Consider the following 57,671-nt stretch of genomic DNA (forward strand, 5'->3'; position numbering starts at 1 on the left):
ATATTTAATAATTTCAATTCCCAAAGCCATTTCAACACCCATAATAAATAGAATAAAAGAACCAGCAATGGCAAAACTCGAAATATCAACACCGAATAAATTCAATAACCTTTCACCTAAAAAGGTGAATATAATTAAAACGATCAAAGCCACTAAACTTGCTTTTAAGGCTTCGATGTGTCCTCCTTTTTTCTTTAAATCTAGAATTATGGGAATAGATCCGATAATATCAATTACAGCAAAAAGTACAATAGAGGCGGAAATAATTTCGAGAAAATTTAGGTTCATAGTAATCTATTTTAAGTGGTTAATAGTTTATAATATAGTAAACTTACAATATTAATTTAATGCAAGTGAATTAAAGAAAATATAATTGATTCACTAAAAAAACATTAAATAATTCACAAAAAAAAGGCTAATGTTTAAAATTTAACTAATAACTTCTATTTGTGTTTAATTTTTAAAATCTGCGCGAAGTTATATTATTTCTTCAAATCCCAAAAATAAATTGCAAAAAAATAAAGAATAAAAAAAGAGCTCCACTTGGTGAAACTCTTTTTGTGTAGGTTTAATAATAACTATTACTTTTCTTCTTTTGTTTTTGGAATAAAATTCAGGGAAATACTGTTAACGCAGTGTCGTGTATTTTTATCAGTAAACCCTTCGCCGGTAAAAACATGGCCAAGGTGTCCCTTACAATTCGAGCATACAATTTCAGTTCTTCTTCCATCGGCATCAGGAATATGAGTAACGGCACCTTTAATCTCATCGTCGAAACTTGGCCATCCACAATGCGAGTCGAATTTATCTTCAGAATTATAAAGCTTTGCATTACATTGTTTGCAAGTATAAACTCCAGTTACTTTATTGTTTAAATATTTTCCGGTACCAGGATATTCTGTTCCCTTTTTAAGGATTACTTTTTTTTCGGCTTCGGTTAAAGTATTATAGTTTTCTTTACTCATTGCTTTTTGTGCTATTAGGTTAGTACTGATGAAAAATAATATGCCAGCTAAAATTAATGTCTTTTTCATAATTCTATTTGTATAAATTAATTTAAATCAATTCGTTATCATCGAAAATGATGATGCTCTATAATTTCAAAATTATGTTATTAAATTATTAATTAGCTAAGACTTCGTGCTACAGTTGTAATTTAGATTGATAGTAACAGATAAATTAAAATAATTTTGAGAGTCAATTATTTGGTAACTAATAGATTTGCCAACTTTGTAGGTGTAGGTATTTCTTAAGGAATTAAGGAGTGAAATTGGTGCACTGAAGCTATAGAATAGTTGAGTAATTGTATTTTTCATTTCTTCTTTTAAATGGATTTAATAAACTAAAGACAATAAAATACTTTTTTGTCTTAAATACAATAGAAGAAATGTTATAAAAGCTTAAATTATTGGTGTTTAAATGAATCCACAAATCAAAATTTAATGTCAACGAAATTTGATTTATAAATCACTGAAAATTACTTAAACATCTATAAGTTTAGATGTTAATTTGCTTTTTATGTTGAGGTAATTTTTTTCTATATGGTTAAATGTTTTTGAATAATTTTAATTAGCGTATCTTTTTTTACAGGTTTTGAAACGTAATCGTCGCAACCATTTTCTAAAGATTTTTTCTTGTCACCTAAAAGTGCAAAAGCGGTTTGAGCTATTATTGGAAGATTAGGTCTGATTTTTTTGATCTCTTGAGTGGCTTCATAGCCATTCATCAATGGCATTTTTATATCCATTAATACCAAATCAATATCAGAATTGTTCTTACACAATTCTACGGCTTCAATTCCATTTTTTGCAATTACAACTCTGCAATGTATCTGGTTGAGTAATTCCTCGAAATAAATACGATTAAATTCTTCATCTTCAACTACTAGAATTGTTTTAGGTTTAGGTCGGCTCATTTTGGATTTCTTTTGTAATTTCAAATGTAATATTTCTATGTCACGAAATAAAATATTATTTCTTTTTTTGCTAATATATTTGAACAATATTAGTTTTTATGTCTTGAAGTTTAATTATTCTTTGATTATTGTTGTAAAAGTACAATTATATTAAAGTATAAAAATGCGTTTATTATTTTAAATTTCATAAATTATATGTTTTCTTTTTTTTGCTTTTTGTTCTTATTAATAATAAAATTTATTGATATATATAGTTGTAATTTATTATCTATTTTTGAAAGCTTTAAATTAATGTAATTTTTTTTATTATAAAAGCTGATAATGTGAAGGGGTTTTTATATCTTAGATTGTAAAACATAACCAAAAATAAAAAAATGACCGAAGGAAAAGATATAACCTGTGTTTTTACAGGATCAATTATTGATGTTAAATATTACAACGAGCGATTAGAAGAAATTGGAATTTCTTCGTTTTGGAAAGATGAATTTAGTTCTGGGTTGATTGTTGGTATGGGAGGTGTTCCCGATTCGGTTGATTTGTTTGTCGATAGCAATAATGCAGATAAAGCTAAAAAGTGTATAGAAAACTTACAAAACAAAGAAGAATAAATTTTAATTAGAGATTTATGAAAAATATAATTACAATGATATTGTTGTCGTTAAATGTATTGGTAGTAACGGCACAGAATAAAAGTGAAATGGTAACCGACCGACCGGATCAAACAGAATCAGCTAATGTTATGTCTGTTAAGAGTTTTCAGTTGGAGACGGGATTCTCTTTTGAACGATACGATAAAAATATTAATAATACCAGTTATAATTCATCACTATTAAGATATGGATTGTTAGAGAATGTAGAGGTCCGTCTGGGCTTTGAATATGTTGGGACTAGTGTATCATTAGATGGTGCTGATTTCGATAAAAGTGGTTTTGGTCCACTTACTCTTGGTGCGAAGTTTTTTTTGAGAGAGGAAGGCGATGGTCTACCTAAATTAGCTTTTTTGTCAACTTTATCGATTCCTAATACAGGTTCCTCAGCTTTCGAAAATAATAATTTAGGAGCCGATTTTAGATTAAATGGTGAGTATTCATTAAACGATGCTTTGTCTTTGGGAGCTAACGTTGGTATTGCCTGGAGTGGTGTGGAAGGTGAAGATTATGCCGTAGGAATTTATACTGCCGTGATTGGTATGAGTTTATCAGAGAAATTAGGTGCTTTTGCTGAATTGTATGGTTTTTTACCTGGTGAAGGTAAGAATGATCATCGATGGGACGGAGGCCTTACTTATGCAGTTAACGAAGATTTACAACTTGATTTTTCAACCGGTGTTGGATTGAGTAAGGTGTCACCAGATTTTTTTATTAGCTTGGGCTTAGCCATAAGAATGCCTTAAATGCTTGTTTATTACATAATATAATAGAGCTTGATTTGTATAAATATAGATCAGGCTTTTTTATGTAAAAAATGGATATAGATTCTAAACTTTTTATATAAAATGTCTTGTATTCATGTATATAAGAGTGATATTTGTGAAAATTAAATTTAAAAAATTACTTGTAATCATAAGCCAATGGCATCTGTTCGTTTTATTATTATTTTAATATTGTGTGAATTATGTGGTTGCAATGCAATATCTCAAACTTCAAAAGTTAAGCATTTATCCCAAGATGAGGCCTTGAAAAAGGTAACACAATTGCAGAAAGAATGTTGGGAGTTGAGGGAGATTAAATCTGACTCAGCAATTATTCTTGGAAAAATGGGATTAGAGTTAGCTTTGCAATATGAGTTAAAAAAGGAATTGCCTCGTCTTTATGCTTATATTGGGATTGTAAATCTCCACTACCTAAACAATATTAAGGAAGCTACATTCTATTTTCAACACTCTTTAGAGACCAGTTTACGGCAAAATGATTCGATTCAGCTGGCATATTCCTATAACAATTTAGGTGATTTGTATTTGTTAACTGGAAATATTCCTTTGTCTAGAGAATTTTCTGTAAAATCCGTAGAGTTATTTCAAAAGCTAAAGAATAAAAGAGGAATGTCATATTCTTTTATGAATATGGGCTTGCTTTGTCGTGCAGAAAAGGATTTTAATACGGCAATGGTTTATTTAAAGAAAGCTAAAGCATTATGGGAAGAGTTAGGTAATAACACGGGAGCTGGGCTTGTTTTGCTTGAAATGGCAAATACTTATGAGGCTAAAGGAGATTATGATACGGCTATGTCCTATTACGAGAATGCTTATAAGGAAAGTATTGGATTAAAGACAGTAAAATATGGAACCTTTTGTTTACAGGGGATTGCAAATATATATTATTCAAGAGGAAATTATGATAAGGCTTTTGAGTTTTACAAAAGGGCTTTGGCTTTTAACAAAGAACGAAAATATTATTATGGAATAATAGATAATTACATTGGTATTGCATTGGTGTATGCGAATAAGGGGGAGCGAAAAATAGGTGAAGAATCTCTTCATAAAGCTTTAAGTTTATCAAAATCTTTAAACTTAAATACTAAGATTTTAAAATCGTATGAATCCTTTGTAAAATTTTATGAAATTTTAAATGATTACCAAAAGGCTATTGAATGGTATAATAATTTTTCTACTCCTTACGATTCTATTCTTACAGTTCAGCATTCAGAAATTGTAAATCAAATGCGTAATCGCTTTAGAATTGAACAGTCACTTAGCAATACAAAGCAGGAACTAAATGCTCAAAAATTAAAATATATAAATTTATGGCTAATTGTCGTTTTACTCATTGCAATTATGCTCATATTGATTTGGCGATATTTATCTAATCGAAAAATGAATAAACAGCTCGAAGAGATGAACAATGCCAAGGATAAGCTATTCTCGGTAATTTCACATGATTTAAAAAATCCGTTTAATTCACTTATTGGTTTTAGTGAGTTATTATTATCAGAAATAGACAATTGTAATTATTCCAAAATAAAAGAATATGCCATTTATTTAAATCAGGCTTCTGAAGAGGGATTAAAGTTATTAACCAATCTTTTACATTGGTCGTTATCACAAGCTGGGAGAATAAAGTTCAAGCCCGAGCCATTGAACCTTAATGAGGTGTTTAGCGAACTGAAGGTATTTTATGATACCGAGATTGAAAAACGTAAGCTTAACTTGAAGTTTGAAAATTCTATTCAAAATAAAATTTTGGCAGATCGGGATATCATTAAAATAATATTGATGAATTTAATTACAAATTCGCTTAAATATACTAGGGAGAAGGGGATGATTCGTGTATCAGCATCTCAAAATAAGGATGTGATTTATATACAAGTTGAAGACACAGGAATTGGCATGTCAGAGGATACACAAAAATTATTGTTCGCTAAAACGAGTTTTGTGAATAGTAAAAAGGGACTAAGAGAGGAGCGGGGAACTGGTTTGGGACTTAGTATTGTTAGTGAATTTATTCGGATTCACAAAGGTGAAATTAAAGTGAGTAGCGAGGAAGGGGTAGGAAGCAGATTCGAATTGAAATTTCCAGTTGATTTTAATTAAAAGAATCCATTGTTATGACAAACAGATTACTAATTTTTTTTTAATTTCCTTGTATTTCTAATCATCGAAATTGTATATAACATAAGAGCAAACCAAATTAGCCCAAAGGCAATGACTTGTTCTTTTTTAAATTCTTCTTTATAAATAATTACACCTATTAGTAGCATTAGAGTAGGCCCGATATATTGCATAAAACCGATGGCCGAAAGAGGTATTCTTTGGGCTCCTTTTGCAAACCAATATAAAGGTAAAGTTGTTACAATTCCAGTTAACATGAGATAGGTATTGGTAGAATAGGAACCAACTAAAAAGCCTCCATTGCCAGCTATTAATTTGTAAATAATAAAAGCCGCAGCTAGTGGTGTAAGGAGTAATGTTTCTATACTTAAAGATGGTATTGCCTCAATTCCAGCTGTCTTTTTTACTAATCCGTACAATCCAAACGATAGAGCCAAGATGATAGCTATCCATGGAAATTTGCCATAATCAAGAGTTAAGTAAATTACTGCTATAGAAGCAATTATTAGGGCTGTTATTTTTAATTTATCTAATTTTTCTTTTAAAACAACTATGCCCAATAATACATTCACAATCGGATTAACATAATATCCCAGACTGGCTTCTACAATTTGATTGATATTTACCGCATATATAAATAAACCCCAGTTTATTCCAATTAGAACAGATGAGCAGATTAAACTATTTCTTGTTTGTTTTTGTTTTAAAAGTTGGCTTGTGTTTTTCTGTTTGGTCCAAAATAATAATATCAATAGAAATATAAAAGACCAAAAAATCCGGTGAGATAATACTTCCAGTGCCGAAACATGTTTAACTTGTTTCCAGAAAACAGGAAGTATTCCCCATGCAAAAAATGCCTGCATGGCGTAGATGTATCCAAGACTTGTGTTTTTTGAACTCTTCATTATTAATATTTAAGGATTGGCAAAAGTAATTAATTTAAGTTTGCTAATATTATATGTATAAAAAATTTCAAATATCTTTTTTTGTTTGAAAATATTGAAGTTGATCCTAACCTATAGGTTTTTATTACTATTTATTTCTTTTGGTGAATGAGTGCTGTCGAAATGTAAACTTTAGCAGAAAATTATCGTAATATAAAAATGTACAAATAGGACTGGAGGTATTGTCTTGTGAAAATTGAAATTAATGCATCTAATGTGTCGAAAAAAAGAATTATTTCATGATTTATGAATTAGATCTCTGAAATTGAATTTTATAGATTTTTGTATTTATATGTGCTGTTATTTCAGTGTTTTATATCTTTTTAAGAGAAACTATCTATCATTGAAAATATTTATCGAAATGAGTAAAATGGCAAAAATAAAGATCAAATATCATATTTTTTTTAACTTGCAGTTGTGCAATGATTAATTCAATTGATATAATTAAAGTGTTATAGCACTGTTTACAAAGATATTTCGTGATGAAAAATAATACAATTCTTACATTTCCTGCTCTTTTTTCCAAAACGGTAAAAAAACATGGTAATTGTAATGCAATGGCACTTGTTGGCCAAAAACCTCTTTCGTATAATGAAGTATATTCCAATATTCAGGCACTTCATTCATTTTACGAAAAACTAGGTATTAAGCCTGGCGATAAAGTAGCAATATTAAGTACAAATATGCCTAATTGGGGTATTGTTTACTATGCAACTACCTTTATGGGAGCTGTGGTTGTGCCAATGTTACCCGAGTTTAGTGTAACTGAGATAGAAAATATTCTTAATCATTCCGAGGCAAAAGTAGTTTTTGTTTCGAAAGGCTTGTTGCCTAAACTTAAAAATTTAAAGTCTGATAGTTTAAAATATAAAGTTGCAGTAGAAGATTTTAAGTTAGTTGATTCGCAGAATGAGAAATTACAGTATAATTCAGAAGATCTTCCTCAGCATACCTATCAGGTAAATGAAGATGATATGGCTGCGATAATCTATACCTCAGGAACTACAGGAAGTTCTAAAGGTGTAATGTTGTCGCATAAGAATATTTGTTCCAATGCTATTCGATCGAAAACAATACATCCGATTGACGAGACAGATCGTTTTTTGTCTATTCTCCCTTTATCTCATACCTATGAAAATACATTGGGATTTGTAATTCCGATGATTGCAGGATCTTGTATTTATTATCTTGGTAAAGCACCTGTTCCTTCATTGTTAATAGCTGCCTTAAAGCAAGTGAAACCAACAATTATGTTTTCGGTACCTTTAATTATCGAAAAAATATATAAGGGAAAAATATTGCCAGGAATCAACTCGAAAGCAATTACTAAATTTCTATATAAGATACCTGTTTTTCGCAAGCAATTAAATCGTATTGCAGGAAAAAAACTAATGCAGATATTTGGAGGAGAATTAACATTTTTTGGAATTGGAGGAGCAAAGCTTAGTTCTGCAGTAGAACTGTTTTTGCGCGAAGCAAAATTTCCCTATGCAATTGGTTATGGCTTAACCGAGACAGCACCATTATTAGCTGGTATAGGACCTGCAATTACGAAATATCAATCGACAGGACCTGCCATAATGGGAATGGAATTGAAAATTCATAATCCCAATCCGCAAACTAAAATTGGAGAAGTTTGGGCTAAGGGTGATAATGTGATGATGGGATATTATAAGGAGCCAGAAAAAACCAAAGAGGTTTTAACCAACGATGGATGGTTTAAAACTGGCGATTTGGCAAGATTAGATAAGGATAATTATTTATATATCGAAGGACGATTAAAAAATATGATTGTTGGTGCCAGTGGTGAGAATATTTATCCGGAAGAAATAGAGTCGGTAATCAACAACTTTAAGCATGTGCTAGAATCCGTTGTGGTCGAGAAAAAAGGAAAATTAGTTGCTATGGTTCATTTTAATTACGAAGAACTCGAGCAGCAATATAAGTATATGAAAAAAGAGGTTGAGAATTATGTCGATCAAACTGTTGATGATTTAATTAAGGAATTACAGATTTATGTGAATTCCCGTGTTAATAAATTTTCGCAGGTTCAAATGGTGGTTGCGCAGGTTGATCCTTTTCAAAAAACCGCAACTCATAAAATAAAACGATTTTTATATCTATAAAAATACAAACAAAAGAGGTTGATAATTTATCAACCTCTTTTGTTTGTAAAGGGCACCATTTTTAAATCAAATTATCCCTGATAAGTTAAATTTTTACAGATATATTTTTTTACTCATCTAAAGACCAACTGTAGATTAAAGAGGCATCTCCCGTAAAATCTTTTTCTCGGTCAATTTCTGTTTGACTTTCAAATTCATCTCCAAAACGTTCAAAAGCACTCACAAAGCCAAAATCTCTATCAGGAATATCATTTAATATCTTCCCAATCATCGAAACGGATTTTTTTGATATTATTAACCATGGAACTGTAGCAGCTCCAACAATATCGGTCACGATTCCGAAAGCATCACCCGCAATACCACTTTCAATTTCTTTTAAAATGGCTCCCAGGTCTCTTTGTGATTTTCGGGTGTGTCTAAGATAGATATGAACATTCAATTCTCTATCGGCAGGCATTTCCCTGCTTAAAATAAATAATCCCTCCGAACCCAGGTCCTGAGTGTCAAAGAAGTATTCATTTTCGTGTCTTTTACTTAGCTTAAATGGTTCTTGAGGAATTGTACTTACCATCATTTTATCTTGCTCTGTTGGATGATCAGCAACAATAATAAAGTATAATTTCCAGTTTTTTTTGGGGCGGTAAATCCTGATTCCGTCAATTTCAAGTCTTATTCTACTCATAGTATTAGTATTTAACGTATTATAAATATATAAAATGTTTTTCATTTGTTTATTGTTAATATGTATTAAGTAATTTAATATGTTCTCGGACAGATATTAAGAGTTTGTTTTCTGATAAGACTAAGATATTCAGTCTGATAAGTTTTTTGCTAAATATGGGAGGTATTTTGTTTGGGATCAGGTCAATAATTCTCAAATTAAAAATCATACATTTGTTGTGTGATTTGGCAATATCAGATTGTAAGATCTGTTATTAAAGAGGGAATTCGGTTGAAGTCCGGAACTGTACCCGCAGCTGTAATCTCTATACCAAACTCTACTGTATTATGTCACTGTATCTCATGAGAGATATGGGAAGGCGCAGCAAGAGGGAGAGAGTCAGAAAACCTGCCTTATAAATTGTTGTTTAATCGATACTTTCGGGAATAAAAGTAGGATTATAAGAAAATAAATGTGTCCACGCTTGTGGAACATGCTGATTTTAGCAAAACAAACACCAGTTTTGTTGATATTGCTAAAACAACAGCTGAATTTCTTTTTGATCTGTCATAATTCTTTTTTCGCTTAAATTTCAATTCAACTTAATTAAAATATAAAGACAATTTTTTGTTTGCTTATACATAAACTGTTGTTTAACAGATATGTATCTTCAAGCTGAATAGTAAAAGATATGATTGAACAAAAAGGGAAGGTTATTGGAGTTGCTCTTGGTCCGGGAGATCCTGATTTAATTACAATAAAAGCTTTAAAATGCTTGCAAAGTGCAGAGAAAATTTATTTTCCGGCTACTACAGGTCCAAAAGGAGAAATAAGTAGTTTTTCTTTGCTGATTTTAAAACAATTAAATTTGGAAGAATCCAGGTTTGTGCCTGTAAATGTTCCAATGAGCAAGGATAGAACACTTGCCGAAAAAGCTTATTCAGATTTATACCTTAAAATAGAACAGGATGTAAAAGTCGGTAAACAGGTTGCTGTTGTAAGCGAAGGAGACATTTCTTTTTTTAGTACATTTTCATATTTGTTAAATGATTTAAATAAGAATCAAATAAATTTTGAAATGATTCCGGGAGTACCTGCCTTTATTTTAGGTGGTTCGATAGGGAAATTACCTCTTGTCACCTTGCAGGATAAGCTAACAGTAGCTCCTGATATTAAGAATGAAGAAGAGTTAAAGTTTTTATTAAAACAAAATGAGACTCTTGTTTTAATGAAAATGTCGAAAATTCGCGATTGGATTAAAGAATATATCGAACAAAATAAATTTCAGTTTTTTTACGGCGAATATTTGGGAACTAAAAAACAGTATACTTGTAAGGATATTGATAGTTTGAGAGACAGAAAGATTCCTTACTTCGCCATTTTAATTTTTTACGGAAACAAATAAAATATCATGCCAAATACTTTAGGAAAAATTACTGTTGCAGGATTAGGACCAGGAAGTCCTGAAATGTTTTTAAATCCGGCCATTGATGCAATAAGAGATGCTGATGTAGTAATCGGTTATAAATATTATTTTAGGTTTATAGAAAGTTTTTTAAAAGAAGGAACTGAGTGCATGGATACTGGAATGAGACAGGAAGTGCAACGTGCAGAAAAGGCTTTTGAATTAGCAGAACAAGGGAAAGATGTGGTGGTTATAAGTTCTGGTGATGCCGGAATTTATGGAATGGCATCTTTGGTATTCGAAATGGCGGAGAAAACAGAATCGAAAGTGGAATTAAATGTGATTCCCGGAATTTCGGCATTTCAGGCAGCTGCTGCTAAATTAGGCGCTCCTTTAAGTCATGATTTAGTATTGCTTTCTCTTTCGGATTTACTTACTGATTTTACGTTGATAGAAAAGCGCATGAAAGCCGCTGCTATGGGCGATTTTGTGACTGCAATCTACAATCCTAAAAGTAAAAAAAGATACTGGCAATTGTATCGTCTTAGAGAGTTGTTTTTAGAAGAGAGAGATGGCACAACACCTGTGGCAATAGTTCGACAGGCAGCTCGTGAAGAAGAAGAAATAACCTTAACTAATTTGCAAGATTTTGATCCTGAAATTGTAGATATGTTCTCTGTTGTTATCATTGGAAATTCGCAGAGTTATATTTCCGGAGATCGATTTATTACGCCGCGAGGTTACTACAGTAAAGAAAAGCAAAATGGCCGTCCGGGACCATTAATTATGCAGGAAAGTTTTAGAACAATTGCGGCAGAATTAAAAGGAATGGATTTGCCATTAGAAACAAAATGGATGCTTCTGCATTGTATACACACATCAGCAGATTTTGAGTTGGCTAAAATTCTTAAGGTTCAAAATAATGCAGCGCCAAAATTGAACGAATATCTTCAAAAAGGAGGAGTAATAATTACCGATGTAACCATGGCAAAATCGGGTATTCGTAAGAAAACCTGCGAGCGTTTAGGTATTGAGGTAAAATGTTACTTGCATGATCCACGAACTATGGATTTGGCCGAAAAGCATGGAATAACACGTACACAAGCAGGAATTCGATTGGCAGTAGAAGAACACCCCGATGCATTGTATGTATTTGGTAATGCACCAACAGCTTTAATTGAGTTGACAGATTTAATGCGTAGTAAAAATATACAACCTGCAGGAGTAATAGCAGCACCAGTAGGATTTGTAAATGTGAAAGAATCGAAACACAGAGTAAAAAGTTTTAAAAATCTAGCGGCAGTTATTATCGATGGTCGAAAAGGAGGATCTACACTGGCAGCGACTATTGTAAATGCTATTTTGAGTTTAGAAGATGCTTACGATTTAAAACCTGGAAGAGATGTATAATTTCTACATTATTGGCATACCCGATAAAATGGAAGTGAGCCTTTCTGCTGAAGTAAAAGAAGTGCTGAAAAGTCAGCGCTATTTTTCAGGCGGAAAGCGTCATCGCGATTTGGTAGCTAAATATTTACCTAAAAATGCCCAATGGATTGATATTGCTGTTCCTCTGGAAGGTACTTTTAAGGCCTATGAGAAAATTGATGAGCCAATTGTTGTTATCGCATCGGGCGATCCCTTATTTTTTGGTATTGGAAATACGATTAAGCGCAGATTTCCAGAAGCTAAAATGAAAGTCTATTCTTATTTTAATAGTCTGCAATTATTGGCGCAAGAGTTTCAATTGGCTTACGGAGAAATGTGTATTTGTACGCTTACCGGAAGAGATTGGGTAAATTTAGATCAGGAATTAATTCGAGGCAAGAAAGTTATTGGTGTTTTAACCGATAAGAAAAAAACGCCATCTACCATAGCAAAAAGAATGCTCGATGTAGGATTCGACAACTATAAAATGATTGTTGGTGCTAAATTAGGAGGAGAAGACCAATATTGTACCGAATTGTCTTTAGATGAGGCTATAAATAGAGATTTTTCTCATCCCAATTGTTTAATTCTTATACAGCAACGAGCCATTAAAAGAACTTTGGGTATCCACGAAAAGGATTTTTACATATTAAATGGACGCCCTAAAATGATTACTAAACGTAGTATTCGTTTAAATTCTATTTCTTTTTTAAACTTAAACGAAGCTAAACATCTGTGGGATGTTGGCTATTGCACGGGCTCTATTTCTATTGAAGCCAAACAGTATGCACCTCATTTGCAGGTAACAGCTTTTGAGCGAAGAGAGGAGTCGAAAGGACTTTTGAAATTAAATCAACGAAAGTTTTGTGTGCCCGGAATTGTAGGTATTCACAATGACTTTTTTAATATAGATTTAGCGGAAATTGATAGGCCTGATCGTATTTTTATTGGCGGACATGGTGGTAGATTAGCAGAAATGATGCGAAAACTACACGCAGTTATAGAAAATAATGGAATTATAGTTTTTAATACGGTAAGTGAATCCACAAAGCAAGATTTTCTGAATGCAGTTAAAGATTTAAAAATGGAGATAAGCGATCAGATGAGTATCCAGCAAGATAATCATAATCCGATTGTGATTTTCCAGGCGAAAAAAATTGTGCAGAACATATAAGAAGTATAGAAAATAAAGGAATTTATAAAACTGTTAGCTGCAGGCTAGTGGTTAAAAGTAAAAATATATGAGCAATACAGTACTTATTATCAATAACCGTTTTGCAGTAGCAACGGCAGAAAGAATTGCAGCTAAAATGGAAAAAAGTTTGATTGTTTCGGTAGCTGGATATCCTGGAAGCGAAAAGATTGCTTCCATACAAGATTATTTAAAAGAGAAGTTTCAAGAGATCGATTTGTTGGTTTTTATTGGTGCAATGGGAATTTGTGTGAGAAGCATAGCTCCTTTTATTAAAGATAAAGCTACAGATCCTGCAGTAATTAATTTGGATGTGAATGGTAAATTTGTGCAGTCGGTATTATCAGGACACAAAGGTGGAGCCAACGAGTATGCAAAGCAAATTGCTGCAATTGTAAACGGAACTGCAATCATTACCACAGCAAGCGATACATTAAATTTATGGCCTCTGGATATATTTGGCAGAGATTATAATTGGACAAATGAGTATCAGAATTCTACAGAGAATGATTTTATTGCAGCTTTTGTAAATAAAAAGCAAACAGCGCTTTTGCTAGATGTTAAAAATGAAGGAACAGATGAACTACTAGCTTCTTGTCCTGATTTTGTAGAGGTATTTTATAATTTCGGCGATATTAAACAAGAGGATTTTGATTTGCTGATAGCTGTGAGTCCTGGAGTTTATAAAAGCAATATTCCGACCTTATTTTATCGACCTAAGTGCATTGTTGTAGGAACAGGAGCACAAAAAGGAATTCATGTTGAGGCATTCGAAAAAGAATTGAAAGCTTGTTTTGCTGCTAATTATCTTGCTTTTTCATCTTTAAAAAGTATTCATAGTATTACCGTAAAAGCCGAAGAGGAAGCTTATAAAAAGTTTAGTGAAACCACGAATCTAAACTTTATTACTTATACAGCCGAACAATTAAACGAGAAAAAAGAGGAAGTAAGCTATTCGGCGGCAGCACACAAAGAGGTGGGAGCCGTAAATGTATCCGAAGCATCGGCTTTACTGGCAAGTGGAGCAACTTCTTTATTGCAAACCAAAAGCAAACATGTTGATAATAATGGCAAGCATTTTACCTTAGCTCTGGCAATGGATGCATTGCAGGAAAGAAAAGGTGAGATATTTATTGTAGGTGCTGGCCCGGGTGCTCCCGATTTGGTTTCTGTTCGTGGAATGAATTTGCTAAAAAAAGCAGATTTAATTTTATATGCAGGAAGCCTTGTTCCTCGTGAATTAACCGATTATGGAAAAGCATCCTGTGTAATTAGAAATTCGGCTGATCTTACTCTAGAAGAGCAATTCGATGTAATGAAAAAACATTACGATGAAGGAGGATTAGTTGTGCGTTTGCATACCGGAGATCCTTGTATTTATGGTGCTATACAGGAGCAAATGAACTTTTTCGATAAATACAATATGCAATACGAAATAGTACCGGGTATTTCATCGTTTCAGGCAGCAGCAGCTCGCTTAAAATCGCAGTTTACGATTCCCGAAAAAGTACAATCAATTATTTTAACCCGAGGAGAAGGAAGAACTCCAATGCCTCCTCGTGAACAGTTGTCGGAATTTGCAAAGTTTCAATCTACCATCTGTTTATTCCTGAGCGTTACTTTGGTTGAGAAATTGCAGAAAGACTTATTGGTAGGATATCCTGAAGATACTCCTGTGGCAGTTTGTCATAAATTAACCTGGAAAGAGGAGAAAATATGGCGAGGAAAATTGAAAGATTTGGTAAAAATAGTAAAGGAGAATAAATTATCCTTAACTGTTATGATTGTGGTAGGAGAAGCTATTGGTAACCGTAAAAACAGATCATTACTTTACCATCCTAAATTTACACATGGCTGCCGTAAAGCAAGTGAAAATTCATAAATAAGAGCAAGTTAGCTTTTAGTGAGTAGCATTTTATAACACAGGGCATTGCTCTGTGTTTAATGTAAATGGAGTAATTAGTCCTATAAAAATAGGAGTAGAATAAACTGGTGATGAAGGTATTATTATTTGGAGGAACAACAGAAGGAAAGGCTGCATCGAATTGGTTAAGTGATTTAAAAATAGAACATTTTTATTCAACAAAAACCAATTCTGGCAATTACCAGAGTAAATTTGGTATTCGTATTTGTGGAGTTATGGATACGGATAAAATTGCATTTTTTTGTAAGCAGAATAAAATTGATTTTCTTCTCGATGCTGCACATCCCTTTGCAGATGTTTTACATGCTAATATTGTTGCGGCTGCCGAAAAAATAGATTTACCTGTAGTTAGAATTGAAAGAGATACAGTTCCAAGAGTAGAAAGTGAATTTGTACATTATTGTTCCAATATAGATGATGTATTATGTCGTTTAAAAAAGACAAAAACAAAGAAAATATTGTCCTTAATGGGAGTTAAGGCTTTGCCAGATATCCATTCTAAATTGGACGGTGTTGATGTTTGGTACAGAATTCTTGATTTTTCATCATCCATAAAAATAGCAAAAAAAGCAGGTGTTGAAAATTCTAAATTGATTATTTCACCTGCTTTTGAAGGAATGGAATCGCAGGAAGCTTTGCTGTTATCCGAAGGTATTGAGGCCATGATAAGTAAAGAAAGTGGCTATTCGGGTTTGTTGGATCAGAAAATGGAATTGGCAATAAAGCATAAAATTTCTTTGTTTGTTATTTCCCGTCCTAATTTGCCCGATTATACTGCAATAGTGACCAATAGAGAAGGATTGCAGAAATTTTTAAAAGCTCAATTTGCTTTTGATCGTCAGGAGCTGGCTCCGGGTTTTACTTCAGGAAGCTGTGCTACCATATCTGCGAAAGCTGCATTGAAACTTTTGCTGGGAGAAGAAAAACAGGATGCCGAGCAAATTACCTTAGCCGACGGAGGAGTTTGTAAAATGATTTTGCACCAGAATATAAAAATAGATGATTTTGCAATTTGTTCGGTTGTTAAAAATTCGGGTGACGATCCGGATGTTACCGACGGAATGGAGATAGGTGCATGTTTAAAATGGAACAATGACAATTGTATTCGATTTGTAAAAGGAGAAGGTGTTGGTACCGTTACGCTAAAAGGGTTGGGAATTCCTTTGGGCGAGCCAGCTATTAATCCTATCCCCCGAAAAATGATAATTTTCGAATTGGAGCAAATTTTAAAAGATTATGAGATTGATAAAGGTGTAGATGTTTCTGTTTTTGTGCCTTTGGGTAAAAAATTAGGTGCCAAAACCTTTAATCCTAAACTTGGTATTATTGGAGGCATTTCAATTATTGGAACCACAGGACGAATAAAGCCTTATTCTTTAGATGCATACATGCAAAGTATTCGCAAGCAGGTAGATTTGGCTGTTGAGAACAAGCACAAACATATTGTTGTTAATTCGGGAGGGAGAAGTGAACGATACCTTAAAAGTACTTTTCCTGAATTAGACGATTTGGCATTTTTGCAGTATGGAAATTTTATTGGCGAAATGCTTAAAATTATTAATGGTTCGGGAGTACAGAAAACAACAATGGGAATTATGACGGGAAAAGCGGTTAAACTGGCTGCCGGAAATCTCGATACGCATAGCAAGAAGGTGGTTCTCGATCATAATTTTTTGCAGTCTTTGGCAAAACAATGTAATTATCCCGTTAAGGTGATAAATGCTATTGGTGAGATAAAAATGGGACGAGAACTGGAAAGTATATTTTCTTTTTCGGAAGAGGAACTGTTCTTTAAAGCATTAAAAAATAAATGTATAGATGTTTGTAGTCAGATTGTTAATGATTATGAATTTGAGCTATTGCTAATTAGTAATAAGGGAGAAATTATTTGAGATTGAATTAGTTCACTTTAATAAAAATAGAAAGTGCCTTAAAGAATATGATATCTTAAGGCACTTTTGGTATTTTATAAGTTTACTTGTCGAACTGTTTGGCTTCTTCCCAAATTTCATCCATTTCTTCAAGCTTCATATCTTTTAAACTAATTCCTTGTTTAAGTGTTTTGTTTTCCAGGTAATTAAAACGTTTTGTGAATTTTTGATTGGTGCGTTCCAAAGCATTTTCGGGATTTACTCCATATAAGCGAGCAGCATTTATTAATGAGAAAAACATATCACCAAATTCTTCTTCCATCTTTGCCTGGTCGCCTTTCTTAATCTCAGTTTCCAGTTCAAGCATTTCTTCTTTTACTTTGTCCCAAACTTGTTCTTTTTCGTCCCAATCGAAACCTACACCACGCACTTTATCCTGAATTCTGTTTGCTTTTACCATGGCAGGTAAAGAAGTAGGAACACCTTGTAAAACGGTTTTGTTCCCATTTTTTTCTTTCAGCTTTAATTGTTCCCAATTTTCTTCCACCTCTTTTGCACTACTAACTTTTGTATCACTAAAAATATGTGGGTGCCGGTAAATAAGCTTTTCACTGATACCATCGCAAACATCAGCAATATCAAAATCTTTGGTTTCTGAACCAATTTTTGCATAAAAAACTATGTGGAGAAGAATATCGCCTAACTCTTTTTTTATTTCTTCTTTTTCGCCTTTTAAAATAGAATCGGCTAATTCGTAGGTTTCTTCTATGGTTAAGGTGCGTAAACTTTCGAAAGTCTGTTTTTTATCCCAGGGACAGCCCTCGCGAAGTTGATCCATTATATCCAGTAAGCGCTCAAAGGCTTTTAGTTTTCTGTCCATTTTTCTACTATTTTAAAATCAGTAAGATACAATACTGATTGATATTTAAAGATTACTATTGACCTAGTGTTTTATGGGTTTTTTAATAATTCATCATTGTAAATATGAATCGGTATTATGCTTTTGATAGAATTCAAAATCAAATTTACAAAACAATTCGAGAGTTTAAATATTTATTCAGATTAAGATAAAAGAAGAAATTTGATAATAGGATTAGAACAGTTTTTGAGAAATTAGCAAATGTTTAAAATGTATTTGTTTATAAACTTTTTGGAAATTTTAGGGGAATGTTAAGATTCGAAGCAATTTCCTTTGCGCTAGCACTAATAAATTCTTCACTACCACTCATTAATTCTAATTTTTTATTAGGCATTAAGAGAATAATTTTAAAGCTTATGTTGGTTTCACTTCTATTTATTGAAAGAACAGCCATACTTGCACCTTCCTGCACTCTTATAATCTGAATGCTTTTAATTTGAGCAATGCTTACCCACTTTCCCATTTTAAGGCCAAAAAAACCGGTGTATTTTTTTATTTGTTTTTGCTGGCTATCGATCATTACTCCTAACCTAATAAAAAGAAAAGGAATGGCTAATAATAAAAAAATAAGTCCAAAATAATCAGAATTATATATGCTTATTATTCCTATAATGATAAAGGTAAAACCTAGCATAAAAAAATTAGGGGGTAATTTTCCTGTGGTATATTTTAAAAGCATGTATAAACTGTTAGTTGGAAAAAATAATTAATCTGTTGTGAATTTCCAGCTTTGAAAAACCAATATTTTCTCTAATCCAATTCAAGGTATTCTTTTTGTAAATAAACACATGAGTAGGATCATTTTTATAATACCATTTTTCAAAATCAATGCTTTCATCATAAATATGAGTCATGCAGTAGAGTTTTCCTGCAGGTTTTAGCAGTTTTTTAAGTAGTGCAAATTCCTTTTTAGGATGGAAAAAATGTTCCATAACCTCGCAACAGGCAATATAATCGTAGTTTTCGTTTAGCAATTCAGGATAGTTGTGAAAATACGGATCATATTGTTTTATACTGAACTTGTTATCGTTTAGTATTTTTGAAATTACCGGACCTGTTCCGGCTCCAAAATCGAGTCCTTGATGTTTTCTTGTAAACTCTTTTAGAATTGCTTGTGTTATCGGAGAAACAAATTGTTGGTAGCCCTTGTCTTCAACATTATTTTCGTGTTTTGCATAGTGTGCATATTCTTTTTTTGCATCGGGGAGCAAATTTTTGTCAGCAAATATGGCCGAACAATTTTTACATTGATAAAAAAGTTGACGTGGGTTTTTATGAAATGGTTCTCCTAATCCAGAACAAAGGGGGCAAAGTTCAGACATGTAGCTGGTTTTATGTTATTTTTAATATTTACTTATAATTTTGAGATACAAACTCTCAACTTCCTCTCTGGCCCAGGGAGTACGTCTTAAAAATTTCAGGCTAGATTTTACAGATGGATCTTTTATAAAACAGTTAATTCTAATGATCTTTCCAAGTTCTTCCCAACCGTAATATCCCTCCAGAAATTCAACGATTTCGGCTAATTTAATGCCATGCAAGGGATTGTTGTTTTGTGTTGATTTTGTATTCATTATCAAATAGCAGTAGAATGTAAGTTGTAAATTAGAATTAATAATTCATATTACTTTATATGGTATGTGTAAGCAATATCTTGATATTAATCTGCTAAGATAGTTAATACATCTGTATTAGCGACTTTAATTCGTTTTCATCTAGTTTCTATGGTAGTTTGGCAAGTACAAACTTATTTTTTAGAATGATTAGTTTATCTGACTGATAACTATGCCTTAAGGCTTTATGGTTAGCGGTAGATAATTACTATGATCTTTTTTGTATGCCAACGACCTTTATATATTTCTTTTGTAATATATAAATTCATCTATTAAGAATCTTATTTTACATGTTGTCACTTAAATCCTTCTTAGTTATGATTTATATTGTTGTTAGGATTGGTATATTCCATTATTAAATTTTGTTTCTTATAAGGAAGTGTAAAATAGAATTTACTGCCCATATTTATTTCAGAAGCCACATTTATTTCACCATTAAGTTTATTAATTAGTCCTTTTACAATGGATAAACCAAGTCCTGTTCCGCCATATAAACGTGAACTCGATTGTTCAACCTGAGCAAATCTATCGAATATAGAATTTAATTTTTCAGGAGGAATACCAATTCCAGTATCTTTTACCGAAAAGGTAATAAATCTTGGATTGTCTATTTTCATGCCTATTTCAATTTTTCCCTCGTGTGTGAATTTAAACGCATTACCAACTAAATTAGTGAAGATTTGCTTTAATTTTCCTTTGTCGGTATATAAAATTAGGTCCTCAGTAATAGTTGGAATTACCAGTTTAATATGCGATTTTTCATTTCTTTTTTGAATTTCGTGGAATAGCGGCAATAGTTCCGAAAATAAGGTTTTTAGATTAAGTGGTTCTATGTTTACACTCAGATTTTTAGATTCTATTTTTGAGATATCTAGTAAATCGTTAATAATAAACATGAGATCGTTTCCACGTTGGGTAATTATTTTTGTATATTCTGTTAATTTAGATTTATTATCGAATTCATCAAGAAGAAGAGAAGAGAAACCAAGAATGGCATTCATGGGAGTTCGTATTTCATGACTCATATTTTGAATGAATATTGTTTTTAATCGATCGCTCTCGATGGCTTTTTCATTGGCCCATATTAGTTTTTTGTTCTGTTCCTTTAATTTTTCTTCATTTTCTTTAGCTTTTATTCTTGATGCATCTCTTTGTCTCACAACTTTTATAATGCGTCGGTAGGATAGTGCTCCAACTATAAAGGTTAATAGAAAAATAATTAGATGGTTAAAAATTATACTCTTAATTTTAGCTCTTAAGATTGGCTTGTATTTATCCATTGGAATAGATATACTAATGCCACCTTTAATATCGTTTACTTTATAGCCTTGGTTTGCATGACATTTTAAACAGTGATTCTCAACTCTCATGGGTTTTATGTAACGCAAATATTCCTTACCGTTTATTAGTTCTGTAGAGTAGTATTCTTCTTCAGTTCCTGTTGTAAATAATTTAAGAGCTTTTTCTTCCCATTCGTCAGCCTTATTTTCTGGATGTAAAGGTGAAGTATTACAAATATGCCCAAATTGTCCATCTTTTTTATTACTCATTTGAAAAACTAACCTGTGCATATAGGCAGGATTTATCAATGTAAGTTTTTTTCCTGTTGTGGTAGTAATATCTCTGTCTGGAAGAAAATTAAGATAAGGATTGGCAATTGTAGAATCGGTTATTGGAACATAAACACCTCCATGCGTAGCAGTCCACCTTCTAAAGGTAAGATCTTTGTTAAAGTTCCCTTCTGCTTCTACTTTTGCTAATTCGTAAGTTGATAGATTTTCGCCATGTATATTCCAAATTAAAGAAGCAATAAATAATATGGTAAAGCCTATTACAACCGATATAAAAAACTGTTTAAAATAACTTACTTCTCTATTCATGGATGGCAGATTTCTTGAATTAATGGATCTGTTTAAAGAGATCTATTAATTATTAACAAAATAATTTAATGAACGTGAATTTACGAATTATATAATTAAATGTTATGATTTATTTAAGATTATTTTGTGAATCAATTAACTAAATATTGTTGTTGGTTTTTAGTGTATTAGAGTCTTGTTAATTCAAATTGATCTATTGTTTTATATTCTAAATAGCGGATTTTTAGTAGCATAACGAATATGAATAAGCTGCTAGTTGTTAGTTTTTGATAAACTCCATGCTTCAGGTTTATTTTTAAACCATTGCTTTACCTGTTCCCAGTTTCTACGAAAAAAATCCGATTTACGGTATTTATTTAATGCCGATTCCGATTCCCAGTGGCTTTGTGTAAAAAAGATACTGGGATTTGAAATATCCTGCATAACTTCAAGGTACGAACAACCTTTAAAAGCTAAAATATCGGGTTTTTCGTGTTTTGTGAGTTCTTTAAAATTATGAATGTGCTTGGCTTGTATTTCAAGTTTTACAAATCTTATTATCATTTGTTTTTATAAATTGGTTTATATTATCGCAAAGGTGGTTGTAATTGTTCATACCTTAATAATCGCATTTGTGAACATCTGCGCTTATACAGTAAAGAGAAGTAAATTGTTTTGTATAATGATATGTTTAGAGTAAAAAAATAAATTTTCCTTTTTTGTGTAAGTGCCAAATCAGAATTAATAAGTAATTTGGAGGCTAAAATATAACGAATACTGATCTAATTATATGATAGAAAAGAGCATATCTTTAGGGGTGATAGATCCTCTTGAATTTTATGGAATTAATAACGCAAAATTGGAAGCAATAAAGGAAATGTTTCCAAAATTAAATATTGTAGGACGCGGCAGTGAAATAATAGCTAGTGGAGAGAAGAGTACATTGGATTTGTTCGAACAGAAAATAAATTTATTGATTCAACATTATAATCAGTACAATGTTTTAACAATTGCCAATATAAAACGAATTTTTCTCGAAAACGCAAGCGGAATACAAAATCCCGATGATCCGGAAAGTGTAATTATTTTTGGTAATAACGGAAAAATAATTCGTTCGCGAACTGCTAATCAGCGAAAGCTGGTGGAAAAATCGGCTAAAAATGATATGGTTTTTGCAGTTGGTCCGGCTGGATCAGGAAAAACATATACTGCCATAGCACTTGCCGTTAAAGCCTTGCGGAATCAGGAGGTGAAGAAAATTATTTTAAGCCGTCCGGCTGTTGAAGCAGGCGAAAATCTTGGTTTTTTACCCGGCGATTTAAAAGAGAAAATAGACCCGTATTTACAACCCTTGTACGATGCGCTTTTGGATATGATTCCTCCGCGAAAGTTAGCCGATTATTTAGAAGCTGAAGTGATTCAAATTGCCCCTTTGGCCTATATGCGGGGGAGAACCTTAAACGATGCTTTTGTAATTTTAGATGAAGCTCAGAACACTACAACCAAACAGTTAAAAATGTTTTTAACAAGAATGGGTACCAGTGGTAAGTTTATGATTACGGGTGATATTACTCAGATTGATTTGCCTAGAAAACAGCATTCTGGTTTGGTGCAGGCTTTTCGCATCTTAAGAAAAATTAAGGGAATAGCAATGGTAGAATTCGATAGTTCGGATATTATTCGTCACCGATTAGTAAAAGAAATTGTTGCTGCCTACGAAATTGAAGATGAGAGGGAAGAAGCAAGACATATTAAAAAGAGGGAAGAGAGTAAGAAATAAGCAAGGAACTGTGATCTGTAAATAATGACCTGTAATAAAGACCAGAGCTTTATTTGGTGCAAAAATATCTGTGTTTTTATACTTGATATCCGAAGCTAAACAGCAGAGAATTATTATTGGAATTTAAAGCTTATGTTTTAAGATTTAGATTTTATGTCACAAATTAGATACAGGTTCTTTTTTACAATTCCAGTTTTCTATATCTTCGCAATTAATTAAGAATATTTAATGGCTGGCTGCTGATAGCATTTGGCTTATAATAAACCATTTTATAAATTATCAGAATTTTTGGGACAATGAAAGAAGCAATTGTAAAAACAGATTTTAATTTTCCGAATCAAAAGAATGTTTACAAAGGTAAGGTAAGAGACGTTTATAATATTAACGATGAGTATCTTGCAATGGTTGTGTCGGATCGTATTTCGGCATTCGATGTTGTTTTGCCTGAGGGAATTCCATTTAAAGGACAGGTGCTAAATCAAATTGCAACTCGTTTTTTAGATGCTACCGCCGATATTGTTCCTAACTGGAAAATTGCAACTCCAGATCCAATGGTAACAGTGGGGCATTTAGCTGAGCCTTTTATGGTTGAAATGGTGATTCGTGGCTACCTAACTGGTCATGCTTGGAGAGAGTATAAGGCTGGTAAAAGAATGCTTTGTGGTGTTCCAATGCCCGAGGGAATGAAAGAAAATCAGAAGTTTGAGGAGCCTATTATTACCCCAACCACTAAAGCAATGGAAGGCCATGATGAGGATATCTCGAAAGAAGAAATTTTAAAGCAGGGGATTGTAACAAAGGAAGATTACGAAGCTCTTGAAAAGTATACTCAGGCCTTATTTGCCAGAGGAACAGAAATTGCAGCTGAAAAAGGTTTGATTTTAGTTGATACGAAATATGAGTTCGGAAAGAAAGATGGAAAGATCTATTTGATTGATGAAATTCATACTCCTGATTCATCTCGTTATTTTTATTCTAAAGGATATGAAGAGCGCCTGGCAAACAACGAGCAACAAAAGCAATTGTCGAAAGAATTTGTTCGCGAGTGGTTAATGGAAAATGGTTTTCAGGGAAAAGAAGGTCAGGAGATTCCGGAAATGGATGAGGCCAGAGTTAACCAAATTTCAGAGCGCTATATTGAATTGTATGAGCAAATTATTGGTGAAAAATTCGAAAGAGCCGAGGCTACAAGTGTAAAAGCAAGAATCGAGAAGAATATTGCATCTTGCTTAGATACATTATAAGATAAATACTATTATATCCCTAAAAAGGGATAAAAAGAAAAAAATAAAACCGAAATCCGTAATGGGTTTCGGTTTTTTTATAAGCTATTATTAGTGAAGAAACATTACTGAGTGTTTCTTTATTTTTATTATCATCCACCTACACGCTTAACTTTATAGCCATCTGCTTTTAGCATGTCCATAATTTTATCACGATGATCGCCCTGAATAAGAATTTCTCCATCTTTAGCAGATCCACCGCCACCGCATTTGGTTTTTAGTTTTTTGCCCAATTCTTTTAAATCGTCCGAACTGCCTTTAAATCCTTCAATTAAAGTCACAACTTTTCCTTTTCTCTGCTTTTTATCTAAAAGAACTCTTAAAGTTTGCTGATTGTTAGGAATCGATTCTTGTTCCTGCTCTTCGTCGTATTCGTAATTGTAATTGGGATTCGTTGAGTAAACGATATTTTTTTTCTTTTTAGCCATGACTAAAGGATAAAGTTTAAAGTAATAAGTTTATAATGTATGAAAGTTTCAAGCTCCAAGTCTCAAGTTTCAGGTAAAAACTCCGAATCCTAAAATCGAAATGAAAAAGCTTGCAATAAGCTAATGAACTTTCAAGCAGTTTGTAGCTGTTAACTGCAAAGATACCTAAATTCTTTTTCTGTGTTTAATGCGATCGTAAAAATAGATAATGGAACCAATGAATGGTATAAAGGCCACTAATAAAATCCAAATTAGCTTATCTATTGCTAATAATTTCCGTTTTAATATGTCTACAATTGCAATTACAGGAAGTATAATTGCTACTATTTTTGTTAGCAGCCAAATATCAAATATTATTGAGAGTATCATGTAAATTGTTTTCGTGCTTACTAATTTGCAAAATTAAAAGAATTCTTTATTTACTGGCACATCGTACACATTTCCTGCTTTCGGGCATTATCATTATTCTGCCAATAGGTATTTGGGCTCCACATTTAATGCATTTCCCAAAATCAGGATTATTTATATTTTTAAGAGCTTCCTTTAAAGCAGATAACTGACTTTGTTTTTTGCGAAGGGCAGCTTCATTTATACTTTTATTATTAATAGCATCCATTCGGCTAACTCTACCAATGGCACAATCGGGCGAAATAGGTTGAGTTAAATCTTTTAAGGTGATAATTTCAGTCTCCAGTTTATCAATTTTTTCTTTTATCTGATTTTCAATATTTAATTTTTCGTCTTGTATCATTTTATGTTTATTGATTTTGGTCTTACCAAAGATAATAGAAAATCAATATGATTAGTAATTGTATGATTAAAGGGAAATGAATTAGTTTTGCAGATAATAAGATTAATTAGTTTACGAAATGTCGATAGAAAACATACCCGAAATATTCCTTAGCAAAGACGAAAGCGTACAAGATTTAATTGTTTACGACTTTAAGATGACTAGTGATGTTGTAAAAAGTAAGGTAAACCTGAGTATGAACATGTTTAGCTTTTTGCAGGTAGGTAAAAAACAGGTACACTTTGCTGATGCTGCGGTAATGGTGAACAGGGAACAGTCTTTGCTAATCCGTAAAGGGAATTGGCTATGGACTGAATTGCTTGATAATGATGATATTTATTACTGTAAGCTCTTATTTTTTTCGGAAGACAGATTAAAAGTTTTTCTTGCCAAGCACACTAAAAAGGAAGAATGCTTGAAAGATGAAGATCCTTTTTTCGTTATTGAGAACGATTTCTATATTGCTTCATACTTGGATACTTTATCGAAAATGAGTCTTATGTCTTCCGATTTTAATGCGGAAATGCTATCGCTAAAGTTCGACGAGATCATGTTTTACTTGCTTACCAAATATGGTCAGAAATTTAAATTGTATTTGTATTCTTTAATTTCGAAAGAAAATTCTCCTTTTAAAAAGATCATTGAGAGAAATGTATATTCTAACCTAAAGTTGGAAGAAATCGCTTTTTTATGCAATATGAGTTTATCTACCTTTAAGCGCAATTTCATTGCAGAATATCAAGTTTCTCCGGGAAAATGGTTGCAAGATAAGCGTTTGCAGCGTGCGAAGGAGGTCTTAGAAAGTGAAGATTTAAAGGCTTCAGATATCTATATTGATTTTGGATATAGTAACCTTTCAAATTTTAGCATTGCCTTTAAAAATAAATTTGGAATCAGTCCAACTGATATTTCGAAATAGGATATATGAAGCAAAATATCTCTATTTTATAATCTTTAGCTCAAGGTGTCACTTCAAGTAAAATCATTAAAATTTAAATTTGACCTTTTTTAATAAACGAATGAACTTTTTCAGTAAGCATACTGATTGAGGCTTGCCCTACTTTTGTCAGCGTAATCATTAACAAATGTTCTGTATTGAAAATAGCATTCATAAGAACTTTTGTTACCGCTTGATAAAACCAAATATTAAAATAAAAGTTATGGCAAAATTTGTTGTCCCAAAAGACGTTTTTCACGGACTAGGAAGTCTAGAAAATTTAAAAGGATTAAAAGGAACAAAAGCAGTTATCGTAATTGGTGGTAATTCTGTAAAAGCAAACGGTTCTCTGGAGAGAACTGAGAACTATTTGAAAGAAGCTGGTATCTCTTCAGTTGTATTTTCCGGTGTTGAAGCTGATCCATCAATAGAGACTGTTATGAAAGGAGCAGCGTTTTTTACTCAAGAGCAACCTGATGTTATTCTTGGTTTAGGTGGTTGTTCGGCTATCGATGCAGCAAAAGCAATGTGGATATTTTACGAGTATCCAGATTCAACATTAGAGGAATTAGCAGCACCATTTGCAGTTAAAGCAATGCGTAACAAGGCTTATTTTGTGGCAATTCCTTCTACTAGTGGTACAGGTACCGAAATTACAGGTCTTTCTGTTATTACTGATAGAGAAAAAGGAACTAAATATCCAATTGTTTCTCACGAGTTAACTCCTGATGTGGCGATTATTGATGGGGAGCTTTGTGAAAGTATGCCAGCACATGTAACTGCTAACACAGGATTGGATGCCTTAAGTCATGGTGTTGAAGCTTATGTTTCAAATATCGCCGATCGTTACAATGATTCATTGGCTAAAGGTTCTATCGATTTGGTATTTAAAAATCTGACTACCGCTCATACGGAGCCAAATAATAAGGAAGCTCGTCAGGCAATGCACGATGCTTCATGTATGGCAGGCATGGCTTTTACCAACGTATGGTTAGGTATTGTTCATTCTATGTCTCATCAAATTGGCGGTACTTTTGGTATTCCTCACGGATGTGGTAACGCGATTTTGATGCCAAACGTAACACGTTTTAACTCAAAAGTAACTGAAAAGTATAATGACTTGGCCGAACTATTTGGGAAATCAACAGCAGAAGATTTTGCGCAAGAAATTGAAGCCTTACGTGCATCAGTAGGTGTTGTAGGTTCTATAAAAGAGTATGGAATCAGTCAAGCAGATTGGGATGCGAAATTGGATATTCTTACGCAGAATGCGATGGATGATCCATGTACACTGTTTAATCCAAGAAAGCCAAAGTTTGAAGAGATCAAAGCGATTTATCAAGCATGCTATGAAGGAAAAAATATTAGCATCTAAAAAATTAATTAGTATTGATAGTAAAGAGGGGTTATTTAGCTCCTCTTTTATTTTTAGAATTATTTTCAAAACGTATGCATTGTTATTATAGTCAATGTTTTTCGAGATAAGAGATTGTTTATTTAGATTCATCCTAAAGTAATTTACACCCTTAATTTATAAGTAAACTGCTAGGCTGATACCACACTTCTTTATACTTTTGAATAATAATTAATTGCTGTGTGCGAAGTGTTAAAACAATTGTTTATAACTAAACCATACGGTTATTTAGCATTTTTTTCATTCATTTATTTAAAAAGAGTAATGAACAGGATAGTTGAAAAAGAGAATTTTTCAGAAAAAGTAGTAAAAATTGTAGTTGAAGCTCCTTTAATTGCAAAATCCCGCAAGCCTGGAAATTTCATAATTCTGCGAGTTGGCGAAAAAGGAGAACGTATTCCTTTAACTATTGCTGGTGCAGATATCGAAAAAGGTACTATTACCATTATTGTTCAAAAAATGGGAGTATCATCTACTAAGCTTTGCAAGCTCGAAGTTGGCGATTATATTACCGATTTAGTTGGGCCTTTAGGAAAACCAACCGATATTCATAAAGTAGGTACTGTTCTATGTTGTGGCGGTGGTGTTGGTGTTGCACCTTTACTTCCTATTGTCGAAGGTTATAAAAAAGCAGGAAATCGTGTAATTACGGTTTTGGCGGCTCGTAATAAAGATTTATTGATTCTAGAAGACGAAATGCGTAAGCATTCTGATGAATTAATTATCATGACTGATGATGGATCGTACGGAAAAAAAGGTTTAGTAACCGAAGGTATGGAAGAAGTAATCAAGCGTGAAAAAATTGATGAATGTATCACAATTGGTCCTGCCATTATGATGAAATTTTGCTCTTTGCTTACTAAAAAGTATGAAATTCCAACCATGGCAAGTTTAAATAGTATTATGGTTGATGGTACTGGTATGTGTGGTGCATGTAGGGTTACTGTAGATGGTAAAACCAAATTTACTTGCGTTGATGGTCCTGAATTTGATGCTCACAAAATTGATTTCGATGAAATGATGTCGAGATTAGGAGGGTACAAAGCAGAAGAACAAGATAAAATGGATCATTTTCACGAATAATTTGTGAGAGATAATTGATATTTGAATAATTAAGAAAGTATTTTACAGTTCTAAATTCTCATATCTCATATCTAATATCTAATAAAAAGACAATGGAAAGGTCTGAAGAATATATAAAAAACGAGCGTAAAAAAGAGTGGAGAGTCGAACTCCAAAAAAAGACAAAAGCGAAAGATCGCATGGCGATCGAAAGAGTTGAGATGACAGAAACAGCTCCTGAAGAGCGAATCACATCGCAACGAATTGAGGTAAATGCTGGATTAACAAAAGAGCAGGCTCTTCTTGAAGCTACTCGTTGTATGGATTGTGTAAATCCTACTTGTATGGAAGGATGCCCGGTTAGTATTAATATTCCTAAATTTATTAAGAATATTGAGCGAGGCCATATCCTGGAAGCAGCTTCAGTTTTGAAAGAAACCAGTGCTTTGCCAGCTGTATGCGGACGTGTTTGTCCTCAGGAATTGCAGTGTGAGAAACATTGTTTTTATGTTGAGAAGTTGAATCAACCAGCTATTGCAATTGGTCATTTAGAGCGTTTTGCTGCCGATTATGAAAGAGAATCAGGAACCATTTCAGTACCTGAATGTGCAGAAGCTAATGGTGTAAAAGTTGCAGTTATTGGTTCGGGGCCTTCGGGATTATCTTTTGCTGGTGATATGGCAAAATCGGGATATGATGTTACTGTTTTTGAGGCACTGCACGAAATTGGAGGTGTTTTAAAATATGGAATTCCTGAATTTCGTTTGCCAAATACGGTGGTAGATGTCGAAATAAATAACCTTCGTCAGATGGGAGTGAAGTTTGTTACCAACTTTATAGTAGGGCAAACAGCATCTTTAGATGATTTAAAAAAAGAAGGATACAAAGCATTTTATGTAGGATCTGGTGCCGGATTGCCACGTTTTATGAATATTCCAGGTGAAAATGCCAATGGTATTTTATCATCAAATGAGTACCTTACTCGTGTGAATTTGATGGGTGCCGATGCTGAAGATTCTGATACACCTGTTCTTAGAGGTAAAAATGTTGTTGTTGTTGGTGGTGGAAATACTGCTATGGACTCGGTTCGTACAGCAAAACGTTTGGGTGCCGAAAGAGCAATGATTGTATATCGTCGTTCCGAAGAAGAAATGCCTGCTCGTTTAGAGGAAGTTCATCATGCTAAACAAGAAGGAATAGAGTTTCTTACACTAACAAATCCTATTGAATATATTGCCGACGAAAATGGTCGTGTAAAGCAAGTTAAAGTTCAAAAAATGGAATTAGGTGAACCTGATGCTTCTGGCAGAAGAAGACCAATTCCAATGGAAGGGGCGGAATATGTTATCGATGCTACCGTTGTTGTTGTAGCGGTAGGAGTATCGCCAAATCCTTTAATTCCAAATTCAGTTGAAGGTTTAGAAGTTTCTAAATGGGGTACAATTGAGGTTGTAAAAGATAAAATGCAATCTTCAATTCCTGAACTTTTTGCTGGTGGTGACATTGTTCGCGGTGGTGCAACTGTAATTCTAGCTATGGGTGATGGTCGTAAAGCTGCGGCTAACATGAATATTTATTTGAAAGAGAAGTATTTGTCTCAAAAAGTAGAACATTAAAATTGATAAGCTATGAGTAAAGAATTTAATTCTATAGACGATATTTTAGATTTTGCGATTAATGAAGAGCAAATTGCAGCCGATTTTTATACCGCATTGGCATCAAAAATGAAGCATCAGGAGATGAAAGATACGTTTGAGCAATATGCGATAGAAGAACTTGGTCATCGTGCCAAGTTGGAAGCTATTAAAAATGGTAAACAATATCAGCTTTCCGAGAAAAAAATTGCTGATTTAAAAATTGGTGATTATTTGGTGGATGTTGATACTGAAAAAACAAAAATTACCTATCAGGAGGCACTTACCATTGCAATGAAAAAAGAAAAAGCAGCTTTTAAATTGTATATGGATTTGGCTGCAGCTTCAAATGATACTGCATCAAAAGACTTATTCTTGATGTTGGCTCAGGAGGAAGCAAAACATAAATTGAGATTCGAAGTTGAGTACGATAGTAATATCTTAACCGAAAATTAAATTTTAACAGATATAATGAAAAGCCGTAGCATTCGCTGCGGCTTTTTTTATGCACTCATATTTTCTTTGTCTTATCCGTTGATATTTCGTAACTTATTGATCAGATATTACTTAAATTTAAATGGAATGATAAATAACTTTAAATATTAAAAAAACAAAAAATGAAAATTTTTAGAACTTTTGAAGAAATTATCGATTATGCTATTGATAAGGAAATGACAGAGATTGAGTTTTATTCTGACCTTTCGGAAAAAATGGACAGAAAAAATGTGCGGAGACTTTTCCATAATATTGCTCTTGAAAAAACAGCTAGGATGTTGCGTTTAGAAAAAATGAAAGATCTAAAAGTGGAGTTTAATCCAGAGGATATTCAGGATATGAAAATTGCAGGATCGCTCGAGAATGTTGATCATAGAAATTCAGACTTGTCATATCAGCAAGCTCTTATTTTGGCAATGAAAAAGGAGAAAATAAAGTTTAAGTTTTATATGGATATGTCTGAATGTGCTATAAACGAAGAGTGTAAGCAAACATTTTTATCTTTAGCGAATGAAGAAGCAAGACAAAAACTGAAATTTGAAATTGAATATGATGAATTCGTATTAGTAGAAAACTAAGTGTATTTTTTATAAAAAAGCATAATAAAAATCGAAGAGGTATTTTATTTCTTCGATTTTGTTTTTTATAGAAGAATAAATGGTTCAATTCTTGTACATATTTTGTTTTCCAAGCTTACTTTAGTATTTTTGTTGTCGATTTTAATTAAGTATAAACGATTGAAAAACAAATATTTAATGAATTGTTTTTTTCGAAGTATCCTCTTTGTTAGTCTTTTATTCGGGACTATTAATATTGCTTTTACGCAGAGTTCTGTTGTAGAAATATCTAAAAATAAGGTAGTTGTTAGTGGTAAAACTTATCTTTTGCATATTGTAAAAGAAAAACAAACCTTATTTTCAATTTCTAAAGCCTATGGTGTAAGCCTTTCTGTTTTAATGAAAGAAAACCGAAAAACTCAGGCTACAGTTAATTTTAACGAAGTTCTTAGAATCCCTTTCGAAGGTAGATCTGTAAGTGCACCTATTTTGGTAAAAAAAGAAGATGCTAAGTATATATACCATATTGTGAAAGAGGGAGAAACACTGTTTTCTTTATCTAGAAAATATCATCTTACAATTGATGATTTAAAAGCAGAGAATAAAGGAGTAGAACAAAGTCTACCTCTTAATAGTGTGCTTAAAATTCCCAAATATAAAAAGGAACAAACAGTAGAAGTACAGAATGTTCCAAAGCACGATAAAAAATATTACTACTATGTAATTAAGTCTGGAGATACACAATATTCCATAGCTAAGGAGTTTCTAATGAAGCAGAAAAAGCTTCGAAAATTTAATCCTAAGATTAAAGGTAAGGTTCTAAAAGTTGGCGATTGGGTAAAAATTCCACGATATTTAGTGCCACCAGAATATTTTGTGGTAAAAGAACTTCCCAGGGATACAATTAAGGAAGAATTTATAACACTTGATTCAGTTGTAGAGAGTGTTGAAGAAGTTCAGGTAATACAAAAGAAAATTACAATAGGTTTGTTTTTACCTCTTTATTTGGAAACTAATGATACAATTAATCAAACAGTTAGTTACATAGATACATTAAAAATAATAACTGAACGTAATCCAAGAGTTATTTATAGAAAATCAAGAGAGTTTATCCGTTTTTATCAGGGAGTTTTAATGGCTGTTGATTCTTTAAGAAAAGAAGGCTTATCTGTTGATTTACATTTGTTTGATACAGAAAAAAATCCAACGAAAGTGAAAAGACTTGTTGCTAAAAACCAATTTGTTAAATTCGATTTTCTAATTGGGCCAGTCTATCAAAATACCTTTGCTGTTGTTGCCGAATTTGCTAAGCAAAAAGGAATTCCTATTGTTTCTCCATTATCAGGGAAAAATCCCGAAATTAATAGCAATCCGTATGTTATTCAGTTAAATACTTCTTTAGCATCGGTGTGCAGACAAATTTCAGAATACGTATGCGAGGATTTTGAGCTGAAAAACGTAATTGTTGTACATCCCGAAAGATATAAACACTTAAATGAGTATAAGCTGATAAAAGATATAGAGCATAATTTGTTCGAAAAAGGATTGTATTGGAATACTGATCAGTTAAACTATAAAAAAATAAGTTTCGAGGAATATGGTTTGTTTGGGATAGAAGCACTAATGAGCGATACTTGTGAAAACATAGTGGTTTTACCTTCTAACGATCAGCCTTTGGTCGAAAATATAATTACCAATTTAAATGTACTAAGTCAGCGTTTTGCCATTCGCTTAATAGGATTTTCGAAATGGCAACGTTATAATAGTTTAGAGTCTGAGTTGTTTTATAATTTAAACTTTTCCCTTTTCAGTCCTTATTATATCGATTATAAAGAGGAAAAGTCGTTAAATTTTGTTGATGAATTTAGAGAACGTTTCCGTTGTGAACCTAGCGATTTTAGTTTTAGAGGCTATGATATGTGCAGATTCTTTGCCTTGGCAACAAGTAAATATGGAACGGAATTTCCTCATAAAATGAATAATCTTGACATAGATTTATTACAATCTACCTATCTCTTTAAAAGAATAACCGCTTTTGGAGGTTTCGAAAATAGAGGTGTTCATCTAATTAATTACTCCAGAGATTTTAAAATTAGACATCATGCGGTCGAGAATAGCAATAAAGAAGATATTCCTGAGGAAGTTGATCTTTTGAACAAATCATTTGAATATTAAATATTTTAGCCGGCTTTTCAGTCGGCTTTTTTTGTCCATTATCGGATAAATCATCCATAATAGGAGGTATTTTGTTTAAGTATTATAAACATTAGCTTATAGATTGATTTTAAGTACAATAAATTATAATTATCCATTTTCGTAGAGATGTATTGTATTTTATGTTTTTGTTAAAATTCATTCAGACAGTAGTATAGGGAGTTTGGTATGTGCTTTGGTTGAATAAACCTGTTAGTTACCTAAAGTCCTATGTTATGAAAAAAATTTTACTCCTGGGATACCTATGGGTATTTTCCACACTTATTTTATTTGCTCAAAATACACCTCCAGATTTAACGGCAGATGCTGATACCACAGTTGATTCTGATATTGTAATATTATTCACAGACATTGTAGAATGGGAGAATGTTGTTTCCCCACCTAAAATTGTAACTATTTCTGATACTACTTTAACTGTAGGTGATGATTATGATTTCGATTATGAGAACAATACGCTTACACTTAAACCAGGTGGAGGTAAATCGGTCTTACAAAAAGTAGGTGAAAAAACCTTAATTATTGAGGTTGATGGTTATGATAATGCATCCGTTATCCAGACTATTGCACATGGAGTTGCAAGTCAGTTGGCAATGAAAACACAAGCAATTGCACCTTCTATTAATGGCGAGGAGTTTGATCCACAACCAGAGATTGATATTTTGGATCAGTATGGTAATTTATGTGCATCAGACGGAGCCAGAACAATAACAGCTGCTAAAGCAGATGCTGGAAGCTGGATTCTTGGCGGTACATTAGCTCAGGATGCCAATTTTGGAACCTTAACCTTTAGTGGTCTTACAGCTAGTAGTAATGTGGAAATTACGGGTGGAAACATTAGTTTTTCCGCAACAGATCTTACAGGTGTTACATCTTCTAATTTTAATTTAGAATTAAATACTCCTCCTGATCTAACAGCGGCATCGGGTGCTACTGTTGATAATGATTTTGAAATATCTTATGGTGAATTAGTAGATTGGGAGTCTTCAGAATCGTTGAGTATTACCTTTGATGGGATTGAGGTGCCTGCAATTGCGTATACAATTAATTCAACAAGCAATAAAATACTTTTTAAACCTTCAGAACATTCTTCCTTACAAAAAGCACAAACTGCAAATATCATTATTTCAGTAGATGGATATAGTGATGCAAGCGTTTCTCAGATATTAGGTCATGGAGTAGCTACCCACTTGGCTATGGACCTAGAGCCTGTAGCTCCGCTAAATAATGGAGATCTTTTTCAGGATCAGCCTGTTGTTAGTGTTAGAGATCAATATGATAATATTTGTAGTAACAATAATTCGATATCAATAACAGCAGAAGAAAATGATCCTGCTACGTGGAAATTATTGGGAGGCTTAACCGGAACCGTTATTTCGGGTGTTTTATCTTATTCAGATTTAGCAGCCTCAAGTACACAGGTAGTTGAAAATGCTTATATTTCTTTTACAGCATCCGGCCTGACTGGTGTTAGTTCAGCAACATTCAATTTAGCTTTGAATTCACCACCTGATTTAACTGCTGATGCAGATGCAACTGTGGATGGTACATTTGTAATTACATTTACTGATATACAATCATGGCATAGTAAGATTTCAAGTATTACTTATGATGGAAATACAATAGAGGCTACTGCCTATGATACAACAGTCGTTAATCAGATAACTTTTGATCCATTTAAATCTACAATTCTTCAGGTGGCAGGCAGTGGAGATATTGTTATATCAGCTGATGGATTTACTCCTACTGTGGCAATATCTCAAACAATTGGCCATGGAGTTCCTGATTCTATTTATTTTTCTAAACAGCCAACCGCGCCGAGTCAAAATGGTGGACTTTTGGCAATTCAGCCAGAGGTGAGAAGTCTCGATCAGTATGGAAATAATTGTACAGGTGATAATGTAACTATAATATCAGTAGTTAAGGGTGATTCCGAAGATTGGACATTGGGAGGTTCGCCGAATCAAACTCTAACAGGTGGGGTTTTTGCGTATATCGATTTGAGTGCTACTAGTGATGTTGCTGTAAGTGAAGCCTACCTTACAATATCATCAGGTAGTTTTGAAGATGTTAGTTCTGAATCTTTTGATATTCCGGTAAATGATTCTCCTGTTTTATCGTCATCTTCAGATGCAACGGTTGATAATGATTTCTTTATTGAGTTTACCGATGATGCTACTTGGCGTGATAAGATTACTGATGTTAAGTATGGTGGAGCTTCTTTACCTGCATTAGCTTACGATACAGGTGAGGAAGGAAGAATTACATTAAAACCTACAGAATCTTCTACTTTACAGGATGCCGGATCCGATACTTTAACTTTTATTGCCAGTGGATATTCTGATGCTAAGATTTTTCAGAATATCGGACACGGTTTGGTTTCAAGTTTATATATAAAAACACAGCCAGTGGGACCAACAGCAAACGGAAGTGTTTTGGATACTCAGCCTGTTGTTCAGTTGTACGATCAGTATTCTAATGTTTGTACTTCAAATTCAACTGCAATTATTTCTGCTGAAGCTTCCGGAGGAGATTGGAACATTTCCGGAACAATTAACTTAACAGCAGTAGATGGAGAATTTAACTTTACCGATTTAATAGCTAGTAGCGATAGTGAAATTACAGATGCTAGCATAACATTTTCATCTTCTTCACTTGACAATGTTGTAACTGATGTATTTACTGTACCTGCATTGGAAATATCACCAACATTGTTTGCAGCATCAGACGCTACGGTTGACAATACCTTTGAGGTAACTTTTGCAAATAATCCTTCATGGCGGTCGGCTATTGATTCAATTACTTATGGAAGAAGTCTAATTTCTGGGGATGCCTATAATAATACGCAGCAGGAGAAAATTATTTTTGATCCATCGAAAGATGCTGATTTACAACTATCAGGATTAGATACTATAAGAGTTTATGCCAGCACTTATGAAACAGCAAGTGTGCCTCAGGAAATAAAGCATGGTGCAGCAAGCGAAATGGTAATTGTTTTGCAGCCAGCATCGCCTGCAGAAAATGGAGGAGTTTTGGCAACTCAGCCCGGTCTTACATTGCGAGACCAGTATGGAAATGATTGTATTAATGAGAATGCAATTAAGATTACCGCAGCTAAGGGAGATCCAAATGAATGGAGCCTTGGAGGAACAGTGACCAAAACTGCAGCAAATGGATCGGTAAGTTATACTGATTTAACAGCAGGTAGCAATGGCCCAGTGACCGGAGCTTTTATAAGTTTTTCGGCTACTGATTTAACAACTGTTAATTCGAATGCTTTTGATATTCCTGATTTGAATGCAGCTCCTGTTCTTACTGCAGCAACTGATGTTACTGTTGATGCAGATTTTGAAATTACTTTTACAGATAATGTAGATTGGAGAACTCAAATTACTGAAATAAAATATGGAAATGCTGTATTGTCAACTACGGCTTATGATACAACAGAGGCAGGAAAAATTACATTTAAGCCTGCCGAAGATATCGCTTTGCAAACTTCAGCTGATGATTATATTTTTATTAGTTCATCATCTTTTTTAAAAGACTCGATTCAACAGAACATAGATCATGGAGTAGCTACAGGTATCGTAATAACAAGTCAGCCAGAAGGGCCAGATAAGAATGGAGATTTACTGAAAACTCAACCAGAAGTGAAAATACAGGATCAGTACAATAATGATTGTACTACCAATAATCTAACAATTATAAATGCAAATGCAAGTGGAGGAAGCTGGGATCTTGAAGGTACAGATTCTTTAAAGGTAACAAATGGAGTTGCATCTTATGACGATCTTACTGCCGGAAGTACGGTTATGCTAAGTGATGCAACAATTACATTTTCCGGTACAGGACTAACAAACCAGGAATCTGATACGTTTATAATTCCGGCACCTCTGGTTGCACCCTCTTTAATTGCATCGGCAAATGCTACTGTTGATTCACCATTCGATGTTACTTCTTCTGAAAATTCGGAATGGCAGGGGAATATCGATTCTGTTTCCTATGCAGGAAATATTTTGCCAGATAATGCCTATGATAAGAGCCAGGCAGGAAAAATTGTATTTGATCCTGCTCAGGATGTGATCCTGCAACTTGCTGATACAAAAGAGTTAGTTATTTTTTCTAGGGGCTACGAAAATGCTACTCTTAATCAGGAAATTAAACATGGTCAGCCTGATACTTTATTAATTGAAACTCAACCTACCGCACCTTTGGTAAATGGTGGAGTATTAGATTTACAACCTAAAATTTCCCTTAAAGATCAGTACAATAACAATTGTGATACAGAAAGTACTTATGAAGTGTTGGTAATTAAGGGAGATGAATCTGATTGGATTCTGGAAGGAGATACCTTGCAGGCTGTAAGCGATGGTGTAATTAATTATCGCAGTTTATCTGCTTCAAGTACAGATGCAGTTACAGGTGCTTATTTAACATTTACAGGAGAGGGAATTATTTCCGTCGATTCTGATCCGTTTGATATTCCTAATTTGCAGAATCCTCCGAGTTTAACCGCTCAGGTAGATGCTACTGTAGATGCTGATTTTGAGGTTGATATTAGAGGTGGAGATGATTCATGGGCATCTGAAATTACAATGATTACTTACCAGGGAGATACCTTACCCGACACGGCTTACGATATAGAATCTGAGAAAATTATATTTCATGTTTCAGAGGAGATTTTGCTTCAAACATCTGGGGTCTTTAATATTGTGTTTAAAGCATTAGGATATAGCGATGCTAGTGTTGAACAAACAGTGGGGCATGGGCTTACAGCCAGTATGTTAATTACGCAGCAACCTTTAGCACCTATTGCAAATGGAGATTTGCTAGAACAACAGCCAGCATTAGAATTTTACGATCAGTATTCTAATTTATGTGATACCGATAATGAGAAAACAATTATTGTATCCAGAAATGATACTGGAGAGTGGACTCTAGATGGAACAGTGGAAAAAACTGCAGTAAATGGACTTGTTACATTCGAAGATTTGTCGGCTTATTCAACAGCTCCGGTAACAGGTGCTCAAATTTTGTTTAATTCTGCAGATTTAGATGCGGTAGTTTCCGATGTTTTTGATATTCCTGATGTAGCACTTCCACCTGTTTTAACAGCTGCAGCCAGTGCTACAGTCGATAAGCCGTTTAAAATTACTTTTGCAGAAGATTCGGTTTGGCGAAATCGTATTAATGTTGTTACAGTTAAAGATAGTATTTTGCCTATCGAGAGTTATAATTTTTCACAAGTGGGAGAGTTGGAGTTAATTCCTTCTGCTTCATCATTTTTACAAAAGAGTGGAAGTTTTGAGATTATAGTGCAGTCGAGAGGATTTTCACATGATACTGTGCAGCAGGATATTCAACATGGAATAGCGGATAGTTTATTGATATTGGTTCAACCTACAGCTCCCGAAAGTAATGGGGATTCTTTAGCCAATCAGCCAGAATTAAAGTTGGTAGATCAGTATTTAAATGATTGTATTACTGATAATTCAACTCTAGTAAATGTTGAAAAATATGATAACAAAGCCTGGGATTTGAGCGGAGCATTAGAAGTTCAGTCGGCAGAAGGTCTGGTTGATTTTACCGACCTGGTAGCAAGCAGCGAGATAGCAATTGATTCGGCTTATTTGCAATTTTATTTTGCTGCCGATAGTGTGATTTCTAATTTGTTTGCCATTCCTGTACCTGTAATTGAACTTATAGCAGCCGAGAATGTTACTGTTGATGAACAGTTTAGTATTCAGACAAGTGATAATTCCAGCTGGAGAGATTCTATTTCTGCAGTAAGCTATGCTGGAGAAACATTAGCAGATACAGCTTATTTGATTGAGGCTGGAAAAATAACTTTTTATCCGCAAAAAGATTCTATTCTTCAGATTGCAAGAACTGATACCATTGTTGTTTATGCAAATGCTTATGCCGATGCTAGAGTTGAACAATTTATAGGTCATGGTGTAACCACCGAAATGCTAATTGTAGATCAGCCGTTAGGTCCGGAAAATAATGGTGATACTTTATCTTTACAGCCTAAAATACAGTTGCAGGATCAGTATAAGAATAATTGTGAAACTGATAATACAACGCAGGTGTTGGTTGAAAAATATTCCGATGAATCGGATAACAACAATTCAGAACAGTGGGATTTAGGCGGAGAAAAAACCATAAGCTCGACCGAAGGGGTTGTACAATTTACCAATTTAACCGCATCGAGTGAAGATCTTGTAATTGGTGCGCGCTTGTTATTTACATCGGAGAATTTACCAAATGTAGTATCGGATAGTTTCGATATTGTAAGGCCTCTTGCTCCAATTATTACGCCTGCAGCCAATGCAAATGTAGATGAACAGTTTGTGGTTACTTTTACAGATAATAAATCGTGGAGAGAACAAATTTTTGATATCAGATATGGAATTAGGAGTTTGGAAGGGAATTATGATATTTCTGTTCCAGGACAAATTTCTTTCGATCCTTCGGTAACTTCTATTTTACAGCAATATGGAGTAGATTCTATGTATGTTTATTCTGGAAGTTACGATACCACAAGATTTGAGCAGCCTATTCATCATGGGAAATCTAAATATTTAGTAATTTCTAAGGAACCATCGCCACCAACTACAAATGGAGGTGAATTTATAAGACAGCCTCAGTTGGTAATTCAGGATCAGTACAGAAATATGTGTGATACCGATAGTGAATCGCCAGTAACAGTTCGTAAAGCCGATTTGGGAGAATGGACTTTATCTGGAACATTAACACAAGTTGCTGTAAATGGAGAGATTATATTTGTGGATTTGGCAGCTACAAGTGAAATGGAAGTGCGGAATGCTAAAATGGAATTTGAAGGGACAGGACTAATTTCGAAAATGTCGCAAACATTTACAATTCCCGAACCAAAAACCAATAGGGCAGGTGAGGCAAATGCTAATCCTGAACTGGTATGTTATGGCGCAAAATCGAATATTACGCTTGTTGGTTTCGATGGAGACATTCAGTGGCAAATTTATAATGAGCTCGATGATAAATATGAGGATCTTGATGGTGAAAATTCTGAATTACTTGTAACTAGTGAGATTGTTAAGAATGAAATTTACCGTGCAATGGTTAGTAAATCAGGTTTTGCTACACAATATTCCAATGCGGTAAGTGTGAGTCCTATAGAACCTCCAGTAGCTGATTTTAGTTTCGAAATAGATTATAACCAGGTACATTTTACCAATTTAAGTGTAAATGCAAGTTCTATACTTTGGGATTTTGGAGATGGCATACTTAGTAGTGAGTTTGAGGTTTCGCACTCTTATGTACTCGAAAGTGCGGAAGGAAGTGGTTATGTGGTAAGTCTTACGGCTTCGAATGTTGCTTGTCCAGATAGTAAAAAGTCCCAGCAAATATTTATTACCACGGGAATTGATGATTTGAATGTTGAAAATAAATTGGTGGTGTATCCAAATCCTAATAGGGGCGATTTCTTTGTTGAGATTTCTGCGATGGATGAGGATGGAATTTTAAGAATATTTAATTCGGCAGGAAAAATTGTGATGTCTAAGGAAATTAAAAAGCATTTTAGTTCGGAACGATTGGAGTTCGATTTAAAAGATATGGCCGGGGGATTTTATTTCTTGACAATTCAATATCCCGATAAGGTGATTAGAACAAAACTGATTATCACGAAATAAATAGTAATTGATTTAAGAAGGGGCAATTTCAGTTTGAAATTGCCCCTTTAAAATTATATGAATTTATACTATTCGAACTCAGCCATTGTTTTCTTAATAATATCAATAGCCTGGCGCAATTGCTCTTCGTTAATTACCAAAGGAGGTGCAAAACGAATAATATGACCATGAGTTGGTTTAGCCAAAAGACCATTATCGCGCAAGCGCATACATACATCCCATGCAGTTTTGCCACCTTTTGGTTTTATAACAATTGCATTTAATAAACCTTTACCACGAACCAATTCAATCATATCCGATTTAACGGCATTTAATTCTTCACGGAAGATTTTACCCATTGCTTCGGCATTTTCGGCTAATTTTTCGTCTTTTATAACATTTAAAGCAGCCATTGCAACTTCGCAGGCAATAGGGTTACCACCAAAAGTAGAACCATGCTCGCCAGGTTTTATGCAAAGCATAATTTCATTGTCTGCTAAAACTGCCGAAACAGGAACAACACCACCCGAAATTGCTTTTCCTAAAATTAACACATCAGGGCGAACACCTTCATGATCGACTGCCAGCAATTTACCGGTTCTTGCAATACCTGTTTGTACTTCGTCGGCTACGAACAATACATTGTTTGCCTTACAAAGATCATAAGCTTTTTTTAGGAATCCATCGCCAGGAACGTATACACCAGCTTCTCCTTGTATAGGTTCCACAAGAAATGCACATACATTAGGGTCTTTTAACTCTTTTTCCAGCGCTTCAACATCGTTATAAGGTATTACAACAAAACCAGGAGTGTAAGGACCAAAACCTTTGTATGAATCCGGATCGGTAGACATTGAGATAATGGTAATTGTACGACCATGGAAGTTTCCGTCGCATACAATAATTTTTGCTTCATTGTCAGGAATGCCTTTAACATCGTAACCCCAGCGGCGAACAAGTTTAAGTGCTGTTTCGTCGGCTTCGGCACCAGTATTCATCGGTAGTACCTTATCGTATCCAAAATAATTGGTAACAAATTCTTCGTATTTACCAAGATTGTTACTGTAAAAAGCACGAGAGGTTAGGGTTAGTTTTTGTGCTTGATCAGTTAAGGCCTTAATAATTTTTGGATGACAATGTCCTTGATTAACGGCAGAATAAGCCGAAAGGAAATCGAAATATTTTTTCCCATCTGTATCCCATACATAAACGCCTTCTCCGCGTTCTAAAACTACAGGAAGTGGATGATAGTTGTGAGCTCCGAACTTAGACTCTTTATCCATGTAGTCTTTTGCTGTCATTGTTAAAGTGTTAGTCATAATTACAATATTTATAAGGTTTATTTATTAGGATTAAATCTTTTAAATTTGATATGCCAATTTTGTAATTATTTTTCGATTTTCCATACGTTTTAAAGAAAAAATCGATGCAGATAATAAAAAAAATAAAATCCTGACTTTTATCATAAATACACTTTTTATCTCTTGTTATGCTTATGATTAAGACGGAATGTAAGTAAATTGTTGGGATCCTTGTAAAATGGAGATTTATAATGGGTTGTTCTGGAAAAAATGTATTTGTGAATGTTTTTTTTGAGTAGGAAGAAATGAACGTTTGAAAAATATGTTTTTTACAGGACTGATTAATAAAGATGCCTACTTACTATTTTAAAAATTTAACAAAGAGAAATATATTGTCGAAATTAACCAAGTTGCTTAAAATCAGTGGATTTTAGTTTGCTTTATAAGTGTGTTTACTGTTTGTATTTTACAATTGCTTAACTATTAAATAGTATATATACATTTACAATAAATTTTATAAGACTAGTTGTTTTATGATTTATGTATATTTTATTAATATTAACTATCTGTTGTATTGGTTTATATGGTATTATTATCTTATGAATTATATTCTATTTCTTTGAATAATTCCTTCTGTAATAAAAAACACTATGCATAACAGAATAAATATTCTCCAAATTTGCGTAGTTTCTCTTTGTTCATGATAAACTGTAGAGAGCTTTATTTTTGAAGGTGAAACTACACTCACATTGCCTTTAGTATGGTTTATTTTGTCCTTAATTTCTGCAAAGGAGTAATATTCAGTATTCGATTCGTTTCTGGAATGATTAAAGGAACAGGTTTGAATGAGAGAATCTTTCCGAATGATACTGTAGTTGCCCGCGTATTTTATCTGACTTTTTGTATGCAGAATACTGTTTTGATTTGATCTGGTAAATTGTTGGGGAATAATATCTGTGTTTGAGTTTATAATATGAATGGGCTCATCGTTTGTGTGAATTGTATTTTGTTGAATCTCGATAGTATTATTTTTGCCTGTTTGAAAATATAAGTTAGCAGAAGTGTTGGTGTTTTTTGTTAGATTAATGATGCTGGGAATAAAAATTGGATGCGTAATAAGATTGGTCCATTTGGAATTTAGATTTATACTTAACTGATAAAAATTTCCTGTTCCGTAAGATTGTTTTGAAAAAAGAATATCCTTACCAGCCGAAGTCCAAATTGTTTCAGCTAATTTGTTTTTAGCAGGAAATAGTTTATAATGCTTGAAAATATCTGGTAAGCGAGCATTTTTATCCATCTTTTTAAATACATCTTTGTAAATTTCCGAGTTTTGTTCTATATCAGATAATCTTTGCTGACTCGAATCAATTTGCATGTATTTTAAGGCAGAAATATCGCTTAAAAATGAATTAAGCGAGTTGTCTATTTTTTCTCCCGGAACAAAAAGAATATTACCTCCTTTGTTCAAATATTCTTTTAAATTTTGTTTTAAACCGCTTTCGATAACATTTATCTCATTTAAAATAAGTAATTGATATTTGTTTAGATTTTCATTAAATAGCTTGGATTTTAGAACATTAGTCAGTAAAAATTCTTCTTTACTACTCAATAAATTGTTGATGTACGGATTTTCGGAATGCTGATTAATAACCAAAATACTGGCTTTTTTATCAATTTTATAAGAAAAGTACAAACTGTTATCGTAAGTAATTGGATAATCACTTATTTGAACTTTAGCTTTACAGATTCCTTTTTTAGGATTCGTATATTTTAATTTTACGATTTCTTTTGATTTAGACTTAATATCGACAGAGGCTATTGCTTTTATGCTATCGTTAATACTTAGCTGAACAGGGATTTTTTGAAAGTCCTGTTCAGAATTATTTTTTATTTTAACTAATAATTCCTGAACTGTTTTAGCTTGAGTGTAAGGTTTTTCGAACCAGCAAGTGTCAAGAAGTAAATTACTAACTGTTTCTATTTTTAATGGAATTAAGAATAGCTTTGTTAAGCTATCTGTTTTTAAATTTTCAAAATCACTTTGGTATTTCTGAAAATCAGATAGAATAAATACATCTATAGATTCTTCTTTATTATCTATTTCTATATTTTTTAATTGTTCCGATAGGTTTATAACTGTAGGAGATGGTTGTATTTCCTGTACTCTCGCAATTGCCTGATTTTTAGTTAAACTGCTGGAAAAGTATGTTATGTCGTTGTTGTATATTCGTATTTTAGTAGAATTGTTTACTGATTTAATCAGTTCAAAAGCTTTATTTTTAGCTATTTCTAAAGCATTTCCCTCTTCGGTATTTGCGTTCATACTAAACGAATTATCAATATAAATATTTACACTTTCGTTTTTCTGATTTTTTTTATTCTGTTTTAAATTATTAGGAATAAAAGGTTGAGCAAATGCAATTATTATGCAGCTTAACGCAAGCAATCTTAATAATAAAATAAGCAGTTTTTTAAGTTTTGATTTTTTTTTATGCTCAGTTTCAAGCGTCTTAAGAAAGCGCAGATTACTGAAATATATCTTAGTGAATCTTTTAAAATTAAAAAGATGAATAAGTATAGGAATCAGAAGTAGTAATAAAAACCAAAGATATTGAGGATGCAGAAATTGAAATGACATAATAATGTGCTTATAAAGATTAGCAAAATAGGTAAAAAGTGAATTGAAATAAAGTCTTTTCCTTAAAATTTCGCACTTAACTTTAAGTTTATTTTTTGTCCGGTTAAATAATTTGGAATTGCATACTGATTATTGGAAATGTCTTTTATCCATAAATAGGAAACGGTATTGTTGATATCTAGCACGTTAAATATTTCAAGTCCAATCCACATCGATTTAAAATGTTTTAATAAGCCTTGTTTTTGTGTATCCTCATCGACAAGAACTTTCGAAAAACCCAAATCTATTCGTCGGTAGTTTGGTATTCTGAACGATCCGCCATTCTTACCTTTTTTAGGACTCCAAACCGGAAGTCTGCCTCCGTAAAAAAGACTTAAATGCATTTTATAAGATGGATTGTTTGGTAAATAATCCTGAAAGAACATTGAAAAATTAAAGCTTTGATCGCTCGGACGAGGAATGTAGGATAGTTTATCTCCATAAATATTTTCTTCGGTTTTCATTAGAGATAAACTCGCCCACGATTCGGTTCCGGGAACAAATTCGCCATTAATTCTAAGGTCTAATCCTGTTGCATATCCTTTGGCTTTTTTGTCGCCATAGTAGCGAATTCGAACATTTTCAATATCATAAGGTGTTACCGAAGTTAAATCTTTATAGTAAATCTCGCTTGAAAATTTAAAAGCCCGGTTCCAGGCTTTAAAGTAATATTCTTGTCCCAAAACATAATGAATCGATTTTTGTATGTTTAATCTGTCGCTAATATTTCCATCAATCATTAACATTTCGCGGTAGGAAGGAATTTGTTGGTAAGATCCGGCCGCTAAACGGAATTTAACTTTGTTTTTCCATTTAGGAATGTAATTTATCGAAGCACGGGGAGAGAAAATTCCTTTTTCAGTGTAATCCCAATAATGATATCTTAGTCCGCCGGTAATTTGTAATTCTCCTTTGCTGGTATTTAATACCTGTGTAGCTTGAACAAATGTTTTTAAATGTTTGTTATCTATTTTATTGTTTGCATTTCGCGAGTAAGCAAGTAATACATCCGATGTCGAAACCGGCATAGAATAACCTGCCGAATCCTGATATTGCCATTCGTTAATTTCATCATCAACCCTTTCAGATTTAGCACCAATTCCCCATTGAATAAATAAATTATTTATCGAATGGTCTCCCTTTATATCTATGGTGTAAACATCTTTTTCGAGTCTATTTCTGGCATGATCGATAAATGTACCAATGCCTAAGTTTTCGATACTTTCATCTTGATTTCCTCCTTGAGATACAAATAAATCACTTAGGTAATACTGACCCATAATATCAAACTTTTCTTCTTCGCTAGTCTCATATCTACTTCCTATTAAGCGAATTAGAGAATTTGAGTTCGGGTGATATTTTAGTGTAAAAGCTTGAGTATTTGTTTTATATTCATCTTTTTCCTGTCCGTCGAAATAAATATCCAGTTGAAGAGCATTGCTAATTGTTCCAAAAGAGGTGTTTCTGTTATCTGGTCTGAATTGATATTTATTTTCGCTTAAATTTGCCCATAAGTGCAGACTAAGCGAAGAGTTAAAGCGATAGTTTACTAAGGCCTGGAAATCGGTAAAATTAGGTTCGTATTCACCTTTAGTATCTAATGATTGTAGTAAGTATCGATTGGTTTTATAGCGCATTCCTGCGATATACGAAAGCTTACTGTTTTTACTTTTATTTCCCAGATGAGCCGATGCACCAAGCATGCTTATCTCTGTTGATGCTTCAAATTTATTGGGTGTTTTGTATTTCACATCTAACACAGAAGACATCTTATCTCCATATTTTGCATCAAATCCGCCAGAGGAAAATTGAATAGAGGAAACCAAATCAGGATTAATAATACTTAAACCTTCCTGCTGACCTGATCTTATTAAATTAGGACGATAAATTTCAATTTCGTTTATGTACACTAAATTTTCATCGAAATTACCTCCTCTAACCGAATATTGAGAGCTTAATTCGTTGTTTGAACTAACACCGGGCAAACTTTTAATTAATTGCTCAACAGCACCGCTACTACTTACCGGAATTTGATTCAAATGTTTAGTACTTATTCCTGTAGTTTTATTTCGAATGTTTTGATTAGCTTCAATTTTAACTTCTCCAATTTGTTCTTTCTTGAGGCTTAGTTTTATAATTATGTTTTTAAACTCTCTGCTTTTAATAGTATAGCTTTTTGCAAAGTCGATATAACTAACATGAGAAACCTGAATTGTAAATTCTTTTTTATTAGGCAGCTTAAACGAGAATCGACCTAGACTGTCGCTATTGGTAATTAATGGTGTATTTTCTATTTTAATGTAGGCTCCGGCAATGGAATTATTTTCTGAATCGATAATTTGACCTTTTAGAGTTCTGGTGTTTTGGGCTTTTAATAGAATAGGGAATATTAATAATATTATTATAATGAATCGCGAAATTGATTGAACCATAATTTATCGGTGCAGTTTGGATGTTAGCATTGTTTTTAAATCCGAAATTATCGAAAACAACAATATACAAAGCAATTTGAAAAATAAAGAATAGTTTGCATAAAATTTATAAGAGCAACTTATAATCTATTATTAAAATAAGACAATTATCTTTACCATTCTAATCCTGAAAAACTGTACTTAATATGAAACTATTTTCCTTAAAAATTGACTTAGTAAATCTAGCTCTTTTGGCTTTTCTTTCTTTTTCATCGTGTCAGACTATGGAGCAAAAAGTAGCTAAAATTCATAACCATGCATTTACCATCGATACTCATGTAGATACTCCTTATCATTTGTTAGATTCTACTTTTGATATTGGCGCTTATCATGATTATAAACCAGGCGGATCTTGCGTTGATTTTCCCAGAATGAAAGCTGGCGGATTGGATGGAATCTTTTTTGCAGCTTTTACTTCGCAGCGAGAAAGAACCCGGGAGAATATTTTGGCAGCTAAAAATAAGGCGGATGAATTGATCGATTCGATTTATGCTGCGTGTAAAAAATATCCGGAACTGGCAAAGGTTGCAACAAGCGTTTCGGATGGGTATGAAATTGAAAAACAAGGAAAAAGAGCCATTTATATTGGTATGGAAAATGGTTTTCCTATCGGTACTGATTTATCTGAAATAGAGAGGTACTACAAAAGAGGAGTGCGATACATTACTTTATGTCATACTTTGAATAATGATATTTGTGATTCTTCAACCGACCGTTTTGGGCCAGAGTTTAATGGATTAAGCGATTTTGGAACTCAGGTGCTTAAGGAAATGAATCGTTTGGGAATTTTAGTTGATGTTTCTCATATTTCGGATAGTTCCTTTTATGATGTTCTGAAATTAAGTAAAACACCTGTTATTGCTTCTCATTCCTGCGCTCGTGCAATATGCAATAATCCAAGAAATTTAAACGATGATATGTTGTTAGCACTTGCCAAAAATGGTGGGGTAATTCAAATGTGTATTCTGGATGATTATGTGAAAGCTCCAGATAAGAATTCGGAGCGCTACAAAAAAGAATTAGAACTTAGAGAGCGCTATAGAAATGCAGGTAAGATGAGCAAAGAAGAGGAAGCTGAAATTTGGGCAGAATGGAGACAAATGCAGGCTGATTATCCAAAAGAAAAACCTACTGTTGCTGATGCGGTAAATCATATCGATCATATTGTAAATTTAATTGGAATAGATTTCGTAGGAATAGGAACTGATTTTGACGGTGGAGGAGGTCTTAAAGATTGTGCCGATGCTAGTCAGATGATGAATATAACAAAAGAATTGCTGAAAAGAGATTATACAATTGAAGACATACATAAAATTTGGGGTGGTAATTTTATGCGTGTGTTCAGTGAGGTTGAAAACTATTCTACTAAAGCAAGTATTTAGCTTCTATCTATATTGCTTAAATAGTTATTTCTGCTGAGTTTGAGTTTTTTAATTTACAAGGTAATTGCTCATCAGCAATTTGTATGCTGTTATTTTTGCATTCATTTTTTAATGTGATTGTTTTATACATTTGTCAGATAAAATTTAAAGTGAACTTATAGTGAAAAAATTATTGATAATAAGTGATAAAAATGAAGCTCGTTCTCAGATGGCAGAGAAGTGGCTAAATTACTATGGTAAAAAGCATTTAAAAGTGTATAGTGCAGGTATAAATAAAGGATCCATTAGCATTTTAGCTCAAAAAGCAATGGCCGAAGCGGTAATGGATATTCCAGAATATAAATCAAAATTATTATCTGATTTGAATGAAGATACATTCGATTTTGTTTTGTGTTTTGATAAGGGATTTTCTGAAAAATTACCGGAATTTCCTGGAAATCCGGAATTGTCAGTGTTTGATGTGCCAAATCCTGCAATGGTTGAGGGGGAAGAGAATGTTAAACTACAAGCTTACAATGTTGTTTGCAATGCCATTGATGATGCTTGTTTTATTTTTATGCAGAAAAGATTTAAAATTGTTCAATAAAATTGTTAAATATATTGATAAGTAAAGTTGATTCTGCTGTCTTAGGATCAGCTGAAAAATATTGTAGGTGAATATGTTCTATGGGATTCAGTTTTTGAGTCCCTTTTTTTTTATTTGCTTGTCTAAAGTTTATGAGCTTTTATAGACTTATTTGTAGGAGAGTAGCTTATTTTGTTATCTAATATTATGAACGTAAAGATACTCTTTATTTTACTTGTAAATCGTTGATTAATTTTGATATGAATAATTATTTATTTGTGACTTTGTGCTTGACAACGGATGGAATAATTCGTAAATTTAATTTAGATTCAACTATTAGAAGACATTGTAAATTTACGTTTAAATAATTTGTGTAAAACATGAAATATGTATTAATGAACTTCGCGCGAAAGTTGGATATATTCCTCTCATTATCTTATCGAAAATTAAACCTTTCGTTTTAATTTTTTAGAATCTATTTATTTAAAGGAGACGAAGATGAAAAAAAACATTGGAGTTTGGTTGGACACCGAAAAAGCCTACATTATTACGCTTAAAAATGGAGAAAGTACTGTTGAAGTAATTGAATCGGAAGTTGAAACCAGAGTGCGCTTTAAAGGAGAAACAAAAGCATATTCAAGAATGGGAAATCAGTTTATAAATCCTGCTAAGAGGATGACTCACCGACGCAGACATCAATTTAAACAATATTTTGAGAGTATTACAAATTGTTTAAAAGATGCTGAGGAAATTTATCTTTTTGGACCTGCAGAAACAAAAGTGCATTTGGCAAAATATTTGAATAAATATCCAAATTTAAATGAACGAATACGTAAAATAGAATCGGAAGATCATTTAACCGAAAATCAAATGATTGCGCATGTAAAGGAAGTGTTTGAAAAAGAAGATGTTAATTTAAAAGTAAGAATAAGACATTAATAAATATCAGATAGAGAATAATGCGGTTCCCGCTTTTGAATTTTTGAATTAGATGACCATCGAAAACAGAATTCAAAAGCGTGAATTTTTTGCATAAGTTTGCTGCACAAACCATAGCTTTAATTTTAAATGTCTTGCTATTATTTGTACTATTCCCTAATTTAGTTGTTCTATTAATTTTAGCAGAAAACATAGCACCAATTAATGATACAGCAAATAGAAATAACATTACCAGCCTATCCAAGAGGTTATCATTTAATCGACTCCGAAATTGAAAGGCAATTGCCTAATTTACCGGGAGTAGGAATCTTAAATTTATTTATAAAACATACTTCGGCAGCTCTTAGTATTAATGAGAATGCCGATCCTTCGGTGCGTGATGATTTTGAGTCGATTATGAATAATTTAGTGCCCGAAAATGAAGATTATTATACTCATGTTTTTGAAGGTTCGGATGATATGCCTGCCCATATAAAAGCTTCTTTAATAGGTCCAGATTTATCAATTCCAATTAGTAAGGGGCGATTAAATTTAGGAACATGGCAGGGGGTGTATTTGTGTGAGTTTCGAAACAGAGGGGGTAAAAGAAAAATTGTAGCTACCATTTACTCATAAGAAAAACGCCTCGAATTTCGAGGCGTTTTTATGTCTATATTGCTTTGGTTTTATTTCTTAACCATGCTTTGTGTTTCTCATCTAATTCGGGAGAAAGAATATCGTAAACTTTTTGGTGATAATTATTTAGCCAAATTTTTTCGTTGGGGCTTAAAATATCGGTATTTATGCCTTTTGTCTCGAAATGGCAAAGGGTAATGGTTTCAAAATTAAGAAAGTCACCAAATTCCGACGATTCAGCTTTCTTACAAAGAATCAGGTTTTCGTGACGGATTCCATATTTTCCAACACGATATAAACCGGGTTCGTTAGAGGTAATCATTCCTGCCATTATGGCCTGATCCTTAAGCTCCTGACGAATGCTTTGTGGGCCTTCGTGTACATTTAAAAAACAGCCAACACCATGTCCGGTACCATGACCAAAATTTCTGTAGTTTTTCCACAAATCCATACGCGCCAAAATGTCTAAATTACAGCCACGGGTGCCTACAGGAAAAACGGCCATTGCCAATTGGATCATTCCTTTTAATACAAGAGTAAAATCTAATTTTTCTTCTTCGTTTAAATCTCCTAAAGGAATTGTTCTTGTAATATCGGTTGTGCCATCTAAAAATTGAGCTCCCGAATCAATTAAGAGCATTCCTTCCGGTTTAATTTCAACATTACTTTCTTGCGTTGTAGAGTAGTGTGGATGTGCTCCATGATCTTTATATCCACAAATGGTTCCAAAACTTTCTCCTTTAAAATCTTCTTGCTGCGAGCGGAATTCTTTTAATTTTTCCATTACCGTAAATTCGGTAATTTTTGTTTTACCAAGATTTTCTTCCAGCCAGTAATAGAAATGAGTTAGAGCAATACCATCTTTTTTCATGGCATTTTTCATTCCTTTTATTTCTACTTCGTTTTTCAAGCTTTTTAATAGCTGCGAAGGATTTTCTTTCTCAATAATGTTTGCCGAAATAGAATTAAAAGCGCGCAAATTTGTTCTGTTCGAATCTAGCATTACATTTGCCGATCCTGGAATTTCTTCCAAATCATTAAATATTTGATCGTAATGGGCTATAGAAATTCCATCTTCCTTTAAGCTTTGAGTAAAAGAATGAGAAACAGTTTCGGCCTTTAGGTAAACTGTTGCCGATTCTTTACCAATTACTCCATAAGCTAAAGCAAGTGGATTGTAGTCTACATCGCTTCCTCTTAAGTTAAAAATCCAGGCAACATCGTCCATACTACCCACAAAATGGTAATTACAATCTGAAGCTGCCATCTCTTTACGGATTTTGGTAAGCTTTGCATAACGGGTATTACCTGAATATTTTAATTCATGATCGAAAATAACTCCATTAGGGAGTGCAGGTCTGTTTTTCCAAATTTCTCCAATTAAATCAAATTCTTCAATTATGTGAATATCCAGATTGCCAAGTTTGTGCTTTAAATCTCGGGTTTGGGTAACCGAAAAGCAAGTGCCGTCGAAACCTACATTTGCATCAACGGGTAGTTCTTGAGCTAGCCATTCGAAAGGCGATGGGGTGTTTGCCGTACCCATTTTAAAAAGGGTAATATTACTGTCTTTTAATTGATTTTCAGCCTGTAGAAAATATCTGGAATCAGTCCACAATCCTGCATTGTTTTCAGTAATTACAACTGTTCCTGCCGAACCTGTAAAGCCGGAAATCCATTGTCGGCTTGTCCATCTTTCAGGAACATATTCGCTCATGTGCGGGTCCGAACTGGTTATAATGTAAGCATGAATATTTTTTTCATTCATTAAAAAACGCAGGGCGTTTATTTTTTCAGCAACAGTCATTTTAGCTTTGTTATTATTTAAGGTGTAAAATTACAATAATATGAATTATCTGTAGCGATTTAATTATGATTTTTTAATAATAGTAGTGAAAAAAACATAAAAAAACCTCTCTCAGGATTTGAAAGAGGTGTCTGTTTTTGAAATTTTATTATCGTAAACTTACGTTGCCATATTGACTGTTAATTTTAACTTTTCCCTGAGTCTCGCTGGAATTACCAACAATAACTTTTAGCAAAGTTTCAGAATTGTCAACAATCTTCTGAATTACCTGAGCATTATCGGGGTAGTTAATACCGCAATATTTTGTTTCAGCTTCGAGCGAATACGAGGCTCCTTCTTCAATTGCAATTTTACTGGCTACATACTGATTGTCAACCACAATAGATTTAAAGTCTTTCGAAACATTATCAATTTTACAATTTCCGTAACGAAGGTTCAATTCCAGATTTGTGTTTACATTTTCAATTCTAAAATCGGAATATTGTCCCATGTTTACAATAAATGTATTTGTGTTAACAACATTAAAAGCGTCGTATTTGGAATCGGCAATAACAGTTTCATTATTATCTAAATGTAATTTTGAGTAACGGCTAACAACAATTAGTGCTTTACTAGTGCCAATATTCATTTTCGAATATTTTAGGCTTAGTTTTGTTCTGTTACATTCATCAATGGATGCTTTAGCATAAGATAAGTTAATGGTGCTAACTGGTTTTTCTTCAGGGTAAAAGAAACTTTCTCCACGAAGATTTCCATAGCTTAGATTTATGTTCGCTTTTGCTCGCAGCTTACTAATAAATATATCTCCAAATTTGTTTGAAATATCAAGTTGAATATATGCAGGCATAAAAATTTCATAATCGATTTTGAATTTTTTTCCTGTTTTAAATTTGTGCGACATTTCGGTTACTGCAGAAATCGAATTGTCCGATTTATTCATTTTAACATCAATATTATTAAATAAAGATTTAGCTTTTTCTTCGCTGGTAGTTTCTATAGTGATAATTACTTTTATCGAAACAGAATCCTTTTCCCAGTTTTTAATATCAATATCGCCGTATTTGCTATGAATGTTTAAGCTTGTTCCTAGCTTACTAGCGAAAACTTCTTTTATTTCTTTTTCGTATTCGTCAATTGCATACACATTGCTACCTAAAGCAATTAACAAAACAAGTAAAAGAGCCGAAAGTTTAAATTTAAATGTCTTCATCGGTTTATAGTTTTTTTATTGTAATATTCTTATTTGATTTTATGCCGAAACGTTTAAGTTCGTTTTTGTTTGTTTTCTAACCTGATATAATTGTTCGATAATTCGATTTAAAATATTAGTTTTTACCTGATAATATTCAATCATAGCTTCTATTATTCTATCATCATCAGGATGCAATTTTAATTCTGTTTTTAGCTGATTGTATTTTTCGTCCATATCTTTTAATTCTTCAGCTAAAATGTTTTGATGTATGGATTTATCGAAAGTACCCATTTTATAAATCATTTTTAACTGATTATCGATATTAGAAGTATAAAATAATTCAACTTCCTGATATTCGGGAGATATTGTACCTAAGCTAATCTGATTATTTTGCATGTTACGAATCTGATAGCCTGTAATCCCCGAAAGGATCACAAAAATAAGGATTACCGCCACTTTAAAAAAGTTTGAAGTCATAAAGACGGTTTTCTTTTTTTGATTTTGATTAACTTTTGAAAGAAAATTTTTGAAATGAGCTTCGTTTGGCTCATAATCATCAAATTCTTCTTTATGATCTTTAAAAATATGTTCTAAATTTTTCATACATACAAATTTTAAATGTACTGTTGTATGTAACCTTTTGTTCGCAATTATCAATTTAAAAATCAATAATAGTGAGAGTTTGGTTTACAGCAATTTCTTGGTTTTTTTATCTTCTAAAATCTGAATTAATTTTTTCTTGGCTCTTAAAAATTGCGATCGCGATGTAGATGCATTAATATCTAAAACAGAAGCAATTTCTTCATGATCGTAGCCTTCAAGTAAATACAGACTTAGTATTATTCGGTAACCTGTTGGTAGCAGGTTTATAGCATTTTTTATTTCTTCAATTTGTTGCGAATTGTCTTCCAGCTTATATTCTGCTTCAGTATCTTTAAGTTTATATAGTTCATTTTCTAAGGGAAACAATTCCAGTTTTCTCTTTTTTAAACTATCCAATGAGCGATTAATAACAATTTTCTTTAACCAGGCACCAAAACTAACTTCTCCTTTGTATTTTTCCAGATTTTTAAAGGCCGATAAAAATGCTTCCTGCATAATATCTTCGGCTTCACACTCATCTTTAACAATTCGTAAAGATGAGTTGTACATCGCTTTATAATAAAGCTTGTAAATTTTAAATTGTGCTTTGGCGTCATTTTTTCCGCAAAGCTCAATTAAATCCTGGTGAATGTTTCGGTACAGTGAGCTCATTAATCAATTTCTATTGTAATGACGATTGCAGAAAGCATGCGTTGCATCTGTTTGTGTTATTTATCACATTAAATATAATAAAAAGTAGTAGGATGTTTATAATTAGTGCCGATAATGTTAGTAATGAAAATAATAGGTGTATGGGAAAAATATCGAAGAAAAATTGATGGGTTTCTAATTTGTGAGAAAATTCTGTTTTATTCACTCAGTTTTTAGGATAGAACAAACTTGTTTTAGTAAAGTTCTATGCAAAAAAAGAGTTCCAACTTTTGGAAACTCTTTTGTTTGTGATCCCTCTGGGGTTCGAACCCAGGACCCCAACATTAAAAGTGTTGTGCTCTACCAGCTGAGCTAAGGAATCGAAAACTCTAAAGTACTGAAAAATTTAAATCTTTAAAAGTGATTGTCGATTTTAGAACTGTTTTTTTAAGAAATATTCTAAGGGTTATAGATTGTGTTGCAAAATTAGAATCAGTACTTTTATGTATCTTTAAAGGAATAATTATTTAATTGTATTATTGATATGTGCGGAAGATTATTGGTTCTTGTATTCTTATTATTTGCTCAGTTAGGATTTGGACAGTCGCAAATGAGCTTGAAAGCTAAAATGGTTGATTATATAAATGATAATTTTTTGCTTTTAAGTGGCGACGAAGGTGGTGTATATGTTGTAGATAGTGCTACAGTTAATACAGTTGGGGAGTTAAAGTTTTCGTGGAATGGCAAGTTTGGTTTTTATCGGATAGCTGGAGAAATGGGAAGTATTGATATTAGAATTATGGATAATAATTTCGATTTTACTTTAACGGGAAGTATAGGAAATGGGGAGTTAAGTTTTGCAGAAAATGATGAGAACAATCAATATCAGTACTATTTATCGGAATTAAATTTGCTAAACAAATCTATTTATAAGCTTCATGCCGACCTAGAGAAACAAAATGTTAAGGATACTTTATACAAAGATAAGTATGCCGAGTTTAAACAGCTTAAAAAAGAAAAAAGAAGTTTTCTGAAAGATTTATGGGGGAGTAATATCGATTCGTGGTCCGCTCGTTTTGCTTTAGCTCAGCAAGAGTTGGTTCCCGATATAAAATTGAAAGCCAATAAAGCCGATGAATATTATTTAAAACACTTTTTCGACTATTTTGCTTTTAGCGATACTTTATTGGTAGGAACACCGGTTTATTATGAAAAAATAGGAAAGTATTTAAAAGTAATTAAGTTGAATGAGCTTATTAAAAACGGAAATTATAAGAAGATAAAAGAACTTCTTGGCAATTTATTTTGGTTAACAGAGTTAGATCCGGGATCACAAAAATATCTGGCAAATTATTTGTTTAACAGATATCCTGAAGAGAAATATCCGCAAGTATATTATATTGTTGCCGAAGCTTACCGGGTTTTAAATACCTGTGAATATGTGTTGAATAGTAGAATTATAAGAAACAGAATTGCCAATGCCAAAAACATAAAAAAAGGATGGCAGGCACCCGATGTTGCCTTGTACCACTCATTAGATGGTAGATTTCAATCTTTGAGCGATGTAAATAGCGAGTTAACTTTATTTATTGTGTGGTCAGGATCATGTAAACATAGTGTGGAATTACTTACTAAGATATCTCAATTGTATTATTTATATAAAGAATTGGGGCTGGAAATTGTTGCGGTATCTCTTGATAATAACCTGGATTTTTGGAGACAAACAATTTCGTATAAGGATTTTTCGTGGATTAATGCTTGTGATACTGATGGCTTGAATGGGAGCGTAGCCAGTCAATTTAGTATTCATCTTACTCCAAGCATGTTTATATTAGA

General features: G+C 33.0%; 46 protein-coding genes, 1 tRNA gene, 1 pseudogene and 1 riboswitch (2 of these 49 cut by a window edge). Of the genes and pseudogenes, 25 read left to right on the forward strand and 23 right to left on the reverse strand.

Annotated elements, in window-relative coordinates; genetic code table 11:
* The 3 genes from ACT3CE_RS07405 to ACT3CE_RS07415 form a co-directional block, all read right to left on the reverse strand.
* Positions 1–288 carry the beginning of a MarC family protein gene (locus ACT3CE_RS07405; protein ID WP_444709127.1) on the reverse strand. 318 nt of this gene lie to the left of the window's left edge, so the window shows 288 of its 606 coding nt (coding positions 1–288); the start codon lies at positions 286–288; the stop codon falls past the left edge of the window.
* Positions 289–581: 293 nt separating this feature from the next.
* Positions 582–1,034, reverse strand: coding sequence for a methionine-R-sulfoxide reductase (locus tag ACT3CE_RS07410; RefSeq protein ID WP_444709128.1), 453 nt, complete (start codon positions 1,032–1,034; stop codon positions 582–584).
* A 503-nt stretch (positions 1,035–1,537) separates the two neighbouring features.
* Complete coding sequence (locus tag ACT3CE_RS07415) at positions 1,538–1,915, reverse strand: response regulator (protein ID WP_444709129.1); 378 nt, start codon at positions 1,913–1,915, stop codon at positions 1,538–1,540.
* 374 nt (positions 1,916–2,289) lie between these two features.
* Between ACT3CE_RS07415 and ACT3CE_RS07420 the strand changes: the two genes are divergently transcribed.
* The 3 genes from ACT3CE_RS07420 to ACT3CE_RS07430 all read left to right on the forward strand — a co-directional run bounded on the left by ACT3CE_RS07420 (position 2,290) and on the right by ACT3CE_RS07430 (position 5,444).
* Positions 2,290–2,523, forward strand: coding sequence for a putative signal transducing protein (locus tag ACT3CE_RS07420; protein ID WP_444709130.1), 234 nt, complete (start codon positions 2,290–2,292; stop codon positions 2,521–2,523).
* A gap of 17 nt (positions 2,524–2,540) precedes the next feature.
* Complete coding sequence (locus ACT3CE_RS07425; RefSeq protein WP_444709131.1) at positions 2,541–3,308, forward strand: transporter; 768 nt, start codon at positions 2,541–2,543, stop codon at positions 3,306–3,308.
* Positions 3,309–3,485: 177 nt separating this feature from the next.
* Positions 3,486–5,444, forward strand: coding sequence for a tetratricopeptide repeat-containing sensor histidine kinase (locus tag ACT3CE_RS07430; protein ID WP_444709132.1), 1,959 nt, complete (start codon positions 3,486–3,488; stop codon positions 5,442–5,444).
* Positions 5,445–5,473: 29 nt separating this feature from the next.
* On the opposite strand, the gene rarD is transcribed toward ACT3CE_RS07430, so the two are convergent.
* Positions 5,474–6,367: an EamA family transporter RarD gene (gene rarD, locus ACT3CE_RS07435; protein WP_444709133.1), complete on the reverse strand. Its 894-nt coding sequence runs from the start codon at positions 6,365–6,367 to the stop codon at positions 5,474–5,476.
* Between the two features lie 521 nt (positions 6,368–6,888).
* Between rarD and ACT3CE_RS07440 the strand changes: the two genes are divergently transcribed.
* The gene (locus ACT3CE_RS07440) at positions 6,889–8,532 is read left to right on the forward strand and encodes an AMP-binding protein (protein WP_444709134.1); all 1,644 of its coding nucleotides are present in this window, start codon (positions 6,889–6,891) and stop codon (positions 8,530–8,532) included.
* A 109-nt stretch (positions 8,533–8,641) separates the two neighbouring features.
* Here the strand turns inward: ACT3CE_RS07440 and ACT3CE_RS07445 are convergent, their stop codons facing one another.
* Positions 8,642–9,214 (reverse strand): hypothetical protein, encoded by a 573-nt coding sequence (locus ACT3CE_RS07445; protein WP_444709135.1) that lies wholly within the window; start codon positions 9,212–9,214, stop codon positions 8,642–8,644.
* Positions 9,215–9,422: 208 nt separating this feature from the next.
* Positions 9,423–9,623, forward strand: a riboswitch (cobalamin riboswitch).
* A 261-nt stretch (positions 9,624–9,884) separates the two neighbouring features.
* On the opposite strand from ACT3CE_RS07445, the gene cobI reads away from it, so the two are divergent.
* The 5 genes from cobI to cbiD all read left to right on the forward strand — a co-directional run bounded on the left by cobI (position 9,885) and on the right by cbiD (position 17,034).
* Positions 9,885–10,598, forward strand: coding sequence for a precorrin-2 C(20)-methyltransferase (cobI, locus tag ACT3CE_RS07450; RefSeq protein WP_444709136.1), 714 nt, complete (start codon positions 9,885–9,887; stop codon positions 10,596–10,598).
* A 6-nt stretch (positions 10,599–10,604) separates the two neighbouring features.
* Positions 10,605–12,008, forward strand: coding sequence for a precorrin-3B C(17)-methyltransferase (gene cobJ, locus ACT3CE_RS07455; protein ID WP_444709137.1), 1,404 nt, complete (start codon positions 10,605–10,607; stop codon positions 12,006–12,008).
* Complete coding sequence (gene cbiE / locus ACT3CE_RS07460) at positions 12,001–13,200, forward strand: precorrin-6y C5,15-methyltransferase (decarboxylating) subunit CbiE (RefSeq protein ID WP_444709138.1); 1,200 nt, start codon at positions 12,001–12,003, stop codon at positions 13,198–13,200. Before cobJ ends, cbiE begins: the two co-directional genes overlap by 8 nt.
* A gap of 67 nt (positions 13,201–13,267) precedes the next feature.
* Positions 13,268–15,100 carry a precorrin-4 C(11)-methyltransferase gene (gene cobM, locus ACT3CE_RS07465; RefSeq protein WP_444709139.1) on the forward strand — a complete coding sequence of 611 codons (1,833 nt, stop codon included), beginning with the start codon at positions 13,268–13,270 and terminating at the stop codon, positions 15,098–15,100.
* Between the two features lie 113 nt (positions 15,101–15,213).
* Positions 15,214–17,034: a cobalt-precorrin-5B (C(1))-methyltransferase CbiD gene (gene cbiD, locus ACT3CE_RS07470; protein WP_444709140.1), complete on the forward strand. Its 1,821-nt coding sequence runs from the start codon at positions 15,214–15,216 to the stop codon at positions 17,032–17,034.
* An 82-nt stretch (positions 17,035–17,116) separates the two neighbouring features.
* Here the strand turns inward: cbiD and mazG are convergent, their stop codons facing one another.
* The 6 genes from mazG to ACT3CE_RS07500 all read right to left on the reverse strand — a co-directional run bounded on the left by mazG (position 17,117) and on the right by ACT3CE_RS07500 (position 21,968).
* Positions 17,117–17,893, reverse strand: a complete 777-nt coding sequence (gene mazG / locus ACT3CE_RS07475; protein WP_444709141.1) for a nucleoside triphosphate pyrophosphohydrolase — start codon at positions 17,891–17,893, stop codon at positions 17,117–17,119.
* A gap of 259 nt (positions 17,894–18,152) precedes the next feature.
* On the reverse strand, positions 18,153–18,611 hold the full coding sequence (locus ACT3CE_RS07480; RefSeq protein WP_444709142.1) for a hypothetical protein: 459 nt from the start codon (positions 18,609–18,611) through the stop codon (positions 18,153–18,155).
* Positions 18,612–18,621: 10 nt separating this feature from the next.
* Complete coding sequence (locus ACT3CE_RS07485; protein WP_444709143.1) at positions 18,622–19,254, reverse strand: class I SAM-dependent methyltransferase; 633 nt, start codon at positions 19,252–19,254, stop codon at positions 18,622–18,624.
* A 21-nt stretch (positions 19,255–19,275) separates the two neighbouring features.
* Positions 19,276–19,506: a VF530 family protein gene (locus ACT3CE_RS07490; RefSeq protein WP_444709144.1), complete on the reverse strand. Its 231-nt coding sequence runs from the start codon at positions 19,504–19,506 to the stop codon at positions 19,276–19,278.
* 350 nt (positions 19,507–19,856) lie between these two features.
* Positions 19,857–21,425 carry an ATP-binding protein gene (locus ACT3CE_RS07495; protein WP_444709145.1) on the reverse strand — a complete coding sequence of 523 codons (1,569 nt, stop codon included), beginning with the start codon at positions 21,423–21,425 and terminating at the stop codon, positions 19,857–19,859.
* Between the two features lie 252 nt (positions 21,426–21,677).
* Complete coding sequence (locus ACT3CE_RS07500; RefSeq protein WP_444709146.1) at positions 21,678–21,968, reverse strand: putative quinol monooxygenase; 291 nt, start codon at positions 21,966–21,968, stop codon at positions 21,678–21,680.
* Between the two features lie 226 nt (positions 21,969–22,194).
* On the opposite strand from ACT3CE_RS07500, the gene ACT3CE_RS07505 reads away from it, so the two are divergent.
* On the forward strand, positions 22,195–23,184 hold the full coding sequence (locus ACT3CE_RS07505) for a PhoH family protein (RefSeq protein ID WP_444709147.1): 990 nt from the start codon (positions 22,195–22,197) through the stop codon (positions 23,182–23,184).
* Positions 23,185–23,480: 296 nt separating this feature from the next.
* Entirely contained in the window at positions 23,481–24,428 is a 948-nt protein-coding gene (locus ACT3CE_RS07510; RefSeq protein ID WP_444709148.1) for a phosphoribosylaminoimidazolesuccinocarboxamide synthase, read from the forward strand.
* Between the two features lie 131 nt (positions 24,429–24,559).
* Here the strand turns inward: ACT3CE_RS07510 and ACT3CE_RS07515 are convergent, their stop codons facing one another.
* Positions 24,560–24,895, reverse strand: coding sequence for a translation initiation factor (locus ACT3CE_RS07515; RefSeq protein ID WP_444709149.1), 336 nt, complete (start codon positions 24,893–24,895; stop codon positions 24,560–24,562).
* A gap of 165 nt (positions 24,896–25,060) precedes the next feature.
* Positions 25,061–25,159 (reverse strand): PLDc N-terminal domain-containing protein, encoded by a 99-nt coding sequence (locus ACT3CE_RS07520; RefSeq protein ID WP_444709175.1) that lies wholly within the window; start codon positions 25,157–25,159, stop codon positions 25,061–25,063.
* On the opposite strand from ACT3CE_RS07520, the gene ACT3CE_RS07525 reads away from it, so the two are divergent.
* Positions 25,113–25,268, forward strand: a complete 156-nt coding sequence (locus ACT3CE_RS07525; protein WP_444709176.1) for a hypothetical protein — start codon at positions 25,113–25,115, stop codon at positions 25,266–25,268. The two genes, ACT3CE_RS07520 and ACT3CE_RS07525, sit on opposite strands and share 47 nt — an antisense overlap.
* Before the next feature lie 42 nt (positions 25,269–25,310).
* On the opposite strand, the gene ACT3CE_RS07530 is transcribed toward ACT3CE_RS07525, so the two are convergent.
* Complete coding sequence (locus ACT3CE_RS07530) at positions 25,311–25,646, reverse strand: TraR/DksA family transcriptional regulator (RefSeq protein ID WP_444709150.1); 336 nt, start codon at positions 25,644–25,646, stop codon at positions 25,311–25,313.
* A gap of 118 nt (positions 25,647–25,764) precedes the next feature.
* Between ACT3CE_RS07530 and ACT3CE_RS07535 the strand changes: the two genes are divergently transcribed.
* From ACT3CE_RS07535 to ACT3CE_RS07570, 8 genes are all read left to right on the forward strand, one after another.
* A complete protein-coding gene (locus ACT3CE_RS07535) occupies positions 25,765–26,604 on the forward strand; it encodes a helix-turn-helix domain-containing protein (protein WP_444709151.1) in 840 nt (279 codons plus the stop codon).
* Between the two features lie 241 nt (positions 26,605–26,845).
* Complete coding sequence (locus ACT3CE_RS07540; RefSeq protein WP_444709152.1) at positions 26,846–27,997, forward strand: iron-containing alcohol dehydrogenase; 1,152 nt, start codon at positions 26,846–26,848, stop codon at positions 27,995–27,997.
* Positions 27,998–28,300: 303 nt separating this feature from the next.
* Positions 28,301–29,119, forward strand: coding sequence for a sulfide/dihydroorotate dehydrogenase-like FAD/NAD-binding protein (locus ACT3CE_RS07545; RefSeq protein WP_444709153.1), 819 nt, complete (start codon positions 28,301–28,303; stop codon positions 29,117–29,119).
* 92 nt (positions 29,120–29,211) lie between these two features.
* Complete coding sequence (gene gltA, locus ACT3CE_RS07550) at positions 29,212–30,714, forward strand: NADPH-dependent glutamate synthase (RefSeq protein WP_444709154.1); 1,503 nt, start codon at positions 29,212–29,214, stop codon at positions 30,712–30,714.
* 12 nt (positions 30,715–30,726) lie between these two features.
* Positions 30,727–31,188, forward strand: coding sequence for a ferritin-like domain-containing protein (locus tag ACT3CE_RS07555; RefSeq protein ID WP_444709155.1), 462 nt, complete (start codon positions 30,727–30,729; stop codon positions 31,186–31,188).
* Between the two features lie 161 nt (positions 31,189–31,349).
* Positions 31,350–31,805: a ferritin family protein gene (locus ACT3CE_RS07560; protein ID WP_444709156.1), complete on the forward strand. Its 456-nt coding sequence runs from the start codon at positions 31,350–31,352 to the stop codon at positions 31,803–31,805.
* A 177-nt stretch (positions 31,806–31,982) separates the two neighbouring features.
* The gene (locus tag ACT3CE_RS07565) at positions 31,983–33,959 is read left to right on the forward strand and encodes a LysM peptidoglycan-binding domain-containing protein (RefSeq protein ID WP_444709157.1); all 1,977 of its coding nucleotides are present in this window, start codon (positions 31,983–31,985) and stop codon (positions 33,957–33,959) included.
* A 254-nt stretch (positions 33,960–34,213) separates the two neighbouring features.
* Positions 34,214–41,671, forward strand: a complete 7,458-nt coding sequence (locus ACT3CE_RS07570) for a hemoblobin-interacting domain-containing protein (protein ID WP_444709158.1) — start codon at positions 34,214–34,216, stop codon at positions 41,669–41,671.
* 68 nt (positions 41,672–41,739) lie between these two features.
* Here ACT3CE_RS07570 and rocD read toward each other — a convergent pair whose 3' ends face one another.
* From rocD to ACT3CE_RS07590, 4 genes and pseudogenes are all read right to left on the reverse strand, one after another.
* Positions 41,740–42,969 carry an ornithine--oxo-acid transaminase gene (gene rocD / locus ACT3CE_RS07575; RefSeq protein ID WP_444709159.1) on the reverse strand — a complete coding sequence of 410 codons (1,230 nt, stop codon included), beginning with the start codon at positions 42,967–42,969 and terminating at the stop codon, positions 41,740–41,742.
* Between the two features lie 586 nt (positions 42,970–43,555).
* The gene (locus ACT3CE_RS07580) at positions 43,556–45,277 is read right to left on the reverse strand and encodes a hypothetical protein (RefSeq protein WP_444709177.1); all 1,722 of its coding nucleotides are present in this window, start codon (positions 45,275–45,277) and stop codon (positions 43,556–43,558) included.
* Positions 45,278–45,358: 81 nt separating this feature from the next.
* A pseudogene (locus ACT3CE_RS07585) lies at positions 45,359–45,592 on the reverse strand (BatA domain-containing protein); the annotation flags it as partial.
* A gap of 62 nt (positions 45,593–45,654) precedes the next feature.
* A complete protein-coding gene (locus ACT3CE_RS07590) occupies positions 45,655–48,063 on the reverse strand; it encodes a TonB-dependent receptor (RefSeq protein WP_444709160.1) in 2,409 nt (802 codons plus the stop codon).
* Positions 48,064–48,248: 185 nt separating this feature from the next.
* Between ACT3CE_RS07590 and ACT3CE_RS07595 the strand changes: the two genes are divergently transcribed.
* The 4 genes from ACT3CE_RS07595 to ACT3CE_RS07610 all read left to right on the forward strand — a co-directional run bounded on the left by ACT3CE_RS07595 (position 48,249) and on the right by ACT3CE_RS07610 (position 51,603).
* Entirely contained in the window at positions 48,249–49,484 is a 1,236-nt protein-coding gene (locus ACT3CE_RS07595) for a dipeptidase (RefSeq protein ID WP_444709161.1), read from the forward strand.
* Between the two features lie 160 nt (positions 49,485–49,644).
* Complete coding sequence (locus ACT3CE_RS07600; RefSeq protein WP_444709162.1) at positions 49,645–50,070, forward strand: arsenate reductase/protein-tyrosine-phosphatase family protein; 426 nt, start codon at positions 49,645–49,647, stop codon at positions 50,068–50,070.
* 477 nt (positions 50,071–50,547) lie between these two features.
* Entirely contained in the window at positions 50,548–50,988 is a 441-nt protein-coding gene (locus ACT3CE_RS07605; protein ID WP_444709163.1) for a hypothetical protein, read from the forward strand.
* Between the two features lie 204 nt (positions 50,989–51,192).
* Complete coding sequence (locus ACT3CE_RS07610) at positions 51,193–51,603, forward strand: secondary thiamine-phosphate synthase enzyme YjbQ (protein ID WP_444709164.1); 411 nt, start codon at positions 51,193–51,195, stop codon at positions 51,601–51,603.
* Positions 51,604–51,637: 34 nt separating this feature from the next.
* On the opposite strand, the gene ACT3CE_RS07615 is transcribed toward ACT3CE_RS07610, so the two are convergent.
* From ACT3CE_RS07615 to ACT3CE_RS07635, 5 genes are all read right to left on the reverse strand, one after another.
* Positions 51,638–53,410 (reverse strand): aminopeptidase P family protein, encoded by a 1,773-nt coding sequence (locus tag ACT3CE_RS07615; RefSeq protein WP_444709165.1) that lies wholly within the window; start codon positions 53,408–53,410, stop codon positions 51,638–51,640.
* 148 nt (positions 53,411–53,558) lie between these two features.
* Positions 53,559–54,620, reverse strand: a complete 1,062-nt coding sequence (locus ACT3CE_RS07620; protein WP_444709166.1) for a hypothetical protein — start codon at positions 54,618–54,620, stop codon at positions 53,559–53,561.
* A gap of 39 nt (positions 54,621–54,659) precedes the next feature.
* Positions 54,660–55,205 carry a hypothetical protein gene (locus tag ACT3CE_RS07625; protein WP_444709167.1) on the reverse strand — a complete coding sequence of 182 codons (546 nt, stop codon included), beginning with the start codon at positions 55,203–55,205 and terminating at the stop codon, positions 54,660–54,662.
* 84 nt (positions 55,206–55,289) lie between these two features.
* Entirely contained in the window at positions 55,290–55,856 is a 567-nt protein-coding gene (locus ACT3CE_RS07630) for an RNA polymerase sigma factor (protein ID WP_444709168.1), read from the reverse strand.
* A 288-nt stretch (positions 55,857–56,144) separates the two neighbouring features.
* Positions 56,145–56,217, reverse strand: a tRNA-Lys gene (locus tag ACT3CE_RS07635).
* 162 nt (positions 56,218–56,379) lie between these two features.
* Here ACT3CE_RS07635 and ACT3CE_RS07640 point away from each other — a divergent pair.
* Positions 56,380–57,671, forward strand: the 5' portion of a protein-coding gene (locus ACT3CE_RS07640; RefSeq protein WP_444709169.1) for a thioredoxin-like domain-containing protein. 76 nt of this gene lie beyond the right edge of the window; only the first 1,292 of its 1,368 coding nucleotides appear in the window; it begins with the start codon at positions 56,380–56,382; the stop codon falls past the right edge of the window.

The organism is Marinifilum sp. RC60d5, from assembly GCF_052400665.1.
Lineage (GTDB): Bacteria > Bacteroidota > Bacteroidia > Bacteroidales > Marinifilaceae > JBQTGK01.

Bases quoted from the DNA above. Each gene is read 5' to 3' on its own strand.
- ACT3CE_RS07410 (WP_444709128.1), bottom strand. From the start codon at position 1,034: ATGAAAAAGACATTAATTTTAGCTGGCATATTATTTTTCATCAGTACT.
- ACT3CE_RS07415 (WP_444709129.1), bottom strand. From the start codon at position 1,915: ATGAGCCGACCTAAACCTAAAACAATTCTAGTAGTTGAAGATGAAGAA.
- ACT3CE_RS07420 (WP_444709130.1), top strand. From the start codon at position 2,290: ATGACCGAAGGAAAAGATATAACCTGTGTTTTTACAGGATCAATTATT.
- ACT3CE_RS07425 (WP_444709131.1), top strand. From the start codon at position 2,541: ATGAAAAATATAATTACAATGATATTGTTGTCGTTAAATGTATTGGTA.
- ACT3CE_RS07430 (WP_444709132.1), top strand. From the start codon at position 3,486: ATGGCATCTGTTCGTTTTATTATTATTTTAATATTGTGTGAATTATGT.
- rarD (WP_444709133.1), bottom strand. From the start codon at position 6,367: ATGAAGAGTTCAAAAAACACAAGTCTTGGATACATCTACGCCATGCAG.
- ACT3CE_RS07440 (WP_444709134.1), top strand. From the start codon at position 6,889: ATGAAAAATAATACAATTCTTACATTTCCTGCTCTTTTTTCCAAAACG.
- ACT3CE_RS07445 (WP_444709135.1), bottom strand. From the start codon at position 9,214: ATGAGTAGAATAAGACTTGAAATTGACGGAATCAGGATTTACCGCCCC.
- cobI (WP_444709136.1), top strand. From the start codon at position 9,885: ATGATTGAACAAAAAGGGAAGGTTATTGGAGTTGCTCTTGGTCCGGGA.
- cobJ (WP_444709137.1), top strand. From the start codon at position 10,605: ATGCCAAATACTTTAGGAAAAATTACTGTTGCAGGATTAGGACCAGGA.
- cbiE (WP_444709138.1), top strand. From the start codon at position 12,001: ATGTATAATTTCTACATTATTGGCATACCCGATAAAATGGAAGTGAGC.
- cobM (WP_444709139.1), top strand. From the start codon at position 13,268: ATGAGCAATACAGTACTTATTATCAATAACCGTTTTGCAGTAGCAACG.
- cbiD (WP_444709140.1), top strand. From the start codon at position 15,214: ATGAAGGTATTATTATTTGGAGGAACAACAGAAGGAAAGGCTGCATCG.
- mazG (WP_444709141.1), bottom strand. From the start codon at position 17,893: ATGGACAGAAAACTAAAAGCCTTTGAGCGCTTACTGGATATAATGGAT.
- ACT3CE_RS07480 (WP_444709142.1), bottom strand. From the start codon at position 18,611: ATGCTTTTAAAATATACCACAGGAAAATTACCCCCTAATTTTTTTATG.
- ACT3CE_RS07485 (WP_444709143.1), bottom strand. From the start codon at position 19,254: ATGTCTGAACTTTGCCCCCTTTGTTCTGGATTAGGAGAACCATTTCAT.
- ACT3CE_RS07490 (WP_444709144.1), bottom strand. From the start codon at position 19,506: ATGAATACAAAATCAACACAAAACAACAATCCCTTGCATGGCATTAAA.
- ACT3CE_RS07495 (WP_444709145.1), bottom strand. From the start codon at position 21,425: ATGAATAGAGAAGTAAGTTATTTTAAACAGTTTTTTATATCGGTTGTA.
- ACT3CE_RS07500 (WP_444709146.1), bottom strand. From the start codon at position 21,968: ATGATAATAAGATTTGTAAAACTTGAAATACAAGCCAAGCACATTCAT.
- ACT3CE_RS07505 (WP_444709147.1), top strand. From the start codon at position 22,195: ATGATAGAAAAGAGCATATCTTTAGGGGTGATAGATCCTCTTGAATTT.
- ACT3CE_RS07510 (WP_444709148.1), top strand. From the start codon at position 23,481: ATGAAAGAAGCAATTGTAAAAACAGATTTTAATTTTCCGAATCAAAAG.
- ACT3CE_RS07515 (WP_444709149.1), bottom strand. From the start codon at position 24,895: ATGGCTAAAAAGAAAAAAAATATCGTTTACTCAACGAATCCCAATTAC.
- ACT3CE_RS07525 (WP_444709176.1), top strand. From the start codon at position 25,113: ATGAATGGTATAAAGGCCACTAATAAAATCCAAATTAGCTTATCTATT.
- ACT3CE_RS07530 (WP_444709150.1), bottom strand. From the start codon at position 25,646: ATGATACAAGACGAAAAATTAAATATTGAAAATCAGATAAAAGAAAAA.
- ACT3CE_RS07535 (WP_444709151.1), top strand. From the start codon at position 25,765: ATGTCGATAGAAAACATACCCGAAATATTCCTTAGCAAAGACGAAAGC.
- ACT3CE_RS07540 (WP_444709152.1), top strand. From the start codon at position 26,846: ATGGCAAAATTTGTTGTCCCAAAAGACGTTTTTCACGGACTAGGAAGT.
- ACT3CE_RS07545 (WP_444709153.1), top strand. From the start codon at position 28,301: ATGAACAGGATAGTTGAAAAAGAGAATTTTTCAGAAAAAGTAGTAAAA.
- gltA (WP_444709154.1), top strand. From the start codon at position 29,212: ATGGAAAGGTCTGAAGAATATATAAAAAACGAGCGTAAAAAAGAGTGG.
- ACT3CE_RS07555 (WP_444709155.1), top strand. From the start codon at position 30,727: ATGAGTAAAGAATTTAATTCTATAGACGATATTTTAGATTTTGCGATT.
- ACT3CE_RS07560 (WP_444709156.1), top strand. From the start codon at position 31,350: ATGAAAATTTTTAGAACTTTTGAAGAAATTATCGATTATGCTATTGAT.
- ACT3CE_RS07565 (WP_444709157.1), top strand. From the start codon at position 31,983: ATGAATTGTTTTTTTCGAAGTATCCTCTTTGTTAGTCTTTTATTCGGG.
- ACT3CE_RS07570 (WP_444709158.1), top strand. From the start codon at position 34,214: ATGAAAAAAATTTTACTCCTGGGATACCTATGGGTATTTTCCACACTT.
- rocD (WP_444709159.1), bottom strand. From the start codon at position 42,969: ATGACTAACACTTTAACAATGACAGCAAAAGACTACATGGATAAAGAG.
- ACT3CE_RS07580 (WP_444709177.1), bottom strand. From the start codon at position 45,277: ATGAACGCAAATACCGAAGAGGGAAATGCTTTAGAAATAGCTAAAAAT.
- ACT3CE_RS07590 (WP_444709160.1), bottom strand. From the start codon at position 48,063: ATGGTTCAATCAATTTCGCGATTCATTATAATAATATTATTAATATTC.
- ACT3CE_RS07595 (WP_444709161.1), top strand. From the start codon at position 48,249: ATGAAACTATTTTCCTTAAAAATTGACTTAGTAAATCTAGCTCTTTTG.
- ACT3CE_RS07605 (WP_444709163.1), top strand. From the start codon at position 50,548: ATGAAAAAAAACATTGGAGTTTGGTTGGACACCGAAAAAGCCTACATT.
- ACT3CE_RS07610 (WP_444709164.1), top strand. From the start codon at position 51,193: ATGATACAGCAAATAGAAATAACATTACCAGCCTATCCAAGAGGTTAT.
- ACT3CE_RS07615 (WP_444709165.1), bottom strand. From the start codon at position 53,410: ATGACTGTTGCTGAAAAAATAAACGCCCTGCGTTTTTTAATGAATGAA.
- ACT3CE_RS07620 (WP_444709166.1), bottom strand. From the start codon at position 54,620: ATGAAGACATTTAAATTTAAACTTTCGGCTCTTTTACTTGTTTTGTTA.
- ACT3CE_RS07625 (WP_444709167.1), bottom strand. From the start codon at position 55,205: ATGAAAAATTTAGAACATATTTTTAAAGATCATAAAGAAGAATTTGAT.
- ACT3CE_RS07630 (WP_444709168.1), bottom strand. From the start codon at position 55,856: ATGAGCTCACTGTACCGAAACATTCACCAGGATTTAATTGAGCTTTGC.